At 73.4% G+C, this 45,497-nt stretch carries 38 protein-coding genes and 1 tRNA gene; 8 read left to right on the top strand and 31 right to left on the bottom strand.

The features are described from left to right. Positions 1 to 50: 50 nt before the first annotated feature. The 8 genes from AB0L29_RS10235 to clpS form a co-directional block, all read right to left on the bottom strand. On the bottom strand, positions 51 to 803 hold the full coding sequence (locus AB0L29_RS10235) for an MBL fold metallo-hydrolase (RefSeq protein ID WP_365825343.1): 753 nt from the start codon (positions 801 to 803) through the stop codon (positions 51 to 53). Between the two features lie 363 nt (positions 804 to 1,166). Then, positions 1,167 to 2,117, bottom strand: coding sequence for a cysteine synthase (locus AB0L29_RS10230; RefSeq protein WP_365825341.1), 951 nt, complete (start codon positions 2,115 to 2,117; stop codon positions 1,167 to 1,169). A 17-nt stretch (positions 2,118 to 2,134) separates the two neighbouring features. Further along, positions 2,135 to 2,413: a MoaD/ThiS family protein gene (locus AB0L29_RS10225; RefSeq protein ID WP_365825339.1), complete on the bottom strand. Its 279-nt coding sequence runs from the start codon at positions 2,411 to 2,413 to the stop codon at positions 2,135 to 2,137. Between the two features lie 122 nt (positions 2,414 to 2,535). Beyond that, the gene (locus AB0L29_RS10220; RefSeq protein WP_316959376.1) at positions 2,536 to 2,631 is read right to left on the bottom strand and encodes a putative leader peptide; all 96 of its coding nucleotides are present in this window, start codon (positions 2,629 to 2,631) and stop codon (positions 2,536 to 2,538) included. A gap of 118 nt (positions 2,632 to 2,749) precedes the next feature. Then, positions 2,750 to 3,172, bottom strand: a complete 423-nt coding sequence (locus tag AB0L29_RS10215; protein WP_365825337.1) for a M67 family metallopeptidase — start codon at positions 3,170 to 3,172, stop codon at positions 2,750 to 2,752. A 143-nt stretch (positions 3,173 to 3,315) separates the two neighbouring features. Beyond that, positions 3,316 to 4,740, bottom strand: coding sequence for an amino acid permease (locus tag AB0L29_RS10210; protein WP_365825335.1), 1,425 nt, complete (start codon positions 4,738 to 4,740; stop codon positions 3,316 to 3,318). Positions 4,741 to 5,059: 319 nt separating this feature from the next. After that, on the bottom strand, positions 5,060 to 5,665 hold the full coding sequence (locus AB0L29_RS10205; RefSeq protein WP_365825334.1) for a DUF2017 domain-containing protein: 606 nt from the start codon (positions 5,663 to 5,665) through the stop codon (positions 5,060 to 5,062). A gap of 42 nt (positions 5,666 to 5,707) precedes the next feature. Beyond that, the gene (gene clpS / locus AB0L29_RS10200) at positions 5,708 to 6,025 is read right to left on the bottom strand and encodes an ATP-dependent Clp protease adapter ClpS (protein ID WP_365825333.1); all 318 of its coding nucleotides are present in this window, start codon (positions 6,023 to 6,025) and stop codon (positions 5,708 to 5,710) included. A gap of 97 nt (positions 6,026 to 6,122) precedes the next feature. On the opposite strand from clpS, the gene AB0L29_RS10195 reads away from it, so the two are divergent. Beyond that, positions 6,123 to 7,469: a nicotinate phosphoribosyltransferase gene (locus AB0L29_RS10195; RefSeq protein WP_365825331.1), complete on the top strand. Its 1,347-nt coding sequence runs from the start codon at positions 6,123 to 6,125 to the stop codon at positions 7,467 to 7,469. 127 nt (positions 7,470 to 7,596) lie between these two features. Further along, entirely contained in the window at positions 7,597 to 8,187 is a 591-nt protein-coding gene (locus tag AB0L29_RS10190; protein ID WP_365825329.1) for a nicotinamidase, read from the top strand. Between the two features lie 30 nt (positions 8,188 to 8,217). Here AB0L29_RS10190 and AB0L29_RS10185 read toward each other — a convergent pair whose 3' ends face one another. Then, complete coding sequence (locus AB0L29_RS10185) at positions 8,218 to 8,562, bottom strand: hypothetical protein (protein ID WP_365825328.1); 345 nt, start codon at positions 8,560 to 8,562, stop codon at positions 8,218 to 8,220. A gap of 121 nt (positions 8,563 to 8,683) precedes the next feature. After that, complete coding sequence (locus AB0L29_RS10180) at positions 8,684 to 11,032, bottom strand: immune inhibitor A domain-containing protein (RefSeq protein WP_365825326.1); 2,349 nt, start codon at positions 11,030 to 11,032, stop codon at positions 8,684 to 8,686. Between the two features lie 449 nt (positions 11,033 to 11,481). Between AB0L29_RS10180 and AB0L29_RS10175 the strand changes: the two genes are divergently transcribed. After that, entirely contained in the window at positions 11,482 to 11,742 is a 261-nt protein-coding gene (locus tag AB0L29_RS10175) for a hypothetical protein (protein ID WP_365825324.1), read from the top strand. A gap of 43 nt (positions 11,743 to 11,785) precedes the next feature. Here AB0L29_RS10175 and AB0L29_RS10170 read toward each other — a convergent pair whose 3' ends face one another. The 3 genes from AB0L29_RS10170 to AB0L29_RS10160 all read right to left on the bottom strand — a co-directional run bounded on the left by AB0L29_RS10170 (position 11,786) and on the right by AB0L29_RS10160 (position 15,944). Beyond that, entirely contained in the window at positions 11,786 to 12,511 is a 726-nt protein-coding gene (locus tag AB0L29_RS10170) for an RDD family protein (protein ID WP_365825322.1), read from the bottom strand. A gap of 98 nt (positions 12,512 to 12,609) precedes the next feature. Then, a complete protein-coding gene (locus tag AB0L29_RS10165) occupies positions 12,610 to 14,325 on the bottom strand; it encodes an RDD family protein (RefSeq protein ID WP_365825320.1) in 1,716 nt (571 codons plus the stop codon). Positions 14,326 to 14,531: 206 nt separating this feature from the next. Then, complete coding sequence (locus AB0L29_RS10160; protein WP_365825318.1) at positions 14,532 to 15,944, bottom strand: FAD-linked oxidase C-terminal domain-containing protein; 1,413 nt, start codon at positions 15,942 to 15,944, stop codon at positions 14,532 to 14,534. A 90-nt stretch (positions 15,945 to 16,034) separates the two neighbouring features. Between AB0L29_RS10160 and AB0L29_RS10155 the strand changes: the two genes are divergently transcribed. After that, on the top strand, positions 16,035 to 17,642 hold the full coding sequence (locus AB0L29_RS10155) for a tetratricopeptide repeat protein (protein ID WP_365825316.1): 1,608 nt from the start codon (positions 16,035 to 16,037) through the stop codon (positions 17,640 to 17,642). 7 nt (positions 17,643 to 17,649) lie between these two features. Here the strand turns inward: AB0L29_RS10155 and AB0L29_RS10150 are convergent, their stop codons facing one another. Continuing rightward, positions 17,650 to 18,507, bottom strand: coding sequence for a Teichoic acid biosynthesis protein C (Precursor) (locus AB0L29_RS10150; RefSeq protein WP_365825314.1), 858 nt, complete (start codon positions 18,505 to 18,507; stop codon positions 17,650 to 17,652). A gap of 92 nt (positions 18,508 to 18,599) precedes the next feature. Further along, positions 18,600 to 19,748 (bottom strand): 4-hydroxyphenylpyruvate dioxygenase, encoded by a 1,149-nt coding sequence (gene hppD / locus AB0L29_RS10145; protein ID WP_365825312.1) that lies wholly within the window; start codon positions 19,746 to 19,748, stop codon positions 18,600 to 18,602. A gap of 123 nt (positions 19,749 to 19,871) precedes the next feature. Between hppD and AB0L29_RS10140 the strand changes: the two genes are divergently transcribed. Beyond that, positions 19,872 to 20,342: an Lrp/AsnC family transcriptional regulator gene (locus tag AB0L29_RS10140; protein WP_365825310.1), complete on the top strand. Its 471-nt coding sequence runs from the start codon at positions 19,872 to 19,874 to the stop codon at positions 20,340 to 20,342. Positions 20,343 to 20,927: 585 nt separating this feature from the next. Here AB0L29_RS10140 and AB0L29_RS10135 read toward each other — a convergent pair. The 4 genes from AB0L29_RS10135 to AB0L29_RS10120 all read right to left on the bottom strand — a co-directional run bounded on the left by AB0L29_RS10135 (position 20,928) and on the right by AB0L29_RS10120 (position 26,295). After that, entirely contained in the window at positions 20,928 to 21,716 is a 789-nt protein-coding gene (locus tag AB0L29_RS10135) for a S16 family serine protease (protein WP_365825308.1), read from the bottom strand. 59 nt (positions 21,717 to 21,775) lie between these two features. After that, on the bottom strand, positions 21,776 to 22,417 hold the full coding sequence (locus tag AB0L29_RS10130) for a helix-turn-helix domain-containing protein (RefSeq protein ID WP_365825307.1): 642 nt from the start codon (positions 22,415 to 22,417) through the stop codon (positions 21,776 to 21,778). 401 nt (positions 22,418 to 22,818) lie between these two features. Further along, positions 22,819 to 24,612: a DEAD/DEAH box helicase gene (locus tag AB0L29_RS10125; RefSeq protein ID WP_365825305.1), complete on the bottom strand. Its 1,794-nt coding sequence runs from the start codon at positions 24,610 to 24,612 to the stop codon at positions 22,819 to 22,821. Positions 24,613 to 24,822: 210 nt separating this feature from the next. Beyond that, entirely contained in the window at positions 24,823 to 26,295 is a 1,473-nt protein-coding gene (locus AB0L29_RS10120) for an MFS transporter (RefSeq protein WP_365825303.1), read from the bottom strand. A 235-nt stretch (positions 26,296 to 26,530) separates the two neighbouring features. Here AB0L29_RS10120 and AB0L29_RS10115 point away from each other — a divergent pair. Together AB0L29_RS10115 and AB0L29_RS10110 are read left to right on the top strand one after the other, a co-directional pair. After that, positions 26,531 to 26,602: transfer RNA gene (locus tag AB0L29_RS10115), tRNA-Cys, on the top strand. A 123-nt stretch (positions 26,603 to 26,725) separates the two neighbouring features. After that, the gene (locus tag AB0L29_RS10110; protein WP_365825301.1) at positions 26,726 to 27,949 is read left to right on the top strand and encodes a hypothetical protein; all 1,224 of its coding nucleotides are present in this window, start codon (positions 26,726 to 26,728) and stop codon (positions 27,947 to 27,949) included. 137 nt (positions 27,950 to 28,086) lie between these two features. Here AB0L29_RS10110 and AB0L29_RS10105 read toward each other — a convergent pair whose 3' ends face one another. The 10 genes from AB0L29_RS10105 to AB0L29_RS10060 all read right to left on the bottom strand — a co-directional run bounded on the left by AB0L29_RS10105 (position 28,087) and on the right by AB0L29_RS10060 (position 41,427). After that, positions 28,087 to 29,280, bottom strand: coding sequence for an SUKH-4 family immunity protein (locus tag AB0L29_RS10105; RefSeq protein WP_365825299.1), 1,194 nt, complete (start codon positions 29,278 to 29,280; stop codon positions 28,087 to 28,089). Positions 29,281 to 29,771: 491 nt separating this feature from the next. After that, a complete protein-coding gene (locus AB0L29_RS10100) occupies positions 29,772 to 32,087 on the bottom strand; it encodes a molybdopterin cofactor-binding domain-containing protein (protein WP_365825297.1) in 2,316 nt (771 codons plus the stop codon). Then, on the bottom strand, positions 32,084 to 34,402 hold the full coding sequence (locus AB0L29_RS10095; protein WP_365825295.1) for a 2Fe-2S iron-sulfur cluster-binding protein: 2,319 nt from the start codon (positions 34,400 to 34,402) through the stop codon (positions 32,084 to 32,086). Before AB0L29_RS10095 ends, AB0L29_RS10100 begins: the two co-directional genes overlap by 4 nt. Further along, a complete protein-coding gene (locus AB0L29_RS10090; RefSeq protein WP_365825293.1) occupies positions 34,399 to 35,292 on the bottom strand; it encodes an FAD binding domain-containing protein in 894 nt (297 codons plus the stop codon). The genes AB0L29_RS10095 and AB0L29_RS10090 overlap by 4 nt, the downstream gene beginning before the upstream one ends. 256 nt (positions 35,293 to 35,548) lie before the next feature. After that, positions 35,549 to 37,180, bottom strand: coding sequence for a beta-N-acetylhexosaminidase (locus tag AB0L29_RS10085; protein WP_365825291.1), 1,632 nt, complete (start codon positions 37,178 to 37,180; stop codon positions 35,549 to 35,551). 1 nt (position 37,181) lies between these two features. After that, positions 37,182 to 38,027, bottom strand: coding sequence for a carbohydrate ABC transporter permease (locus tag AB0L29_RS10080; RefSeq protein WP_365825289.1), 846 nt, complete (start codon positions 38,025 to 38,027; stop codon positions 37,182 to 37,184). Continuing rightward, complete coding sequence (locus AB0L29_RS10075) at positions 38,024 to 38,998, bottom strand: sugar ABC transporter permease (protein ID WP_365825287.1); 975 nt, start codon at positions 38,996 to 38,998, stop codon at positions 38,024 to 38,026. The genes AB0L29_RS10080 and AB0L29_RS10075 overlap by 4 nt, the downstream gene beginning before the upstream one ends. Positions 38,999 to 39,009: 11 nt before the next feature. Next, positions 39,010 to 40,305, bottom strand: coding sequence for an extracellular solute-binding protein (locus AB0L29_RS10070; protein WP_365825285.1), 1,296 nt, complete (start codon positions 40,303 to 40,305; stop codon positions 39,010 to 39,012). Positions 40,306 to 40,519: 214 nt separating this feature from the next. After that, on the bottom strand, positions 40,520 to 40,801 hold the full coding sequence (locus tag AB0L29_RS10065) for a DUF3039 domain-containing protein (RefSeq protein WP_365825283.1): 282 nt from the start codon (positions 40,799 to 40,801) through the stop codon (positions 40,520 to 40,522). Between the two features lie 53 nt (positions 40,802 to 40,854). Then, positions 40,855 to 41,427 (bottom strand): YqgE/AlgH family protein, encoded by a 573-nt coding sequence (locus tag AB0L29_RS10060; protein ID WP_365825282.1) that lies wholly within the window; start codon positions 41,425 to 41,427, stop codon positions 40,855 to 40,857. A gap of 253 nt (positions 41,428 to 41,680) precedes the next feature. Between AB0L29_RS10060 and murA the strand changes: the two genes are divergently transcribed. After that, entirely contained in the window at positions 41,681 to 43,027 is a 1,347-nt protein-coding gene (gene murA, locus AB0L29_RS10055; protein WP_365825280.1) for a UDP-N-acetylglucosamine 1-carboxyvinyltransferase, read from the top strand. A gap of 114 nt (positions 43,028 to 43,141) precedes the next feature. Here murA and AB0L29_RS10050 read toward each other — a convergent pair whose 3' ends face one another. Continuing rightward, positions 43,142 to 43,423: an HU family DNA-binding protein gene (locus tag AB0L29_RS10050; protein ID WP_276107279.1), complete on the bottom strand. Its 282-nt coding sequence runs from the start codon at positions 43,421 to 43,423 to the stop codon at positions 43,142 to 43,144. A gap of 280 nt (positions 43,424 to 43,703) precedes the next feature. Then, positions 43,704 to 45,146 (bottom strand): NAD-dependent malic enzyme, encoded by a 1,443-nt coding sequence (locus AB0L29_RS10045; RefSeq protein ID WP_365825278.1) that lies wholly within the window; start codon positions 45,144 to 45,146, stop codon positions 43,704 to 43,706. Between the last annotated feature and the right edge of the window lie 351 nt (positions 45,147 to 45,497).

Raw genomic sequence — 45,497 nt, 5'->3', positions numbered from 1 at the left:
GAGGCCCGGAGCCGAGCGGCTCCGGGCCTCCTGCCGTGTCGTGCGCGGGGCTAGATCTCGTACGTCCGCCGCGGCACCGCCAGTTCCACCGGGCCGTCGTAGACCGCGCGGGCGTCGACGAGGTTGACCTGGGGGTCCGTCCACGGCGGGATGTGGGTGAGGACCAGGCGGCGGGCGTGGGCGCGGGCGGCGGTCTCGCCCGCCTCGCGGCCGTTGAGGTGCAGGTCGGGGATGCTCTCCTTGCCGTGCGTGAACGCGGCCTCGCACAGGAAGAGGTCGGCGTCCCGGGCGAGGTCGTCCAGCGCCTCGCTGACGCCCGTGTCGCCGGAGTACGTCAGGACCTTCCCGCCGTGCTCGATGCGGATGCCGTACGCCTCCACGGGGTGCGCCACGCGCTCGGTGTGCACGGTGAACGGGCCGATCTCGAAGGTGCCCGGCTTGACCGTGTGGAAGTCGAAGACCTCGCTCATGGAGGAGTCCGAGGGGGTGTCGGCGTAGGCGGTGGTCAGCCGGCGCTCGGTGCCCTCGGGTCCGTGGACGGGGAGCGGGGCGCAGCGGCCGCCGTCGTGCCGGTAGTAGCGCGCCACGAAGTACGCGCACATGTCGATGCAGTGGTCGGCGTGCAGATGACTGAGGAAGATCGCGTCGAGGTCGTAGAGACCGCAGTGGCGCTGCAGCTCGCCGAGGGCGCCGTTGCCCATGTCGAGGAGCAGCCGGAAGCCGTCGGCCTCGACGAGGTAGCTCGAGCAGGCCGATTCCGCGGACGGGAACGACCCCGAGCAGCCGACGACGGTGAGCTTCATGGAGCAGAAACCTCCGCTGGCGGGATAAGTCTGAGAGGGGCGTCGGGGGTCGTGCGGTTCGTCGAGCGTAAGGCGCACAACGTCCGGTCGCTCCTCCGCCAGGGGCTGTTGTGGGCGAACTCACCTGCGGTGTCACCGGTTCGGCTGGACGCGGGGCGCATGGGGGTGTGAAGGGCGCGCGGGTGGCGCGCGCCGGGTCCTGTCGTTCCCCTCCACGAAACGCCGAAGGGCCGGAGCACGCAAGCTCCGGCCCTTCGGAAGACGGCCCCGCGGGAGACGGCCCCGTGCCGCCCGGTCCGCGTGCCGCCCGGTCCGTGTGCCGCCTGGTCCGCGTGCTCCGCGGCGCGCGTGCCGTCCGGCGCGCTACGCCCAGAGCTGGCCCCGGAGCGCCTCGATGGCCTCCTGTGTCGTCGCGGCCGTGTAGACGCCCGTCGAGAGGTACTTCCAGCCGCCGTCGGCCACGACGAAGACGATGTCGGCGGGCTCGCCGGCCTTCAGCGCCTTCCGGCCGACGCCGATCGCCGCGTGCAGAGCCGCGCCCGTGGAGACGCCGGCGAAGATGCCCTCCTGCTGCAGCAGCTCGCGGGTGCGGGTGACGGCGTCCGCCGAGCCGACCGAGAAGCGCGTCGTCAGCACGGACGCGTCGTACAGCTCGGGGACGAAGCCCTCGTCGAGGTTGCGCAGGCCGTAGACCAGGTCGTCGTAGCGCGGCTCGGCGGCGACGATCCTGACGTCCGGCTTGTGTTCGCGCAGGTAGCGGCCCACGCCCATGAGCGTGCCCGTGGTGCCGAGGCCGGCCACGAAGTGGGTGATCGACGGGAGGTCCGCCAGGATCTCCGGGCCGGTCGTGGCGTAGTGGGCGCCCGCGTTGTCCGGGTTGCCGTACTGGTAGAGCATGACCCAGTCCGGGTGTTCGGCCGCCAGCTCCTTCGCGACGCGGACCGCCGTGTTGGAGCCGCCCGCGGCCGGGGACGAGACGATCTCGGCGCCCCACATGCCCAGCAGGTCCCGGCGCTCCTGCGAGGTGTTCTCGGGCATCACGCACACCATGCGGTAGCCCTTGAGCCTGGCCGCCATGGCCAGGGAGATGCCGGTGTTGCCGCTGGTCGGTTCCAGGATCGTGCAGCCCGGCGTCAGGCGGCCGTCCTTCTCCGCCTGCTCGATCATGTGCAGGGCGGGGCGGTCCTTGACCGAACCCGTCGGGTTGCGGTCCTCCAGTTTCGCCCAGATGCGGACGTCGGCGGACGGCGAGAGCCGCGGCAGGCGCACCAGGGGGGTGTTTCCCACCGCGGCCAGCGGGGAGTCGTAGCGCATCGGGGATCAGCAGCCTGTCAGGACATGCCGCCGGCCACGGCCGGCAGGATCGTGACGTTGTCGCCGTCGGACAGCTTGGTGTTGATGCCGTCGAGGAAGCGGACGTCCTCGTCGTTGAGGTAGACGTTGACGAAGCGGCGCAGCTGGTCGCCGTCCACGATGCGGGCCTGGATGCCCGCGTGCCGGGTCTCGAGGTCGGCGAAGAGCTCGGCGAGGGTGTTCCCGGTGCCCTCCACCGCCTTCCGGCCGTCGGTGTACTGGCGGAGGATGGTCGGGATGCGGACCTCGATGGCCATGGCTCAGGGCTCCTGTCGGAAGGTTTCGTCGGGTCGGTGGGCGCGCGGCGGCGCGGGAGGTGCGTGGTGGTACGCAGGGTGAGCGGCGCCGCGGCCCACGGCCGTACGGCGGCAGGGCTGCGTCAACAGATGGCGCTGGCGAGCCTGCACAGGTCGACGTGCAGCCGCGCCACGAGCAGCATGCCCGGCGTCTTCTCGCTCACGTCGTGGAAAACCATGGGCTCATCGTATCGATTCCCGGCCGGGTCCCCGGAGTGTGATCTCGTACTCCGGACGGTTTCCGGCCGAAGGGTGAGACGCGGCAGTTCAGGCGGCCGGGGGGGCGGTGCCGGGCGGTCAGTAGGCCTCCACGACCTCGACCTCCTCCTCCGTCACCTCCCCCTCGACGATCCGGAAGGAGCGGAACTGGAACGCGCCGAGCCCGTCGGTGTCCGCGGTGGAGACCAGGACGTAGTGGGCACCGGGCTCGTTGGCGTAGGAGATGTCGGTGCGCGAGGGGTACGCCTCGGTCGCCGTGTGGGAGTGGTAGATGACCACCGGCTCCTCGTCGCGGTCGTCCATCTCGCGGTAGAGCTTGAGCAGGTCCTGCGAGTCGAACTCGTAGAACGTGGGCGAGCGGGCCGCGTTCAGCATGGGGATGAAGCGCTCGGGGCGGCCGGAGCCCGCCGGGCCGGCGACCACGCCGCACGCCTCGTCGGGGTGGTCCTTGCGCGCGTGGGCGACGATCTGGTCGTAGAGGGCCTGGGTGATGGTCAGCATGCCGGCCAGGATAAGCAGAAGGGCCGTTCCGTACCGAGGGGTGGTACGGAACGGCCCACATGCCGGACGTCCTGAGCGGCAGGCGCACGGGGTGCCACGAGTACCCCGTGCGCCTGGACGTCCGTGGAGGGAGGAACGCGCGTTCAGCCGATCTTCTCGAGGTCCGGCTCGCGGCGCTCGGCGACCTCCGGGTTGCGGCTCTTGACGACGGCCCAGCCGACGGCCAGGGCGGCGGCCCAGCCGGCCATCACGTACAGGCAGACGCGGGAGTCGGCGTCGTACGCGATCAGGCCGGTGACGAAGAGCAGGAACGCGATGGCGATGTAGGAGCACACCGCGCCGCCCGGCGCCGGGAAGGAGGAGGCGGGCAGCCGGCCCGCGACCACCGCGCGGCGGTACAGGACGTGGCTGACCAGGATCATCAGCCAGGTCCAGATGCCGGCCGCGGTGGCGACGGAGGTGACGTAGCCGAAGGCCTTCTCCGGGACGACGTAGTTCAGGACCACGCCGATGCCCATGAACAGTACCGAGACCGTGATGCCGAAGGCCGGGGTCTTGGTCGACGACAGCTTGGTGAAGACCCGCGGGGCCTCGCCGTTGTCGGCGAGGGTGCGCAGCATGCGGCCGGTGGAGTACATGCCCGAGTTGCAGGAGGACAGCGCGGCGGTCAGCACGACGAAGTTGACGATGCCCGCGGCGGCCGGGATGCCGATCATCGCGAACGCCTTCACGAAGGGGCTGACGCCCTCGGCGAACTCCGTCCACTTCACGACGCAGAGGATGACCGTCAGGGCGCCGACGTAGAACAGGGCGATGCGCCAGGGCAGGGTGTTGATCGCCTTGGGGAGGGTCTTCTCCGGGTTCTCGGACTCACCGGCCGTGACACCGACCAGCTCGACGGCGAGGTAGGCGAACATGACGCCCTGCAGGGTCATCAGGGAGGAGCCGATGCCCTTGGGGAAGAAGCCGTCGAAGGCCCACAGGTTGGAGACCGCCGCGGTGTCGCCGGCCGCGCTGAAGCCGAAGGTGAGCACGCCCAGGCCGATGACGATCATGCCGATCAGGGCGGTGACCTTGACCATCGAGAACCAGAACTCGATTTCGCCGAACAGCTTGACCGAGATCAGGTTGGCGGCGAACAGGACGATCAGGAAGACCAGGGCCGTGACCCACTGGGGGACGGACGGCCACCAGTAGTTGACGTAGATGGCGGCGGCGGTGAGTTCCGCCATGCCGGTGACCACCCACATCAGCCAGTACGTCCAGCCGGTGAAGTACCCGAAGAACGGGCCGAGGAACTCGCGCGAGTACTCGGCGAAGGAGCCCGAGACGGGGCGGTAGAGCAGGAGCTCGCCGAGCGCCCGCATGATGAAGAAGATGATCACGCCCGCGAGGGCGTACATCAGGATCAGGCTGGGGCCGGCCTTGGCGATGTTCGCCCCGGCTCCCAGGAAGAGGCCGACGCCGATGGCGCCGCCGATGGCGATCATCTGGACCTGACGGCTGCCGAGCCCGCGCTCGTACCCCTCTTCGGGGGCGGATTCCTTGTCGACCTGCGCTGAGGTCATGTGTGGTGCGCCTTTCTCCATGCCGACCCGGGCCTTTCGTCGGCCCCGGATCGGGTCACGATCCCCCCGGACTGCTGGAGCTGTGCCAGGCCGGCGATCCGCCGACCTCGTGGCGCACCCGGCGGAACATGGGTGGTGTTCGCCGGGCGGTCGTGAAGATTTATCACGGCCGCAACACTGATCGCCTGCGCGGCCTGTGGCGCACCCCACAAGGAAAAGGGGACAAAAAGCGCCCTAAAGGGATCGAACAGGCCGACGTGGTGACGGGATCGTTATGCGGATTTGAGTGTCCCCTGAGCGAACACACCCTCTGCGCGGATCAGGGCATGAGGGTGGAGACGAGGGTTTCCTGGAGTCCGCCCAGCCACAGATAGGCCATCACCATGGGCTTGCGCGGGTCCTCGTCGGGGAGGCGGAAGAGGAGGTCGGTGTCGTCCTCGTCGGTGATCCCCAGCCGGGAGCCGATCGCCAGGCGCAGGTCGTTCAGGGCGCCCAGCCACTGCCGGGACTCCTCCACCGACAGCTTCAGCACCGCGCCGCCCTCGCCGGCCGCGGCCAGCGCGTCCAGGGAGCGGACGACCGCCAGGGCGTTCTCCCGCTTGCCGGCGCGCAGGTCGTTCTCGGTGTAGCGGCGGAACTCGGCGGAGTACGCCCGCTGCTCCTCGGCGTCGCGCGGGGAGGCGGGGGTGTGCCCGGGATCGCAGTAGGCGTCCGGGAAGAGCCGCTTCAGCACCGGGTCGGCGGGCGGCTCGCTCGGGCCCTCGGCGAAGAGCCCGGCGAGCGGGTCGGCCTCGGCGTCCTCGGCGGGGCCGGGGCCGATGAGCTCCAGGAGCTGCACGGCCAGCGACCGGATGATGGAGATCTCGACGTCGTCGAGGGCGACGGCCGCGCCGCCGCCGGGAAGCGGTTCGAAGTGTCCTGGCATGAAGGCGATTCAGCTACTTCCGGTCCTGCGGGCGAGGGAGGGTCACTTCCGGTCCTGCTGGAGCGTGGCCCACAGACCGTAGCCGTGCATGGCCTGCACGTCGCGCTCCATCTCCTCGCGGCTGCCGCTGGAGACGACCGCCCGGCCCTTGTGGTGGACGTCGAGCATGAGCTTGGTGGCCTTGTCCCTGGAGTAGCCGAAGTACGTCTGGAAGACGTAGGTCACATAGCTCATGAGGTTGACCGGGTCGTTGTGGACGATCGTGACCCAGGGGACGTCGGGCTCGGGGACGGCGAACACTTCCTCCGCCGACTCGGTGCGTTCGATCTCTACGGGAGCGGGTGACGTCACATCGCCCATGCTGCCACCGCAAGGGGGCAGTCGCACAAACGGGCCCCGCGCGAAGGGGATCCGACCACAATCGTCAGATTGACGAAATGGGGGTACCATCCCTGCCATGAACACAGCGGACCTTGGGCTGCCGGTGGACGTTCCCTCGACGGCGCTCTTCACGGACCAGTACGAGCTGACGATGCTCCAGGCCGCCCTGAAAGCGGGTACGGCCGAACGGCGGAGCGTGTTCGAGGTCTTCACGCGGCGGTTGCCGGACGGGCGCCGCTACGGCGTCGTGGCGGGCACCGGGCGCGTGCTGGACGCGGTGGAGAACTTCCGCTTCGACGCGGACGTCCTCGGCTTCCTGCGCGAGCGGGGGATCGTCGACGAGCAGACCCTCCAGTGGCTCGCCGGATACCGCTTCGGCGGCGACATCTGGGGCTACCCGGAGGGCGAGGTGTACTTCCCGGGCTCGCCGGTCATGCGGGTCGAGGGCACCTTCGCCGAGTGCGTGCTGCTGGAGACGGTGATCCTGTCGATCCTCAACCACGACTCGGCGATCGCCGCGGCGGCCTCCCGCATGTCGTCGGCGGCCGGGGAGCGCCCGCTGATCGAGATGGGCGCCCGGCGCACCCACGAGCTGGCCGCGGTGGCCGCCTCCCGGGCCGCGTACGTCGGCGGCTTCACCTCCACCTCCGACCTGGCGGCCGGCTTCCGCTACGACATCCCGACCATCGGCACCTCCGCGCACGCCTTCACCCTGCTGCACGACAGCGAGCGGGACGCCTTCCGGGCCCAGGTGGACTCGCTGGGCCGGGGCACGACGCTGCTGGTGGACACGTACGACGTCGCCGAGGCGGTCCGCACGGCCGTCGAGATCGCCGGCACCGACCTGGGTGCCGTCCGGATCGACTCCGGGGACCTGCTGCTGGTCGCGCACCGGGTGCGGCAGCAGCTGGACGAGCTCGGCGCGCGGGACACGAAGATCGTCGTGACCTCGGACCTGGACGAGTACGCCATCGCCTCGCTGGCGGCGGCGCCCGTGGACGCCTACGGCGTCGGCACCCAGCTGGTGACCGGGTCCGGCCACCCGACCTCCTCCATGGTCTACAAGCTGGTCGCGCGGGCCGAGTCCGCCGACCCGAAGGCTCCGCTGGTGCCGGTGGCGAAGAAGTCCACCGGCGGCAAGACCTCCCTCGGCGGGCGCAAGTGGGCCGCGCGGCGGCTGGACGGGTACGGGGTGGCGGAGGCCGAGGTGGTCGGCACCGGCCCGGTGCCCACCGGGCTGGCGGGCCGGCAGCTGCTGGTGCAGCTGGTCAAGGGCGGCGAGGTCGTCGCCCGCGAGCCGCTGGACGCGGCCCGGGAGCGGCACGCGGCGGCCCGCGCCGAGCTGCCGCTGTCCGCTACACAGCTGTCGCGCGGGGAACCCGTCATTCCGACGGAGTACGTCCACGGGCGCTCGGGTAGCTAAAGCGGGGTGCCCCGCCGTGCACCCCGCAGCGCCCCTCCCGTACCGCACAGGAAGTCAATAGGCTCGGAGGTTCACCGGCCGGGCCCGCATCCCCGCATCCCGACCCCATAGTCGAAGGACACCGACCATGCGCCGCGCCTTGATCGTCGTAGACGTGCAGAACGACTTCTGCGAGGGGGGCAGCCTTCCGGTGGCCGGTGGTGCCGACGTGGCGGCCGCCATCACCGAGCTGATCGGGCAGGCACCCGCCGGCTACCGGCACGTCGTGGCCACCCGCGACCACCACATCGCGCCCGGCGGCCACTTCGCCGACAACCCCGACTACGTCCGCTCCTGGCCCGCGCACTGCGTCGCCGGGACGGAAGGGGTGGGCTTCCACCCGAACTTCGCCCCGGTCGTCGCCTCCGGCGCGATAGACGCCGTCTTCGACAAGGGGGCGTACGCGGCGGCCTACAGCGGGTTCGAGGGGGCCGACGAGAACGGGGTGCAGCTGGCGGACTGGCTGCGGGCCCGGGAGGTCGAGGAGGTGGACGTGGTGGGCATCGCCACGGACCACTGCGTGCGCGCCACCGCCCTGGACGCCGTGCGGGAGGGTTTCCGTACCCAGGTCCTCCTGGACCTCACCGCCGGGGTCGCGCCGGAGACCACCGAGCGGGCGCTGGAGGAGATGCGGCAGGCGGGCGTCGAGCTGTCGGGCAAGCCGGTCGTCTCCGGCTGAGGCGGCCCGGCCCGCGCCCCTCCGGCCGCCCTACGCCTGGGTCGTCGGGCCCCTGAGCAGGGACCTGATCGGGCGCCACAGCTCCTGGGCCAGGTCCGGGCCGGCCGCGACACCGTTGTCGGGGGCCGTGCGCCATATGAGGCCGTCCGGGTGGTGCAGGACCGCCGTGATCTCGTCCGGGGTGGGCGGGGCCGCGTTGCCCCGCAGGTAGACCGCCCGCATGCCCAGGTTGCGCAGCCTGGTCAGGGCGCGCGCCCGGTTCGCGGCGTGCACGAGGACGCGTACGGAGCCGGGGCCGTCGGCGGCGGGACTGGGCAGGTTCAGCGCCACCACCACCGTGCCGTTCGGCAGCTTGCAGAAGCCTCCTGCGGCCATGCGGTCGTACCCCCGTGTCGGTCGGTGTCAATAAGAGAACTACAGACGCACCTAAACACGGATCGGCGGCAACCCGCCAGGGGGTTGCCGCCGAACATGCTCTGAGCTGCGAAGATGCGGACTACCTACCCGCGGGGCCGACCTCCAGCTCGATCGTCGAGCCGTTCTTGGCCTCCTTGAGGATCTTGATCTTCGTGTTGGTGTCAGTGATCTTGACGCCCGCGGTCGGGTTCGACTCGTCGTAGTAGTCGTTCCTGCGGTCGTCGAAGACCGGGACGCCCTTCGAGCCCGGGATGTACGTCGCCACGTCCGCCTTGTGCAGCGTCATGCCGTCGGTGCGGTGGAGGCTGAACGGCGCGTCGTAGGACTGGATGCGGTTGCGCATCAGGGTGCCGTCGGACCACTTCAGCGCGGTCGGGTGCGAGTCGACCGGCAGGACCAGGCCGGTGCCCTCGTGCTCGCTGGTGTTGTTGTCCGCCTGGGAGGTGTCCCACTTCCAGATCAGCAGGCCGTTCTGGTACGCGTAGTGCTCGACCCAGTCCGGGCGCGCCGTGAAGCCGAAGTTGTACGGGCCGGTCTTCAGCGTCTTGTCGTAGGACACGTACTGCCGGTTCTCGGCGATGTAGTACTGCGCGTAGTCCTCGCTGAAGGACCCGCCGATCCGGGTGAAGCCCTTCGCCGTCCAGGCCGCGTCCAGGGCCTCGGCGTCGTCGGAGAAGACGGGGCTGCCGTCGGCCGTCACCGTTATCGAGTCGGCCGCGAAGCCCTTCTTCGACACGCCGCTGTCCGTCGCGTAGCGGAAACGAAGTTCGATCTTCTGGCCCGCGTAGGCGTCGAGCGGGTAGACCAGCTTCTGGTACGAGTCGACCGTGCCGTCCAGCGCGGGGTTGCCGCTGCCGTCCCGGCTGATCGGCCTGCCGTTCGCCGTACCGTCGATCGCCTTCCAGTTGGCGCCGCCGTCGGTCGACACCTCGGTGTAGACGAAGTCGTACTTCTTCTCGGTGTCCCACCAGCCGTCGAAGCTCAGGGCGGCCGAGGACTTGCCCGTGAGATCCACGGAGCGGGCGAGCGTGTTCTTCAGGCTGTTGCCGCTCCCGCTCCACCACTGGGTGGCGCCTTGGGCGGGCGTGACGAGCTCGGTGGTCACCCGCTTCCTGGGCAGCTCGACCACGAGCGCCTGCTTGTGCTTGGAGTTGTACTCCGCCACACCGAGCTTGTGCCAGGAGTTGACCCCGGCCTTGGCCGTGTCGTAGTTCAGCCAGCCCAGCTGGAGCTTGTCCCAGGCGGTCATGTCGCCGGGCAGGTCGCCGATCTCGTTCTTCCCGGTGCCGAGCCAGGAGCCGGAGGACATCAGCGTCCAGAACCCGGTGGAGTTCTCGCCGCCGCTGGTGTCGTAGTGGTCCGGCAGGCCGAGGTCGTGGCCGTACTCGTGGGCGTAGACGCCGAGTCCGCCGTTCTCGGGCTGGACGGTGTAGTCGCCGACCCAGATGCCGGTGGAGCCGATCTGCGCGCCGCCCAGCTTGTTGTTCTCCGGGCCGGTGGCGCCGGCGTCGGTGCCGAAGGCGTACCAGCGGTGCGCCCAGATGGCGTCCTCGCCCTGCGCGCCGCCGCCCGCGGACTCGTCCTCGCCGGCGTGCACGACCTGGAAGTGGTCGATGTAGCCGTCGGCCTCGTTGAAGTCGCCGTCGCCGTCGAAGTCGTAGCGGTCCCACTGGTCGTACCGCGCGACGGCCGCCTTGATCTCGGCGTCGGTCCTCCCGGCCGCCTTCTGCTGGGCGACCCACGCGTTCAGGCCGTCGCTGACGACGTTCCACACGCTCGGGCAGTTGGTGTCACCGCACGCGTTGTTGCCGTAACGGGCCTCGTTGTAGGGGACCTTGACCCAGTCGGAGACCTCGCCCTCGACCGAGTAGCGGCCCGAGGACTGCTTCTCGTAGTACTTCTTCACCGACTCGGCGTTCTTGCCGGTGCCGAAGTAGAGGTCCTGGAAGTGCTCGCGGTCGTAGTCCGCCTTCCAGGCCGTGGAGTTGTCCTTGGCGCGGTCCGGCTTCGGGATCTGGTTGTGCAGCGGGCCCGGGGTGCCGCCGTAGCGGCTGTCCACCTGGTCGCCGAACTCGACCAGGATGGTGAAGATCCGGTCGGTCTTCTCGCGGCCGAGCTCGACGTACTTCGGGTCGCCCTTCTTGCTCTTGAGCTGGACGACCTTCGAGCCCTCACGGTCCTTGACCGTGGCCTCGCCGGATATGACCTGGTTGAGGGCCTCCTCGCGCTGCGCCTCCTGCGTCTTGGAGAGCGGGCCGTCGAGGTCGTGCTCGGCGTGGTCGTGGCCCGCCGGGTCGTGACGGTCCACGGTGACGGGCTGGCCGGCCGGGGCGGCCTGGGCCACGGTGACCGTCGAAAGGGTGGCGGTGGCCGCCGCGAGCGCCACACCGATGGCGGCGGCCCGGAACGTCCGGGGTCTACTGGTCACTTGAGATCCTCCCCCGCGTTCGTGCGCGCGGAAGGAAGGGGGTCCTGGCCGTGGAGGGTCCGCGCGCGCGTGATCAACGCGTGTAGTCAAGTGACGACATTGGACTAGAGGTTCACCGGAAAAGACAGACCTTGACTTGAACAGGTCAATTGCATTATGCGGAGCCGGCGTTCGCTTAACGAACGTGTGGCCGTCGCCCAACAGGCGTGTGCGGCCGTCCACTTCGTGGACACCATGACTCCGTGCGCCCCCCGTGCACCGGCACTGTTGGTCAGGTCACGCTTACTGTTCGTTCCCCTCGGGCACGCTGGCGACTAGAGTCGTTCGGCGGAACGCCCGGAAATCGGCGGAAAGCCAGGCCGACAACCCGTCCGACCCCCTTTGTCATCCGCACCCTCCCCCGGTGAGAGGCACGGGGGGAGGTCCCCACTTCCGAGGACACGATGGCCATGCCCCGTCCGACCGCCGCACAGCTCGCCTACGGTTCGTGCACCGTGATCTTCTCGACCCTCGCCATGCTGCTGCTGTCACAGACGAGTTCGGGTGCGGGGATCGTCCTCATCGCCCTCTCCGCGCTCGTCCTCGGGCTGCTGGTCGCGCTGACCGTTCCGGTGCCCGGGCCGGGCGCGGCCGTGGTGGCGCGGCCCGCCCCGCGGGAGCAGCGGGCGGTCCGGGGCACGGAGCCGGTGCGCGAGCGCGCGGCCTCCTGACCTTCCGCGCGGCCCGCTCCCCGGCGGGAGCTTCCGCCCCGGGTCAACCCGTGCTCACCACGACCGTCTTGGCCGCCTTGTCGTGCAGGCCCTGCTTGTAGGGCCTGTCGAAGAAGCTCCAACCGCCCGAGATCGCGGTCCAGATGCAGGCGCAGCAGAACGCGAACGGCAGCCACAGCACCGCCGCGCGCGTCAGCGCGGTCTGCAGGGAGGGCGTGTCGCCGTTGTCGAGGTTGGCCACCCGCATCTTCAGCCACTTCTTGCCGAGGGTCTGGCCCGACCTGGCCGTCATGAAGGTGTCGTAGGCGATGTAGAGGACGGCGGCGACCAGCGACTGGGCGAAGGAGTCGCCCACCTCGATCCGCTCGCCGTCGACGGTGTACTCGCTGACGCCGAACGGCAGGGTGAGCAGCACGACGACGATGCCCACGAGGACCATGTCGATGACGCGGGCGAGCGTGCGCCTGCCGCTGTCGGCGAGCGGGGGCATGCCGGCGAGCGGATCGGCGGGGGTCGGGCCGCCACCGCCGCCGTAAGGGCCTCCGCCGTAAGGGCCTCCGCCGTAGGGGCCGCCGCCCTGCGGACCGCCTCCGTAAGGGCTCCCGCCCTGCTCTCCTCCCCCCGGGGAGCCGCTTCCGTAGGGGCCGCCGTGGCCGGGCGGCGGCTGCGCGCCGTGGGGGGAACCGGCCCCCTCGCCGGGCGGGGGCTGCTTCGTGAACGGGTCGTCCTCGGGCGGGCGGCCGGAGCCGGGGGGCGGTTCGCTGCTCATGGCCCGAGTGGACCGCGAACCCCCCGGCTCCGCATCCGGCGGACGGCCGTCCGGAGTACCGGACCGGCCGGTCCCGCCGGTCCTCGTGCCCCGCGTCGTCAGCCCGCCACGAACGTGTGCGCGGCCTTGTCGTGCCAGCACTGGCGCCACGGCTTGTCGAACAGGCACCACAGGACGCCCACGACCCCGACGACGAGGAGCCCGGGGACGCTGTACACCAGCCAGCGGCGCAGGGCCGCGCCGAACCCGGGTGCCTCGTGCCCCTCGATGTCCCGCACGTCCAGGCCCAGCAGCTTCTTGCCCAGGGTGCGGCCCCACCTGGCGGTGGGCAGCACCTCGTAGACGACGCCGACGAGGAGCAGGACCGCGAGGACGATGCCCAGGTAGACCGAGGTCGTGCCGTCGAGCAGCCAGACGGTGACGGTCCGGCCGGAGAGCCTGGCCGCCTCGATCTTCTCGTTGACGTGGTCGACGGCCCTGGCGCCGAGCGGTACGGCGGCCGCCGAGGTGACGCCCGCGACGACCAGCGTGTCCACCAGCCGGGCGGCCAGCCGCTTGCCGAGCCCCGCGGGCCGGGCCGCCGCCTGGCGCCGCGCGGCCGCCTGGAACAGGTCCTCGACCGGCGGCTTCCAGGGCGCGACGGGCTGCTCGTCGCCGCCCGCCCCCGCGAGCCGGTGCACCTGCTGCGCCCAGGAGGACTGACCGCCACCGGGGCCGCTGGTCAGCGGGGTGGAGGCGAGGGCTGGGGCGGGGGACGCGATGGAGGCGGCGGGCGCGGTGGAGGCGGCGGGCTGGGGGCCGGCGGACTGCGGCGGGACGGCCGGGGCCGCCTGCGACGGGCCGGAGAACGGCGTGTGCTGCGGACCCGAGGGCGCCGCCGGGGCGGCCGTGGCCGCCTGCGCTCCGGCGGCCGCCTGTGCCGAGGCCGCACGGGCGGCGGCGGCCTTCCCCGCACCGAAACCGGGACCCGACGGACCCGACGGACCCGCGGGGGTCCCCGCGGCACCCGGGCCCCCCGCGACCCCGGGGACACCCGGCGCGCCCGGGGCGCCCGCCCCGGCCTGGGCACCGGCCGCCGGAGCCGCCGGGCCGCCGCCGGGGACGTCCGCGCCGCCGGGCCGCGGCCCGGCGGCCGCGCCCTGCCGTCCCGGCCGCGGGGAGAGCGCGCGGAAGGTCATGGTGCCCTCGTCGGCGAGCGGGCCGCCGGTGCCGGGGGCGCCGGGAGCGCCCGGTCCGGCGGGGCCGGCCGCGCCGCTGCCGCCGCCCGCCTCCGGGGTCCCCGCCTGCGGCTTCGGGACCGGCCGGCGGAACACGAACGTGCTGCCCGGTGCCGCGCCGCCCGCCTCGGAAGCGGCGGGCGGGCTCGTCGCCGTACCGTCCGTACGGGCGGGCTCGCCGTCCGGCCGGGCGGGGCCGCCCGCGGGCGTCACCCGCGGGTCGGCGCTCTGGGCGCCCTGCGGGGCGCCCCACGACACCCGGCGGTCCTGGTCGCCGCCGAAGCCGGACTGGTGGGTGCGGTCGGCGCCCCAGGCGGAGGCGGGTTCGGGCCGGGTGCCGTGCCGGGTCCCGGGTGCCGGGGCCGGGTCCTCGTCGAAGAAGTGCGGGCCGGTCTCCTCGACCGGGGCGGCGGAGGACCCCGCCGGGCGCACGCCGGGCGGGGGCGCGAGTTGCTCGCCCTCCCCGGGCGCCGGCCGGCTGGTGCCCGGCACCCAGGCGGCGCCGTTCCAGTACCGGACGTATCCAGGAATGGACGGGTCCGGGTAATACCCTTCGCGGGGCCTGTCGTCACCGGGGGCCGGGGTTGGGGCGCTCATGTCCGTCGTCCCGTATCTGCTCGGGGGTGTGATGGGGGCCTCCACATCTACCAGACGAGCGCAACCCCCACCGCCCGTCCCGCCGGACCCACCCCTTTCGGGCACCGATGTGGTAGCCGTGCACGCCCCCCCGAAAGAAGTTCCGCGCATCTTCGTGGTGCTCCCGGCCCGGCCGCTCGCCCGGTGCGCCCCGCCCGGGAAGGGGGTCAGAACAGCTTGCCGGGATTGAGGATGCCCAGCGGGTCGAAGACCTGTTTGACCGCCCGCTGCATCTCCACCCCCACCGGGCCGATCTCGCGCGCCAGCCACTCCTTCTTCAGCAGGCCCACGCCGTGTTCGCCGGTGATGGTGCCGCCGAGTTCCAGGCCGAGGGCCATGATCTCGTCGAACGACTCGCGGGCCCGGCGGGACTCGTCGGGGTCGGCCGCGTCGAAGCAGACGGTCGGGTGCGTGTTGCCGTCGCCCGCGTGGGCGACGACACCGATCGTGAGCCGGTGCTTCCGGGAGATCCGCTCGACCCCGTCGAGCATCTCGCCGAGCCGGGAGCGGGGCACGCACACGTCGTCGATCATCGTGGTGCCCTTGGCCGCCTCCAGCGCGGGGAGGGACAGCCGCCGTGCCTGGAGCAGCAGTTCGGACTCGGCAGCGTCCTCGGCGGGCACGACCCCGAGGGCGCCGGCGGCCTCGCACAGCGCGCCGACGGCGGCGAGGTCGGCGGCCGGGTCGGCGGTGTCGAAGGCCGCCAGCAGCAGGGCCTGCGTGCTGTCCGGCAGGCCCATGTGCGCCAGGTCGTTGACGGCCCTCACCGTCGTGCGGTCCATGAGTTCGAGGAGTGACGGGACGTGCCCGCCCGCCATGATCCTGCACACCGCGTCGCAGGCGGCGGCGCCGGAGGCGAACTCGGCGGCCAGCACGAGCTGCCCGGGCGGCTTGGGACGCAGCGCGAGGACGGCCCGCACGACGATGCCGAGGGAGCCCTCGGAGCCGACGAACAGGCGGGTCAGGTCGTACCCGGCGACGCCCTTGGCGGTGCGGCGGCCGGTGGACATCAGCCGTCCGTCGGCGAGCACCACGTCCAGGCCCAGGACGTACTCGGCGGTGACCCCGTACTTCACGCAGCACAGGCCGCCCGAGGCGGTGCCGATGTTGCCGCCGATGGTGCACGTCTCCCAGCTGGAGGGGTCCGGCGGGTAGTACAGGCCGTGTGCGCCGACCGCGCGGGCGAGGGCGGCGTTGACGACGCCCGGTTCGACGACGGCGACGCGGTCGACCGGGTTGACCTCCAGGATGCGGTCCATCTTCGTCAGGGACAGCACGATGCAGCCGTCGCAGGCGTTGGCGGCGCCGGACAGACCGGTGCGGGCGCCCTGCGGGACGACCGGGACGCGCAGTGCGGTGGCGGTCCGCATGACGTGCTGGACCTGTTCGACCGTCCGGGGCAGGACGACCACGGCCGGGGTGCCGGCCGGGCAGAAACTCGCCATGTCGTGGGCGTAGGAGGCCGTCACGTCGGGGTCGGTGAGGACCGCCTCGGCGGGCAGGCCGTTCAGCAGGTGACCGACGAGGTCGCCGGTCACCGCCGTGTCGTCGGGAGGCGCTTCGCTACGGCTCATGATCACAGGTTCGCACCGGGGGCCATCGGTGTGAACCCCGCGTACGGCGGCCGCCGGATGCCCGGCGGATTCGTCGTATTGACGCACAGTGACGCCATGGAGGCCACGGAGAAGGAAGAGGAGCACCGGGCACCGGTCCGCCGGCGGGGGGTGGTGATCGCCCTCGTCGCCGGGTGTGCCGTGCTCGGCGGGGTGCTGGCGCTGCTGCCCCGGGAGCGCACGCCGTCGCGGCCGTCGCCGCCGGCGCTGGGGGCGCAGGCGCTGACGGCGGTCACCACCGGGGTGCCGGCCGCACTGCCGGATCTGGCGGAACTGATCGACGAGCGGGAGCGGCGCGTGCGGACGCACCCGCGGGACGCCCGGTCCTGGACGGTGCTCGGGACCGCGTACGTGGAGCAGGGGCGGCGGCTGGCGGACCCGCGGTACTACCCGCGGGCCGAGCGGGCGCTGCGGACGTCGCTGAAGGTGATGTCGCCGAAGGTGACGTCACCGAAGGTACGGGCGGCGGGCGACGGCGAGCGGGCCGCGGCCCTGGCGGGACTGGCCGCGCTGGCGAACGCGCGGCGGGACTTCCCCGCGGCGAGGAAGTGGGGCGAGGCCGCGCTGAAGCTGGAGCCCCGGCGGTGGACGACGTATCCGCTGCTCGTCGACGCCTGCACCGGCCTCGGCGACCACAAGGCCGCCGGCCGGGCCCTGGACAGGCTGATGGAGCTGCAGACCGGGCCGGCCGTCATGGCGCGGGCGGCGGCCGTCTACCGGGACCGGGGCTGGCGGGAGGACGCGGCGGCCGCGCTGTCCGACGCGGTGGCGCGGGCCCAGGCCCCGGCCGAGCAGGCGGCGTACCTGGAGCAGGCCGGGCAGCTCGCCTGGGAGCGCGGGGACCGGGGGGCCGCGCTGCGGCACTTCCAGGAGGCGGTGCGCCTCGACCCCGACCAGCGGGCCGCCTTCGCCGGGCAGGGGCGGGCGCTGGCGGCACTGGGCCGCACGACGGAGGCGCTGAACGCGTACCGGGTGGCGCTGGCCAAGCAGCCCCGCCCGGAGTACGCCCTGGAACTGGGTGAGCTGTACGAGTTCCTGGGGCTGCCCGACGCGGCCCGGGTGCAGTACGACCTGCTGCGGGACCGGGTGCGGGAGGCCGCCGCCGGCGGGGCCGACGAGGAGCTGGTGCTCGGGCAGTTCGAGGCGGACCACGGGGATCCGGCGGCCGCGGTGCGCAGGCTGCGCGCCGAGTGGCGGCGCCAGCCGGGGACCGCCGTGGCCGACGCGCTGGGCTGGGCGCTGCACCGGGCCGGGCAGCACGAGGAGGCGCTGCGGTTCGCGGTGCGGGCGACGGACCCGGAGCGCGGGGGCGGGGTGCGCAGCGCGCTGTACGCCTACCACCGGGGCATGATCGAGCGGGCGCTGGAGCGGTACGGGCCCGCGCGGCGGCACCTGCAGGAGGCGCTCCGCATCAATCCGTACTTCTCGCCGCTGCAGGCGCGTGCGGCCCGGGCGGCGCTGGAGGAGCTGGGGGAGCCGCCGGCCGGAGCCGTGCCGGAGGAGCTGAGGAAGCCGCCGGCCGGAGCCGTGCCGGAGGAGCCGGAGGAGCCGTCGGCCCAAACCGGGCCGGAGGAACCGGAGGAGCCGTCGGCCCAAACCGGGCCGGAGGCGGCGGAGGAGCCGTCGGCCCAAGCCGGGCCGGAGGAGCCGGCGCGGGAGGAGTGACGGCGGGTCACGTCTTCGGCTTGTAGTAGAGGGAGAACCGCCGCGCCCCCGGCGGGCCCGACGCGAATCCCACGTACAGCCGCGGCTCGGGGCGGTGCCGGACCGCCAGCCCCTCCGGTTCGCGGAAGTCGAGGGAGCGGCCGGCCTCGGTGCGCCGCCGCCGGAGCAGGGCACCGGTGCGGATGTCGAGGCAGGAGAGGTACGTGTTGCCGTGCCGGGCGGGCGGGTTGGCGGTGGCGTCGTACGCGGTGCCGGCCAGCTGGTAGAGGTGGTCGCCGCACAGGGCGTAGCCCTGGAAGGGAACGCCCGGGTCCGGGTGGGCGCCGGTCTGCGGGAGGTCGGCGATCGGGCGGTCGTAGTCGCGGGCGGTGAAGGCGTCCAGGTCCCAGACGCGGTAGCGGGGCCGGCCGTCGAGCCGGTAGCGGACGGCGATGCGGCCGGTGGCCTGGCAGACCGACGGCTGGTTGTGGGTGGATCCCCCGACCGGGTGACGGACCTTGACGTCCCGGCGGGTGCGGACGGCGCCGTGCGAGAAGCGGAAGCGGGTTACGCCCCGGCCGTAGCCGTCCTCGGCGTGGGCCTCGGTCCAGATCCAGAGGGTGCCGTCGGGGGCGTGCTGGACGCCCATGCCGACGCCGTGCCCGAAGCCGTGCAGGTACATGTGGCCGAGCCGTTCGCCGGTGTGGTCCAGCTTGTTCAGACACAGGTCGCCGGCGTCGGCGCCGCCCCGCCGCAGCTGCAGGACGTACAGGTGCCGGTGCACCTCGTCGAAGGCGAACGACTGCAGGACCGTCGGCTCCTTCAGCGTGGCCTTCCGCCGCAGCCACCGCACGGCCGGCGCGGCGAGGTCGATGAACTCGTCCATGCTCCACTCCCCCGGATCGTGCGGGCGCCCCCGTGGCGCCCGCACGACCGGAGAGGCCCGGCCGGCCCGCCGCGGTTGCGGGCCGGGCGCGCTCAGAGGTTGCCGCGCCGGGCCTGCTCCCGCTCGATCGCCTCGAACAGCGCCTTGAAGTTGCCCTTGCCGAAGCCCATCGAACCGTGCCGCTCGATGAGTTCGAAGAAGACGGTCGGACGGTCCTGGACCGGCTTGGTGAAGATCTGCAGCAGGTAGCCGTCCTCGTCGCGGTCGGCGAGGATCTTCAGCTCGCGCAGGGTGTCGACGGGCACGCGGGTCTCGCCGACCCACTCGCCGAGGGTGTCGTAGTACGAGTCGGGGGTGTCCAGGAACTGCACCCCGTGCTCGCGCATGTGGCGGACCGTGGCGACGATGTCGTTGGTGGCCAGCGCGATGTGCTGGACGCCGGGGCCGCCATAGAACTCCAGGTACTCGTCGATCTGCGACTTCTTCTTCGCGATCGCGGGTTCGTTGATCGGGAACTTCACCTTGCGGGTGCCGTCCGCGACGACCTTCGACATCAGCGCCGAGTACTCGGTGGCGATGTCGTCGCCGACGAACTCCTTCATGTTGGTGAAGCCCATGACCTTGTTGTAGAACTCCACCCACTCGTTCATCCGGCCGAGTTCGACGTTGCCGACGCAGTGGTCGATGGCCTGGAAGGTGCGGCGGGCGGGCGGGGCCGTGATCGGGGCGGCGGCCACGTAGCCGGGCAGGTAGGGGCCGTCGTAGCCGGAGCGGTCGACCAGGGTGTGCCGGGTCTCGCCGTAGGTGGCGATCGCGGCGAGGACGACCGTGCCGTGCTCGTCCTTCAGTTCGTACGGCTCGGCCACCGAGCGGGCGCCGTGCTCGATCGCGTGGGCGTACGCGGCGCGCGCGTCGGGCACCTCGATGGCCAGGTCGATGACGCCGTCGCCGTGCTCGGCGACGTGCCGGGCGAGGAAGCGGCCCCAGTCGGTGGCCGGCTTGATCACCGAGGTGAGGACGAAGCGGGCGGAGCCGTTCTCCAGCACGTAGCTCGCGGTCTCGCGGCTGCCGTTCTCCGGTCCGGAGTAGGCGACCAGCTTCATGCCGAAGGCGCTGGAGTAGTAGTGCGCCGCCTGCTTGGCGTTGCCCACGGCGAAGACGACCGCGTCCATTCCCTTGACCGGGAAGGGGTCGGCCTGCCGTACGGTCGTGTCGGGAGTGTGGTGTGTGGTCTGCGTCATACCGGCAGACTGGCCCGGCCCTGCAAGGTGCGCAATAGTTTGCGTTCCGGCTGGGCAATCTGCCCAACCCCACGGCCGTATGGGCGGCTCATCTGTACAGGGTGACCACTGCGGGAGGCAGCCATGGCGATCGATCAGCTGGACGGCCGGATCATCCTGCTGCTCGCGCGGGAGCCGCGGATCGGCGTGCTGGAGATGTCCCGGCGGCTGGGGGTGGCCCGGGGCACCGTGCAGGCGCGGCTGGACCGGCTCCAGTCGAACGGAGTCATCCGCGGCTTCGGCCCCGAGGTGGATCCGGCGGCGCTCGGCTACCCCGTGACCGCCTTCGCCACGCTCCAGATCCGGCAGGGCCAGGGGGCCGACGTGCGGGCGCACCTGGCGACCGTGCCGGAGGTGCTGGAGCTGCACACCACCACCGGCACCGGGGACATGCTGTGCCGGCTGGTGGCCCGCTCGAACGCCGATCTCCAGCGGGTGATCGACCGGGTCGTCGGTTTCGAGGGCATCGTCCGGGCCGCCACGGCGATCGTCATGGAGAACCCCGTTCCGCTGCGGATCATCCCGCTGGTGGAGCAGGCCGCGCTCGGCGAGTGAGCCGCCGCGGCGCGGGCCCCGCGGGGGCCGGGCCCGGGGGCGCGGGGCGCAGGGGCTCGGGGGCGTGGGGTGAGCGGGCAGGGACTCCCGGGAGCACCCGGGCAGCCGGCGCCGGCGGCTGCCCACGGCGCCCGCCGGCACGCCGGTGCCGTCCTGCCGTGGCCTGGCGTGACCTGCCGTGGCCTGGTCGCGGCGACCGTGCCCGGCGTGGCGTGCCGGCCGGGGTGGCCGTCCACCGCGGCGAACGGGCCGGGAACCCCGCCACGACGGCCGCCCCGGCGTTCCCGGCCCCGACCGTGCTCGGCCTGCCCGTCCCGGTGGTGGGACCGGGCGTGCCGCCGACGGTGATCGCGCCGGCGCCGTATGAGGCCGGCGCCGTACGGGGCCGGCGCCGTACGCGCGACGCGGTCGTGGGCCCGCGCGGGGCCGACCCGGTGCAGGTGGGCGCGGCCCGGCCGGCGACCCCGTGCCGGTGGTCGAAGGCGGCGGGGCCTGCGGAGGTGGAACCTACGGGGCCGGGGCCTACGGGGGGTGGAACCCGCGGACCGCGGTCAGCGGGGCCGGGGCCTGCGGGGGTGCGGCGGTCTAGCAGCCGGGCACGGAGCCCTTGCCCGTCCTCAGCGCGACCAGCGCGCTCACCGCGCCCTTCAGGGTCGTCACCGGGATCAGCCGCAGCCCTTCGGGCAGCTCGGCCTCGGCGTCCGCGCACTCCGCCTTCGGGACGAGGAAGACGGTCGCCCCGTCCCGCCGGGCGGCCTGCGTCTTCAGGGCCACGCCGCCGACCGCGCCGACCGTGCCGTCGGCGGTGATCGTGCCCGTGCCGGCGATGGTGCGGCCGCCCGTGAGGTCGCCGCCGCTGCCGCCCTCCAGCTTGTCGACGATGCCGAGGGAGAAGAGGAGCCCGGCGCTGGGCCCGCCGACGTCGGCCAGCTTGAGGCTGACCTCGACGTCCTTGCCGTCGAGTCCGAGGTAGCCGAGCGCGGCCTGGGTCGCCGCGTCCTGCGACCGCCTCATCTGCTCCTCGTTGTGCCGCTCGATCTCCTTGACGCTCTCGCCGCTCGGGTAGACCGAGTCGCGCGGCATGACCGCCCGGTCGGTGCGGAACCAGCCGTCGACGACGTCCGGGAGGGTCACGCGCGTGTCCGGGGCGGTCGCCACGATCGTCGTCATCCGCAACTGCCCGCTCGTCTCCCGGGTCCGCGCCCCCGAGATCGTGATCACCGGCGTGCCCTTGTTCTCCCCGAGCACGTCCGCCGTCATCCCCGGCTGCGCCACCGAGAACGGCAGCGGCGCGAACACCGCGGTGGCGAGCAGGGCCGCGACGGGAACGGCGCAGACGGCGAGGGCGCGGGGGCGCGTGAGACGAGAGAGCACGGGATCAATCTAACGCGGGGACGGGAACCGGCCGGCGGCGCGGGGACCGGCCCACGGCGTCAGCGCAGGGCCTCCGCGACCTCCCGCGCCGCCTCCATCACCCGGGGCCCCACCCTCTCCGGCACCACGTCGGCGAGCATCACCACGCCCACGCTGCCCTCGACCCCCGACACCCCCAGCAAGGGGGCCGCGGCGCCGCACGCCCCCGCCTCCAGCTCCCCGTGCGTGAGCGTGTAACCCGGATCCCCCGCGGGCTGCTGCCGCGCCGAGAGGATCGCCTTGCCCGCCGCGCCGCGGTCCAGCGGATGCCGGAACCCGGCCCGGTAGGCGACGTGGTAGTCCGTCCACGTCGGCTCGACGACCGCCACGGCCAGCGCCTCCGCCCCGTCCACCAGCGTCAGGTGCGCCGTCGCCCCGATGTCCTCCGCCAGCGACCTCAGCGCCGGCATCGCCGCCTCCCGCACCAGCGGGTGCACCTGACGCCCCAGCCCCAGCACCCCGAGCCCGACCCGGGCGCGACCGCCCAGGTCACGGCGTACGAGCGCGTGCTGTTCCAGGGTGGCGAGCAACCGGTACACGACGGTCCGGTTCACTCCCAGTTTGTGGGAGAGTTCGGTGACGGTCAGGCCGTGATCGGTCTCGGCCAGCAGTTTGAGGACGCGCAGTCCCCTGTCGAGCGTCTGGGAGGTCTCCGCGGTCACGACGCCCACTCCTTAGTGGTGAGGTCGGCGGCCCCCGTACGGCTGAGTGCGTCACCGAGTCCCGTCGGTGACGCGCACCAGCGGCCGCCGATCGGCTGGCGGCCCGGCCTTGTTCCGGGCTCAGTCGCTTCACGGCTGCGCTCCGCGGCGGCGCTGCCACGGGGCGTGTGCGTAGCGGGACAGTAGCGAGCCGGTCCGCTCAGCGGAAGGCTCCGTCCAGAATCCGGGCGGTGGCCGACGGGAAGTACTTCGCTTTGTCCGGATACGCGTATCAGCCGTGCGCCGCCGCACGCTTCCTGGGCGGCTGCCCCCAGGGACCGCGCACCGCCCAGCGGGGACCGCGCTCAGGAGACCGGGAGCCGCACACCGGGAACCGCGCACCGCCCCACGGGCGGCGCGGGTCACCGCATGCGGGTGGCCCACTCCCGCACCTTGGCGATCCGCTGCCGCAGCTGCCCCGCCGTGGCCTCCGCGGCCGGCGGCCCGCCGCACACGCGGCGCAGCTCGGTGTGGATGACGCCGTGCGGCTTGCCGCTCTGGTGGACGTACGCGCCGACCAGGTTGTTGAGCTGCCGCCGCAGCTCCATCATCTCCTTGTGGGAGACCACCGGCCGTCGCTCGGCGGGCAGTTCGAGCAGGTCGGCCTCCTCGTCCGGCTTCTTGCGGCTGTGCGCGATCTGCCGGGCCTGCCGCTTCTGCAGCAGCAGCTGCACCTGGTCGGGTTCCAGCAGGCCGGGGATGCCGAGGTAGTCCTGCTCCTCCTCGCTCCCCGGGTGGGCCTGCATGCCGAACTCGGCGCCGTTGTACATCACCCGGTCGAAGACGGCGTCGGACTCCAGCGCCTCGAAGGGCAGCATGTCCTGCTCGCCGGTGTCCTCGTCCTGCTCCCGGTTCGCCTCCTCCATCTCCTTCTCGGACTCGGCGTAGGGGTCCTCCTCGCCCTCCTTCTTGGGCTTGTCCAGGACGTGGTCGCGCTCGCGCTCCATCTCGTTGGCGAAGGAGAGCAGGTCGGGCACGGTCGGCAGGAACACCGACGCGGTCTCGCCGCGCCGCCGGGACCGCACGAAACGGCCGACGGCCTGCGCGAAGAACAGGGGCGTGGAGATCGTGGTGGCGTACACGCCGACCGCGAGCCGGGGCACGTCGACGCCCTCGGACACCATGCGGACGGCGACCATCCACCGGTCGTCGCCGGCGCTGAACTCGTCGATCCTCTTCGACGCGCCGGCGTCGTCGGACAGCACCAGGGTCGCCTTGTGGCCCGTGATGTCCCGGATGAGCTTGGCGTAGGCGCGCGCCGACTCCTGGTCGGAGGCGATGACGAGGGCGCCCGCGTCGGGGATGGCCTTCCTGACCTCGGTGAGGCGCTGGTCGGCTGCGCGCAGCACCGCGGGCATCCAGTCGCCGCGCGGGTCCAGCGCGGTACGCCAGGCCTGGCTGACGGCGTCCTTGGTCATGGGTTCGCCGAGCCGGGCCTCGATCTCGTCGCCGGCCTTGGTCCGCCAGCGCATGTTGCCGCTGTAGGAGAGGAAGATGACCGGCCTGACGACGCCGTCGGCGAGCGCGGAGCCGTACCCGTAGGTGTAGTCGGCGGCGGAGCGCCGGATGCCGTCGTCGCCCTCCTCGTACGTCACGAACGGGATGGGGTTGGTGTCGGAGCGGAACGGCGTACCGGTCAGGGCGAGCCGCCGGGTGGCCGGCTCGAACGCCTCCAGGCAGGCCTCGCCCCAGGACTTGGTGTCACCGGCGTGGTGGATCTCGTCGAGGATGACCAGGGTCTTGCGCTGCTCGACCCGGTTGCGGTGCAGCATGGGCCGCACGCCGACACCCGCGTAGGTGACGGCGACCCCGTGGTACTCCTTGCCGAGCGGCCCGGCGCTGTACTCGGGGTCCAGCTTGATCCCTATCCGCGCGGCCGCCTCGGCCCACTGCTTCTTCAGGTGCTCGGTGGGCGCGACCACGGTCACCTGCTGCACGACGTGGTGGTGCAGCAGCCAGGAGGCCAGCGTCAGCGCGAAGGTCGTCTTGCCGGCGCCGGGGGTGGCGACCGCCAGGAAGTCGCGCGGCTGCTCCTGGATGTACTTCTCCATCGCCCCCTGCTGCCAGGCGCGCAGCTTGCTGGCGGTACCCCAGGGGGCGCGGCCGGGGAAGGCCGGGGACAGGTGGTGCGAGGCGGAGCTGGCGGTGGTAGTCACGGTCTCCGTGGAAAAGGTCGGGCGGCTCGGACGGGAGAGCCGCGCGGCTCGGCTGCGTATGACAACCGGGCCACCCTACCGGCGGCCCGGCGGCACCGACGCGCGGACGGCACCGGGTCGCCCGAGGGTGGGACCGACGTCACAACCGCCTCAGCCGTCCCGTGATCCCCGCCCCCTGGCCCGGCTCCGGAGGCCGCGCCGGCGACCGGTTCACGCCTCCCGCTCCCGCAGCCGCGTCGTCACCCAGGCCCCCACCAGTGCCACGGCCGCCATCGGCAGGAACACCGCGGCGAAGGCGGCCGGGCGGGAGCCGGAGGCCTCGGCGGCGGTGTGGGCCACGGTGCCGCCGCCGAGCGCGGCGAAGGCGGCCCCGCCGGCGGCCAGCAGCACGATGTTGGACAGGCCGTCGGAGATCTGCAGGGCGGCGGAGTTGGTGCCGGCCTCCTCGGGGGCGGAGAGGCGCAGCAGCAGGACGCTGGTGGAGGAGATCACCAGGCCCATGCCGAAGCAGCCGAAGGCCCAGGCGACGGTCACCGTCCAGGCGGGCACGGCGTCGACGAGCACGCTCGGCGCCGCGGCGATGGCCGCCGCCACCAGCAGCATCCCGACGGTCATCAGCCGCTCCCGGTACGGCTCCAGGCGCGGCCGGGACTGCACCCACGAGCCCAGCGCCCACGTCCCGCCGCCCGCCGCGAGCGAGAACCCCGCCAGGGTCGGGCTGAGCCCGCGCTGGGTGACCAGCATCAGCGGCACGAAGGACTCCGCGGCGATGAAGGACCCCGCGGCGACCCCGCGCAGCAGCACGACGGAGGGCAGTCCACGGGCCGCCCGGTACGTGCCGCGCGGCAGCAGTCCGAGCACGGCCGGGACGAGCAGCGCCGCACCGGCCGCGCCGGGGAGCAGGGAGGTCCAGCGCAGGTCCTGGGCGGCGTACTGGAGCAGTCCCGCGCCCAGCGAGATGCCCAGCGCCAGCCGGATGCGGTGGCCGTCGAAGGAGGCGGCCGGCTCCTTGCCGGCCGCCGGCCCGGCCGCCCGGCGCCGTATCTGCGGCAGCGCGAGCGCCAGCGGGAACACCACCAGCACCGGGATCCCGACGAACACCCACCGCCAGCCGAGGTGCTCGGTCACCGCGCCCGAGGCCAGCGGGCCGACGACCGACGGGACGACCCAGCTCGCCGCGAACGCCGCCATGATCGCCGGCCGCAGCCGCTGCGGGTAGGCCCGGCCGACGACAACGTACAGCGCGACGATCACCAGTCCGCCGCCGAGGCCCTGCACGGCCCGCCCCAGGATGAACAGCCACATCGCCCCGGCGGTGCCCGACAGCAGCAGCCCGGCCGCGAAGGAGGCGATACCGCAGGTCAGTGCCCCGAGCGGTCCGCGCCGGTCCGACCACTGGCCGGCGAGCACCATCCCGAACAGACTCGTCGTGAAATAGCCCGAGAACGCGAACGCGTACAGCGGCACCCCGTCCAGCTCCCGGGCCGCGACCGGCATCGCCGTCCCGACCGCCGTCGCCTCGAAGGCGATCAGCAGGACGACGGAGACGGTCCCGATGCTCAGCGCACGGTAGGAGCCGCTCAGCACGGTCCTCTCGTCCCGCTCGGCCAGGGGGTGAGCAGGGCATGCGGAGGTGTCCGCGACATCGGTGACATCGGTGTCGCGCGGGTCCGGGGCGGTCATGCCCGCCAGCGTAAGGGCCACAGGCCGCTTTGACCCCTGTCGGGAGACGGTCACGGCCCGGGACCTTGGTCGTACGACCGCCCGCCGGCCGGCCCCCTTCCGTGTTTCGTGAACGGCGTGTGGCAGTCCCGTTGCGGCGGCCCCGGTTCCCTTGAGGCGTGCCCGGCCGTCGGCCTACGGTCGGTGCACCGGGTCCGGAACGGCGAAGCACCCCAGGGAACTTCGCCCCCGGCACGGCCGTGTGCCCGAGCGGTTGAGGGGCTCGCCTGCAAAGCGAGTTACACGGGTTCGATTCCCGTCACGGCCTCTGCTCTCCTTCCCCTCTCCTCGAACAGGAGCACAACCCCTGGCGCCCTCCGGGTGTCCAGGACATGACCGGGCGGTCAAGACCCCGGTCGTCGTGCTTTCCGTTCCGAGGAGTAGACCCGCCGTGCGCCAACACCTCCGCCCCTCGGCAGCCGTCGTGGCCGCCGCCGCGATCGCCGCCGCCGTTCCCGTAGTCGCCGCGCCCGTGGCGCACGCCGAGGAGGCCGGGCCCGCCCTGGTGGTCTCGACCCTGCCGCGCACCGCCTTGAAGCCCGGCGAGGTGTACGACGAGTCCGTCACCCTCACCAACAAGGGCACGGCGGCCGTGGACGGCGTCACCTTCCGGGTGCGGCTGACCCGTGGCCTGGACTTCCCCGAGCCGGTCGAGGGCTGCACCTACTCGACCGTCGGCGACCAGGTCAGGCAGGCGCTGTGCGCACTCGACACGGTGATCGAGCCCGGCGCCTCGATCACCACGCCCGTACGCTTCAAGGCCCTGCCCAAGGCACTGATGGAGGCCGTCGAGTACGGCACCGGGCCCGCCGGTGAGGCCCCGGCCGAGGGGTTCGGCGACAGCCACCGGCGCCTGACGCTCACGGCGGACAGCTCGGCCGACCTGGTCGCGGTCGGCGACCGGACCGAGGCGCTCCCCGGCGACCGGCAGTCGGTCACGGCGACGCTGCGCAACGACGGCCCCGGCTGGGTCCAGGACCAGGAGAGCGACGACCTCCCGGCCCTGCTCGTGCAGATCCCGCCGGGCACTAAGGCCGTCGAAGTGCCCCGGGAATGCGCGCCGTTCGGCATCGACGGCCCGAGCGGGCCGCAGGGGACGCCGGGCAAGCCGAAGTACGTCTGCTGGCGCACCGGCGGCGTGGTGGAGGTCGGCGAGTCGCTGTCCTACACCTTCGTCCTGAAGATCGACGACACCGCGCGGGACACCGAGGGCGTGGTGAAGGCGACCTCCGTCTACGACATCGCCCCGAAGTACGACGACAACCCCGCGAACAACACCGCGCGGATCAGCGTCGACCTGCCCGACGACAACGAGCCCGGCCCGAGCCCCACGGGGGACGCGAGCACCGGCGGCAAACCGGCGGACGGCGGCTCCGGCACGGGCGGGGGCGGCAACGACCCGCAGGGCCAGGCCGCCGGCGGCACGGGCTCGACGGGCTCGGCCTCGGCGGGCACCCCGGCCGGCGGTTCCACGGGCGGCTCCGTCGGCGGCAACCTGGCCGCCACGGGCTCCGACGGCGCCCCGCTCCTCGCCGGCGCCGCGGCCGCCGTCGCGGCGCTCGGTGGTCTCCTGGTCCTCGCCGTACGCCGCCGCACCGCCGTCAAGCCGTCCTGACCGGCCGGGCCGTCCCGACCGTCCTGACCGGCCGGGCCGCCGGGGCGACCGTGCTCCGGGCCGGCCGGCCGGTCACGGCCCGGGGCGCGGCCCCGGCGGACGTGGCCGGTCCGCCGCGTCGCGCCCGGCCCGGCGCCTCACAGCGCCCCGCCCGCCCCGTCCCGGGACAGCTCCGTCCAGTGGGGCCGGTCCGTGTCCGGCGTCGTGCCGGCCGGGCCGACGGCGGACAGTGCCTGGAGCATCGCCATCGCCAGCTGGTCGCACCTGTCGGTCGTCAGCGCCTGGCCGGAGCCCTCGTCGACGGCGTGCTCGCGGTGCAGCAACCAGAGGGTGAAGGCGAGGGTGGAGATGTCCTTGCTGAGCGGGTGGAGGACGGCCTCGGATTCGCTCCAGCCCAGAACGGTGCCCGTCGTCCCGTCGACGACCAGGCTGTTGTCCTCCACCAGGTGGCCCAGGCGTATCAACCGGTCGGCGCGGGCCGGGAGCCGGCCGGCCGGGAACGCGCCGGGGCGTTCGTCCTCGTAGTACTCCGTCAGGGTCCGCGGCGGCATGTCCGGGTCCAGGCCGAAGAGGAAGCCGTTTTCCGGCAGGCCCGTCTCGCGCAGGAAACGGCGGGTCGGCTCGTGCGTGAGGGTGGCGGGGAAGTCGACGTCCTCGAAGCGTGCCACCCCGCCGCGGCCGAACTCCCGCTCCAGCAGACGGATCGGCAGGTCCAGGGCCAGCCCCGACCTCGTCCCCGGGCCGGCCGCGAGGGCGAGGGGGCGGATCAGGGCCGCCATCCTCCGCAACGGCGGCACCCGGCCGTCCGCGCCCTCCTCGAGGAGCGCCAGCAGCCGGCGCGACGCCCCGGCCACCGCCCCGGCCCCGAAGCGGCCCGCGCGGGCCGCGAGCTGGCCGCGCAGCCCGGCCAGTTCGTCCGTCGCCGCGGCGAACCGCACCAGCGTCAGCAGCGAGGGCGCGAGCGGACGGTGGTCCATCAGGTCGGGGCGGTCGTGGAAGAAGTACGCCGCCAGGCCCTCGCCCGTCGCCCCGTCGAGCGGCACCGGCCCGCTCTCCGGCCCGGCCGGGCCCGCCGGTCCCCCCGTGACCAGCCGGTCCCGCAGCCCGGCGGCCGGCCGGGCGCCGGACTCGCCCGCTGGGACCGCCGCGGACCACAGGCCCTCCCGGCACAGCTCCGCGAAGCCCGGCACCCCGCTGTGGCCCGGCACCCCGCTGTGGCCGGGCGGTGCGGGGAGGGGCGGCCGGGGGCGCGCCGGCGCGTGCGTGCCGCACGGAGCCAGTTCGTCCTCGACCGGTGTGATCGTCGCCGTGCCCGTGCCGGTGCTGCTCATGGTTCCCCCGCGCCTACGTGTTCCAGTCCCCGTGCCCCGCGGCCCCGGGCCGAAGCCACCGCCCCGGGGCAGGACGGGCCCGCCCGTCCACCGGGCCCGGCACCCGTCCACCACCACTCGGAACACTACGCGCCACCACTGACAACGCCCCCGAATTTCGGAATGCCCGGACCGGCGCCCCACCTTCAAGGACGCTCGAACCACCCGGCCCGTTGCCTCCGGGCCAGGATCACCCGCGCCGTCTCACCCACCGTCAGGTCCGAGGCGTCCGGCCCCGGTCCGGTCCGCGGGGTCCGGGCCCGCGGCGCCCCGTCCGGGTCCTCGCCGGGCGCCGTGTCCCGCACGACGCCGCGAAGCCGGCCTCGGCGTACGCGGCCGCCGTGGCCACCGGCAGCCGCTGCCGCGACCGGAACCGGGCCTCCCCCTCGCCGCCCGTGCCGGCGCCGGCCTCCCGGCCGTCATCACGCCGGTGCCGAGGACGACGCCCTCCGTCAGGTGCCGGCCACCACCGCGGCCTGTGGCCGGATCGGCAGGCGGTTCACCGGGCGGCCCGTGGCGGCGCGGACGGCGGAGGCGACGGCCGCCGGGGACGCCACCACCGGCACCGCGCTGACCGCCTTCGCGCCGAACGGGGCGACCACGTCCCGTTCCTCGACGAGCTTGACGATCCGGATGTCGGGCGCGTCCAGCGCCGTCGGGAGGGCGTAGCCGGTCAGGTCGGGGTGGCGGACCAGTCCGCGCGGGGTGCGCAGGTTCTCGGTGAGCGCGATGCCCACGCCCTGCGTCACGCCCGCCTCGATCCGGGCCTCCAGCTGGGCCGGGTTCAGCACCCGCCCCACGTCCTGCGCGACGGCCAGTTCCACGACCCGTACCGAGCCGATCTCGATGTCGACGTCCACCACCGCGCGGATCGCGCAGAAGGACAGGCCCACGAAGGCGTCGCCCTGGCCGGACTCGTCCAGCGGCTCCGTCGGGTGCGGGCGGCACTGGGCGGTGGCCCACAGTTCCTTGCCGTCCAGCGCCTCCGCGACGGTCGTCGAGAGCACGCCGTCGTACGAGGTGATCTTGCCGTCCGTGATCTGCAGCAGCTCCGTGGACATGCCGAACTTGTGCGCCAGGGGCTGGAGCAGCTGGGTGCGGACCATCTTGGCGGCCCGTTCCACCGCGCCGCCCGACACCCAGGTGTGCCGGCCGCGGCAGCCCGCGCCCGCCGGGGGCTGGTCGGTGTCCACCGGCGCCACGTGCACCTCGTCGACGCCGAGCGTCTCCTGGACGATCTGCCGGGCGAGGGTGGTGAAGCCCTGGCCGGTCTCGACGGCCGCGCACAGCACGGTCGCCACGCCGTCCTGGACCTTCACGGTCGCCGTGGACACCTCGTCCGCGCCCTCCGCGCCGAGCATGTGCACCATGCCCAGGCCGTAGCCCACGCCCCGGCGCACCGCGCCCGGTTCGCCCGCGCCCTCGGGCCCGCCGGGCAGCAGCCACTCGTCCTCGGGGGTGTCCTTGGGCAGCGGCGGCAGGGGGTGGTCCCGCACGGCCTGGAGCAGTTCCGCGACGGGCGCCGGGCAGGTCACCGTCTGGCCCGTCGGGAGGACGTCCCCGGTGGCCATGACGTTGCGCAGGCGCAGTTCGGCCGGGTCGAGGCCGAGCTTCTTCGCCAGCTTGTCCATCTGCGCCTCGTAGGCGGCGCACACCTGCATGGCGCCCTCGCCGCGCACATGGCCGGAGGGCGGGTTGTTGGTGCGCACGGCCCAGCCCTCGATGAAGGCGTTGGGGACGACGTACGGACCGCAGGCGAAGGCGACCGCGGCGGCCAGGGCGTCGGAGGAGGTGTCGGCGTACGCGCCCGCGTCCAGCAGGATCTGCGCCTCGACCTTGACCAGCTTGCCCTCGGCGTCGGCGTGGTGGCGGTAGCGCAGCAGGGTGGGGTGCCGGTGGGCGTGGCCCAGGAAGGACTCCTCGCGCGTGGCGGTGAGTTTCACCGGGCAGCCGGTCCTCAGCGCGAGCAGGCCGAGCGGGAGCTGGAAGCCCTGGTCCTCGCGGTCGGCCGTGGCGCCGGGGACGCCGGTGACGACGATCTTCACCCGTTCGGGTTCCAGCCCGTAGCAGGCGGCGGCCGTGTCGCGGTCGGTGTGCGGGTCGGTGGAGGCCAGGTACAGCTCCACGCCCCCGTCGGGGCGGGGCACCGCCAGGCCCGCCTCGGCGCCGATGGGGGCCGGGTCCTGGCGGCCGATGCGGTACAGGCCCTCGACGACGACCTCGCCGTGCGCCTCCGGGTCGCCGTGGCGCAGCGGGATGTGCCGGATCAGGTTGCCGTCGGGGTGCAGCGGCTCGGCCTCGAAGGCCCTCTCCGGGTCGGTCACCGGGTCGAGCACCTCGTACTCGACGATGACGGCGGCGGCGGCCATCCGGGCGGTGTCCGGGTGGTCGGCGGCGACGGCGGCGATGGGCTCGCCGTGGTGGCGCACGACCTCGGAGGCGAAGACCGGGCGGTCGGCCTTGCCCCGGCCGTGCAGCGGGGTGCCGGGGACGTCCTCGTGCGTGACGACGGCCCGTACGCCGGGCATCTCGCGCGCGTGGGAGGTGTCGATGGACACGATGCGCGCGTGCGCGTGCGGCGAGCGCAGCACCGCGCCCCACAGCAGGCCCTCGGCCCACAGGTCGGCGGCGTAGGGGAAGGTGCCCTCGGTCTTCGCGCGCGCGTCGGCGGCCGGGAGGGAGGCGCCCAGGCCGTGCGGGATCGGTTCGGGGGCGGGGACGGCCTCCGCGGGCTGCGCGGCCTGCGCGGTGGCTGCTTCGTTGCTCACGCCTGGCCTCCGTCCTGGCCGTAGGGCTGGTCGTGCGGTCCGGGGGGCTGGAACGCCGCGGGGTGGACGCCGCCGGCTCCGGGACCCGCCTGGTGGGGGATACGGGGTTCGCCGGCGTCCGGCTCGGGCTCGTCGGCGCCGGCGGTGTGCGCCTCGCGTTCGGCGACGACCTCCTGGACGGCCCGCACGACGCCCCGGTAGCCGGAGCAGCGGCACAGGTTGCCGCACAGGGCCTGGCGGGTCTCCAGCTCGGTCGGCGCCGGGTTGCCCTCCAGGAGGTCGTGCACGGTCATCGCCATGCCGGGCACGCAGAAGCCGCACTGCACCGCGCCGCACCGGGCGAGCGCCCGCTGCACGTCCGACGGCTGCCCGTCGACGGCCAGGCCCTCGACGGTGCGGACCTCGCTGCCGGCCGCGGTGACGGCCGGCACCAGGCAGGAGGCGACCAGGCGTCCGTCGACCTGCACGTTGCAGGCCCCGCACTCGCCCTGCGAGCAGCCGTCCTTGGCGCCCGCGAGGCCGAGGCGCTCGCGCAGCACGTACAGCAGCGACTCGCCGATCCAGGCGTCGGTGACGGGGCGGTCGGTGCCGTTGACGCGCAGCACGTACGAGGCGAGGGGGTGCTCCTCGCCCGGGGGCGCGTGGGCCGCGTCCTGCGGCGCGTCCGGGACCGGGGCGTCCGGGACCGGGGCGTCCGGGACCGGGGCGTCCGGGGCGGGGGCCTCCTCGTGCAGGGTCCGCCCGTGCGGTTCCGGCTCGTGCGCGGCCTGCTCGTGGGCCGCCTGTTCGTGCGCGGCCTGTTCGTGCGCGGCCTGCTCGTGCGGTTCCGGCTCGTGGGCCGCCTGCTCGTGCGCGGTCGCCGAGGACGGGTCGTCCTGGCCCGGGTCGTCCTGGCCCGGGGCGTCCTGGCCCGGGGCGTCGGGGCCGCCGGACGCGGCGGCCGTCGCGGGGCCGTCGGCGGCCTCGGGGCCGTGTCCCGCCTCCGGGGCCTCCGGGGACCGCACGGCGTCGGCGGCAGGCTCGGCGGGGCCCTCGGCGGCCTCGGCGGCCCCTGGGGCGTCCTCGGGGGCCTCATCGGGCCCGGAGGCCGGCTGAGGGGCTTCGGGGGCGGAGGGGGCCCCCTCCTCGGGCGGCTGCGGGGCCGCGTGCCCGGCCGCGTCCTGCGCATACGGCTCGGCGGGCGGCTGGGGGGCGTGCCCCGCCGCCTGCTCGGGCCCGCCCCGGCCCGGCTCCCCGTGCGCACGGCCGTCGTAGGCCTGGCCCTGGTGCGCGTAGCTCTCCTGCCCGCTGCCGTCGGGGGCCCGGTCCTCGTGCCCGCTGCCGTCGGGGGCCCGGTCCTCGTGCGCGCTGCCGTCGGGGGCCTGCCCGTCGTGCGTCCGGGCCTCGTGCCCGCGACCGGCCGCTCCGGACGGCCCGGGGGCGTGTTCCACCGTGTGCGGCCCGTCGCCCACCTGCTCGGGGGCGTGACCGCCCGCGGCCTGCGGGGACGCGTACCCGGGCGCTCCCGTCCGCTCGTGCGCGGGCCCGGCGCCGGCCTGCTCGTGCCCGGCCGGCGCCCCCTGCTCCCACGGCTGCCCCGGCGCCTGGGGCGCCCAGGGCGCGGCGGCACCGCCCGGCAGGGTGGCCGGGGGCGTCCCGCCCCACTGCTCGACCAGCGCGGACGTGGTGAACTCGCCCGACTCGTCCGGGAGGTCTCCCCCGGCGACGGGGATGGACCACTGCCCGGTCACGTCGTGCCCGGGCGCCGGCGCGGCGGTCTCGGCGGCCGTGGCCTCCTGGAAGCCCCACTGACCGGTGACGCCGGGGTCGTACGCGAACTGGTCGTGCGCGGTGTGCTGCTGCGCCCCGGCGTGGGGGTCGTCCCGCCGGCCGTGCTCGTGGTGGGCCGCGTCCGGACCGTGCTCGTAGTGGACCGCGTCCGGACCCTGCTGGTGGTGGGCCGCGTCTCCGCCGTGCGCGGGGTGGGCCGCGCCGCCCGCGTGCTGCTGAGGGACGGCGCCGGCGCCGTGCTGCGGGTGCCCCGCGTGCGGGTCGTGCCACTGGGCGCCGTCGACGGGCGCGCCCGGCACCGGCCAGGTGCCGGGTGCCGCGGGGTCGGTGCCGGCGGCCGTGGCGGGGGCGACCGTGATCTGCGGCGGCACGTAGCCGTGGCCGGGCGCGGCCAGGGGGCTGTCCGCGCCGGCCAGCAGGGCGTCGATGCCCCCCTCGGGGAGCTTGACGAAGGCGGTGGCGCCGTCGTCGTAGTCGCCCTGCGGCAGCGGGTCCCAGCGCCCGCCGCCCCGGGGCGTGCCCTCTCCGTGCTGGTCGTCGGTCACGACAGCGCCCTCCCCAGTGCTCGTCGGGCCAGCGCGGCGACGGTGCGCCGCAGGTGCAGTACGGCGGGCGGAAGCGGCGGTACGGAGCCGTCCTCGGCCGGGGCCGGATCAGGGATGCAGGCGGCGGCGACGTACTCCCCGAAGGCGCTCAGCGCCTCCGGCACGATCGCGCGGCTGTTGTCCCAGTCGATGAGCTGGGCGACCCAGTGCTCGGCCTCCAGGGGGCGCAGCGGCATCGGCGCTATGGCGCCGACGGCGCACCGCACGCCGCGCCGGGCGGGGTCGAGGACCAGGGCGACGGAGGCGACCGCCCGCCCCGGGCCCGTACGGCCGGTCGCCTTCAGGAAGACCTGCGGGGCGTGCAGCAGCGGCACGCGCACGTACCCGATGAGTTCGCCGGCGCGCAGCATGTCCACCCCGGCCAGCAGGTGCGACACGGGGATCTCCCGGCGGGCTCCGCCCGGGCCCGCGACGATCAGCGTCGCCTCCAGGGCGGCCAGGACCGGCAGCGCGTCCCCGGTGGGGGCGGCCGTGGCGATGTTGCCGCCCAGGGTGCCCGCGTTGCGGATGTGCGGCGGGCCCGCGGCGCGCGCGGCGGCGGCGAGCGCCGGGATGAGGGCGGCGAAGTCGGGGCGGCCCATGCGCGCGTGCGTCAGGCCCGCGCCGAGCAGCGCGTGACCGTCCAGGTACTGCCAGCCGCGGATCTCGCTGATCCGGCCGAGCCCCACCAGCGCGGCGGGCCGCAGCTGTCCGGAGTTGACGGCGGCCATCAGGTCGGTGCCGCCCGCGACGGGCACGGCGGCCGGCATGGCGGCGAGTGCCGCCACGGCCTCGTCCAGCGTCGTGGGCAGCGTCACGGCCTGCGCCGCCTGCGGTGCGTGCGTGGTCAAACCGGCTTGCCCCTTCCCGCTGCCCCACCTGGTCCCACCTGTGTTGCCGTACGGTACGTGCTGACAGGGCGGACGTGGCAACTCTGGCACATCTTCGCAAGAGCCGAGGACGGGGGTCCGCTAGGAGGCATTCGCCCACCTCATCGGGGAGATGGTCCGTTTTCGCACCGCTCCTCCGGTGCATACTTATTGGCACTCTTCGGTGGTGCTTGCGTTCTTTTCCCGTGACGTGTTCGGGCCACCGGACGCGTGAGCGCTACCGGTCGGGGGGCGTGCCGTCGATCGGGCGCCCCAGGACGCCCGGTCGCTTCTGCCAGGGCAGGGGCCCGGTGGGCGGCCGGTAGGCGACGCCGAGGGCGTCGAGCCGCCGGTAGTGGGCGGTCATCCGCCGCTCGAAGTCGGCGAAGTCCCGTTCGGCCGGGGCGGGCAGGTCGCTCCAGGCCACCTCGGCGAAGGCGGCGAGCCGGGGGAAGGCCTGGTAGTCCACGCGCGCGGGGTCCTCCATCACCTCGGTCCACAGGTTGGCCTGCGCGCCCAGCACGTGGCGGGCCTCCTCGGGCGTCAACTGCGGCGGCACCGGCTCGAACCGGTAGACGTCCTCCAGGGTGCGCACGTACCCGATCGGGACGGGCTCGTCGGGGCCCGCGTCCTGCCGGTGGTCCAGGTACACCTGCTGCTCGGGGCACATGACGACGTCGTGCCCGGCCCGCGCGGCGGCGATCCCGCCGGCGTACCCGCGCCAGGAGGACACCGCCGCCCCCTCGGCCAGTCCGCCCTCCAGGATCTCGTCCCAGCCGATGAGCCGGCGCCCGCGCGCGGCGAGCCACCGGCCGAAGTGGCCGGTGAACCACGCCTGGAGCCCGTCCTCGTCCCCGAGCCCGAGTTCCCGGATGCGCGCCTGGGCCGTGGGCGAGATCCGCCACTGGTCCTTGGGGCACTCGTCGCCGCCGACGTGGACGAACCGCGAGGGGAACAGTTCCAGGACCTCCTCGAAGACGCCCTCGTAGAAGCGCAGCGTGGTGTCGGTGGGGGCGAGTACGTTCGGATTGATCCCCCAGGTGTCCCACACGGTCAGGGCGGTGGTGTCGACGACGTCGGTGTTGCCGAGTTCCGGATAGGCGGCGATGGCGGCCTGCGAGTGGCCCGGTACGTCGATTTCGGGGACGACGGTGATATGCCGCTCGGCGGCGTACGCGACGATCTCCCGGATGTCGTCCTGGGTGTAGTAGCCGCCGTGCGGTTTGTCCTCCCACAAAGGTGAGGCCCGGTGGCCGATTTTCGTGCGCGCCCGCCAGGAGCCGACCTCCGTCAGCCGCGGGTGCCGCTTGATCTCGATGCGCCATCCCTGATCGTCCGTCAGGTGGAAGTGGAGGACGTTGAGTTTGTGCGCCGCCATCAGATCGAGGTAGCGCAGGACGCCGTCCTTGGGCATGAAGTGCCGGGCGACGTCGAGCAGCAGGCCGCGCCAGCCGAAACGCGGGGCGTCCTCGATCACCTGGTGCGGGATTCCGTACCGGGCGCCCGGCCGTACGGGGGCCCTGCGGAAGGCCTCCGGTCCGAGGAGCTGACGCAGCGTCTGAGCGCCCCAGAACACCCCGGCCGCGCCACCGCCGACGATCTCCACCCCCCGGCCGGCGACGGCGCGCAGCCGGTACTCCTCGGGCCCCAGGGCCCGGTCGAGGCGGAGCCGGACGGCGTCCCGGGCGTCCTCGGGACCGGGGCGCAGGGGCAGGCCCAGGGCCGGGCCGAGCACGGCGCGCAGCCACCGCTCGGTGGTGCCGGTGCCGGGAGCGGCCCACAGGGTGGTGTCCGCGGTCAGCGGGACGACGCGGCGCGCGGGCGCGTCGACGGCGCGGGGCGCCGGGACGAGGTCGGTGGTCGAGGGCACGTCAGTCCTTTACCGCTCCGGCCAGTCCGGAGACCAGCCGTCGCTGCACGAGTACGAAGAAGACCAGCACCGGAATCGTCATCACCGTCGAGGCGGCCATGACGCCGCCCCAGTCGGGTTCGTCGGGCTTGTAGAAGACCAGCAGGGCCATCGGCAGGGTCGACCGGGAGGTGTCGCTGATGATGAACGACTTGGCGAACAGGAAGTCGTTCCAGGTGGAGATGAAGGAGAACACGCTGGTGGCCACCAGACCCGGCAGGACGAGCGGGAAAAGGATCTGCCAGAGGAATCTGGCACGGCTCGCCCCGTCGATGTACGCGGCCTCCTCCAGGGCTTCGGGAACGGCTTTCACGAACCCCCGCAGCATCCAGATCGCGAAGGGCAGCGAGAAGGCGATGTGGGGCAGGATCAGCGCGCCCAGCGTGTTCAGCTGACCGGCGTCCCGCATGACGAAGAACAAGGGGATGGTGAGCGCCTCCACGGGCACCATCTGGGCCACCAGGAACATGATCAGCAGGGTGGTCCGGAAACGGAACCGGAATCGCGTCACGGCGGTCGCGGCGAGAAATGCGATCAGGGCGGAGGCGACCACGACACAGCCCGCCACGACGAGGCTGTTGAGGAAGTAACGGCCGAATTCCTGCTGCCCGAAGACGCGCCGGAAGGACTCCAGCGAGGGGGCCGCGGTCCACGGTCTCGGCTCGGCCGACTCGATCTCGCCGGCCGGTTTGAAGGCGCCGAGCACCATCCAGTACAGCGGGAAGGCGACGAGGGCCGCGACCAGCAGCGCGGACGCCTCGGCGGCCAGCCGCCCGGGCCGCCGCACCAGGCCGTGCAGAAGATTCACAGTTCCTCCCCCCGGCGGCGCAGCAGCCGCAGGTAGACCAGGGTCACGGCGAGCAGGATCAGCAGCATCACGACGCCGATCGCCGAGCCCAGGCCGTACTGCGAGGACGCGAAGGCCTGCTGGTAGGCGTAGACGTTCAGCACCAGGTTCTGGCCGGCGATGCCGCCGCCGTTGGTCATGACGTAGATCTGGGTGAAGACCTTGAAGTCCCAGATGACCGACTGGATGGTGACGACCACCAGGATCGGGCGGAGCATCGGGGCGAGCACGGACCGCCAGATCCGCCACTGCGAGGCGCCGTCCAGGGCGGCGGCCTCCAGCACCTCGGCCGGGACGGCGCGGATCCCGGCGTACACCGTCACCATCACGAACGGGAAGGAGCACCAGACGACTTCGAGCAGGACGAGGAAGAAGGCGCTGTAGCGGCCGTACGTCCAGGAGAAGTCCCCGATCCCGAGGAGCCGGTTCACCGGGCCGAAGTCCGGGTCGAAGAGGAACAGCCAGACCGTGGAGCCGGTGACGGCCGGGGTCGCCCACGCGCCGAGCGCGGCCAGCATCAGGGCGAGCCGCGGCACGGCCCGCACGCGCGTGAGCAGCACGGCCAGCGCGCAGCCCACCGCGAGGGTGGAGGCGACACAGGCCGCGGCGAACACCACGGTCGCCAGCAGCACCTGCCGGAACCGGTCGTCGCGGAAGACGTCGGCGTAGTTCCCGAACCCCCGGAAGACGGCCGGCTCGCCACCGCTGACCTGCGCCTGGGTGTACTCGAAGAGCGAGATCAGCCCGAGCTGGCAGACCGGGTAGACGAGCAGCCCGCCGAGGACGACGAGAGCGGGCGCGAGGTAGAGCCAGGGAGTGCCCCCGCGCCCCGGGGGGCGCGGGGCCGTGCCGGACGTGCGGCTGCCGCCGCGCGGGCGCGACGGGCCGCGGACGGCCCGCACCCGCCGGCGCTTCGCGGCCTTCGGGCTCATGGCCGGCGCCGTCATCCGGCGGAACCGAAGGCGTCGTTCATCTTCGCGGCGGCGTCCTCGGCGGCCGCGGCCACGCTCTTCCGGCCGCTGACGACCTCCTGGAACATCGTCGGCAGGACCTGGGAGGAGTCGATCCGCGACCAGGCCGGCGAGGCGGGGACGAACCGGGTGCCCGCGGCGAGGGTGCGGACGAAGGGCTTCACGAACGGCTCCTTCGCCGCCGCCTGCTGCCGTACGTCCGTGAAGGTCGGCAGGAAGCCCATCGCGTCGAAGAGGCGCCCCTGGGTGCTCTTCGAGGCGAGCCGCTTCATCAGGTCGACGGCCAGGGTGCGGTGGGAGGTGCTCCTGAGGACGCCGATGTTGTTGCCGCCGGCGAACGCCGGGGCGACGGAGCCCGGCTTCACCCCGGGCAGCGGGACGACGGCGTACTTCCCCTTCACCTTCCCGGCCTCCACGGCCGCGTGGCTGAAGTCGCCGCCGATCGCCATGCCGGCCTTGCCGGCGGCGAACGCGGTGACGGTGTCGTTGCCGCCCATGCCCGCGCACTTGGCGGCGGGGCAGTTGTCGTCGGAGAAGAGGGAGGTGTAGGCCTCGATGCCCTTCCGGGCGGCCGGTGAGTCGATGGCGGAGGTGTACGAGCCGCCCTCACCGGTGGCGAGTTCACCGCCGTGGGCCCAGACGAAGGGCATCGCGCCGTAGGTGTAGGCGCCGCCGACGACGAGCCCGTACAGGCCGGGTTCGGCGGCGCGGATCCGGCGGGCGGTGGACGCCAGTTCGGCCATGGTCCTCGGGGCCCGGAGGCCGAGTTCCTCGAACACGTCGGTGCGGTAGTACAGGGCGCGGACGCCGACGTAGAGGGGCGCGCCGTAGACCTTGCCGCCGACGGTGACCGACTGCCGGGCGGTGGGGTCGACGTCCTCGGCCTCGTTCCAGGCGCCGAACTCCTCGCTCACGTCGAGGAGTCCGCCGTCGCGGACGTATCCGGCGGTGTCGGTGTTGCCGAACTCCATCACGTCGGGCGCGGAGCCGGGGTCGTTGAAGGCGGCCTTGACGCGCTGGGCGCGGGTCTCGACCGGGATGTACTCGACGTCGACCTCGGTGCCCTGGTGGGCCTTCTCGAAGGCGGTGACGACCGAGTCGACGACCTTCTCCTTCGGGGCGTTGCCGACCTCCTGGAAGAGCCAGACCCGCAGGGTGCCGGTCCTGTCGTCCCTGTCGGAGGAGGTGGTGCCGGAGGACTGGGGGACGCAGGCGGCGCAGACGAGGAGGGCCGCGGCCAGCGCGGCCAGGCGGACGGGCAGTTTCATGGAGCGTTCCTCCGCGAGAGTGTTGCAACATGCGCAATGACGGTTTCGCTGTGCACAACACTCCGGAGGCTAGAGACCCTGCGAACACGCCGACAAGAGGTCTCCACCACTCTGTGACCGGCCGAAGCACTCCGTGCAACGCCCGGACGGCACAAAGGCCCCCAGGGCACGCGAAACGCACCCTGGAGGCCTCACACCCGCCGGACGGGAAGGGCTACTTGCCGCCGCCCTCGCCCTGGTCGTCGCCGGAGCCCATGGAGTCGTAGATCTCCTTGCACATGGGGCACACGGGGTACTTCTTCGGGTCGCGGCCCGGCACCCAGACCTTGCCGCACAGCGCCACGACGGGGGTGCCGTCGAGGGCGCTCGCCATGATCTTGTCCTTCTGGACGTAGTGGGCGAAGCGCTCGTGGTCGCCGTCGCCGTGGGACACCTGCGGCGTCGGCTCTACGAGGGTCCCCGTACCAGTCCCGCGCTCGGGCTCAAGAGTGCTCATGGCCCCAAGGGTACTGAAAGCCCGCACCCGTCGGCCGGGCGAAAGGGCGGCCCTCAGTTGAGCGAGGGATCGTCGGGGTAGGTGGCCACCATCGCCAGCTCATTGCGCTGGCGGCGCAGCACTTCGCGCCAGAGTCTCTCGGGCGCCGGCGAGGAGACGTCGCCGGGCTCGGACTCGACGACGTACCAGGCGCCCTCCGCCAGCTCGTCCTCCAGCTGGCCGGGGCCCCAGCCGGCGTACCCGGCGAAGATCCGCAGGGAGCCCACGGCGGGGGCCAGCAGTTCGGGCGGGGCCTCCAGGTCGACCAGGCCGATCGCGCCGTGCACCCGGCGCCAGCCCAGCGGGGCGGCTTCCCCGGACGTCTCGCCGGGGACGACGGCGACCCCGAGGGCCGAGTCCAGGGAGACCGGGCCGCCCTGGAAGACGACGCCGGGCTCCCCGGCGAGGTCCGCCCAGCCCTCCAGGATGTCGCCCACGCCCACCGGGGTGGGGCGGTTGAGGACGACGCCGAGGGAGCCCTCCTCGTCGTGGTCGAGAAGGAGCACCACCGCACGGTCGAAGTTCGGGTCCGCCAGGGCGGGGGTGGCCACGAGCAGCCGCCCTGTGAGCGAGGACACCTCGGTCATGCCAGACATGATCCCGCATCTTCCCCTCCCGTGGGGAGGCAATCGGGGGTGCGCGAGTGCGCGCAGCTCAGAGCGGGCGGGTGGCACCCCCGGCGCACCCCGGCGGCCGTGACCCGGTGTGCCCGGCGCGGAACGGTTCGTGTTGTGACACAGCCATGACGCGAACGGGCCGTCCCCGGGCTTACTTGAGGGGGGCCGACGGCCATTAGTCTGTCTCTCCGGCCCCTGCCCAACTCCACGGAACGCGAGATTCATGACCGTCAACGGCGCTGATGACGTACTGCTTGTCCACGGCGGAACCCCGCTGGAGGGCGAGATCCGTGTCCGCGGTGCGAAGAACCTCGTGCCGAAGGCCATGGTCGCCGCCCTGCTGGGCAGTGAGCCGAGCCGGCTGCGCAATGTCCCGGACATCCGCGACGTGCGCGTCGTACGCGGTCTGCTGCAGCTGCACGGCGTGTCCGTCCGCCCCGGCGAGGAGCCGGGCGAGCTGGTGCTCGACCCCACCCGCGTCGAGAGCGCGAACGTCGCCGACATCGACGCCCACGCGGGTTCGTCCCGCATCCCGATCCTGTTCTGCGGCCCGCTGCTGCACCGTCTCGGCCACGCCTTCATCCCGGGCCTCGGCGGCTGCGACATCGGCGGGCGGCCCATCGACTTCCACTTCGACGTGCTGCGGCAGTTCGGCGCGACGATCGAGAAGCGGGCGGACGGCCAGTACCTGGAGGCCCCGCAGCGGCTGCGCGGCACGAAGATCCGGCTGCCGTACCCGTCCGTCGGCGCGACCGAGCAGGTGCTGCTGACCGCCGTCCTCGCGGAGGGCGTCACCGAGCTCTCGAACGCGGCCGTCGAGCCGGAGATCGAGGACCTGATCTGCGTCCTGCAGAAGATGGGCGCCATCATCGCGATGGACACCGACCGGACCATCCGCATCACCGGTGTGGACAAGCTCGGCGGCTACACCCACCGCGCCCTGGCCGACCGCCTGGAGGCCGCCTCCTGGGCCTCCGCCGCGCTGGCCACCGAGGGCGACATCTACGTCCGCGGCGCCCAGCAGCGCTCGATGATGACGTTCCTGAACACCTACCGGAAGGTGGGCGGCGCCTTCGAGATCGACGACGAGGGCATCCGCTTCTGGCACCCCGGCGGGCAGCTGAAGTCCATCGCCCTGGAGACGGACGTGCACCCCGGCTTCCAGACCGACTGGCAGCAGCCGCTGGTCGTGGCCCTCACCCAGGCCACGGGCCTGTCCATCGTCCACGAGACGGTCTACGAGTCTCGTCTGGGCTTCACCTCCGCGCTGAACCAGATGGGCGCCCACATCCAGCTCTACCGCGAGTGCCTGGGCGGCTCGGACTGCCGCTTCGGCCAGCGCAACTTCCTGCACTCGGCCGTCGTGTCGGGCCCCACCAAGCTCCAGGGCGCCGACCTGGTCATCCCGGACCTGCGCGGCGGTTTCTCGTACCTCATCGCCGCCCTCGCGGCCCAGGGCACCTCCCGGGTCCACGGCATCGGCCTGATCAACCGCGGCTACGAGAACTTCATGGACAAGCTCGTGGAACTGGGCGCGAAGGTCGAGCTGCCGGGCAAGGCGCTCGGCTGACCGTCCGCGCCAGGCGCGCGCACGCCGATGGGGCGGCCCCCCGGTGACCCGGGGGGCCGCCCCATCGGCGTCATGGCGTCCCCACGCCGTCCCGTGGCGTACGGACGGCGGGGATCACTTGCCCTTGGCGGCTTCCTTGAGCTTGGAGCCCGCGGAGACCTTCACGCTGTAGCCGGCCGGGATCTGGATCGGCTCGCCGGTCTGCGGGTTGCGGGCGGTGCGAGCGGCACGGTGGGTGCGCTCGAAGGTCAGGAAGCCGGGGATGGTGACCTTCTCGTCCCCCTTGGAGACGACGTCGCCGACGACGTCGGCGAACGCGGCCAGCACGGCGTCGGCGTCCTTGCGGGTCACCTCGGCGCGGTCGGCCAGCGCGGCCACCAGCTCACTGCGGTTCATGTTGTTACTCCCGTGTTCATCTTGCCGTTGAGGCGTCGAAGCCGATGCTGCCAGGGTCCTCGGTGAGTCCCCGGACCCGGGTCCCTCGTCGGACCCTCGCGCCCAGGGACGCATCCTGCCTCTACCTGCGGCGGGAAAGCCAATCCGGCACCCGCAGGAGTCGTGGGAACACTCTTGGGAGTCACACGAGGAGCAGGCCTGAGCCTGGCCGACACGATAGAGGCCCCCGCCGACAGGGCGGTTCCCCGACGCGCCGTCGCCCGGCCGGGCGTGGCGATCCTCACAGGCCGGCGGCGGCCCGGCCCTCGGAGACCGACGCCCCGGCCGCCCTGGCGGCCTCCCGCACCGCACCGGCCACCGCGCCCGCCACCTTGTCGTTGAACACGCTGGGGACGATGTAGTTCGGGTTCAGCTCGTCCTCGGTCACCACGCCGGCCAGCGCCTTGGCGGCGGCGAGCATCATCTCCGTGTTGACCGTGCGGGACTGGGCGTCCAGCAGGCCGCGGAAGACGCCCGGGAAGACCAGCACGTTGTTGATCTGGTTGGGGAAGTCGGAGCGGCCGGTGGCCACCACCGCCGCGCTCTGGCGGGCGATCGCCGGGTCCACCTCGGGGTCCGGGTTCGCGAGCGCGAACACGATCGCGTCGTCGGCCATGGCGGCCACGTCCTCGCCGTCCAGCACGTTGGGGGCCGAGACGCCGATGAACACGTCGGCGCCGCGCACGGCCTCCTTGAGCGTGCCCGTCAGGTTCTCGGGGTTGGTGTTGTCGGCGATCCAGCGCAGCGCCGACTCCGGGGCGGCGCCGACCAGGTCCTCGCGGCCGGCGTGCACGACGCCGTGGATGTCGGCGACGACGGCGTTCTTCACGCCCGCGGCGACCAGCAGCCTGAGGATGGCCGTACCGGCCGCGCCGGCGCCGGACATCACGACCCGCACCTCCCCGATCCCCTTGCCCACGACGCGCAGCGCGTTGGTGAGGGCGGCCAGGACGACGATCGCGGTGCCGTGCTGGTCGTCGTGGAAGACGGGGATGTCCAGGGCCTCGCGCAGCCGCGCCTCGATCTCGAAGCAGCGGGGCGCGGAGATGTCCTCCAGGTTGATGCCGGCGAAGCCGGGGGCGATCGCCTTGACGATCTCGACGATGGCGTCGGTGTCCTGGGTGTCCAGGCAGATCGGCCAGGCGTCGATGCCGGCGAACCGCTTGAACAGGGCCGCCTTGCCCTCCATGACGGGCAGCGCGGCCTTGGGGCCGATGTTGCCCAGGCCCAGCACGGCGGAGCCGTCCGTCACGACCGCAACGGAGTTGCGCTTGATGGTCAGGCGGCGGGCGTCCTCGGGGTTCTCCGCGATGGCCATGCAGACCCGGGCCACCCCGGGCGTGTAGACCATGGACAGGTCGTCACGGTTGCGGATGGGGTGCTTGGACTGCATCTCGATCTTGCCGCCGAGGTGCATGAGGAACGTACGGTCCGAGACCTTGCCCAGCGTGACGCCTTCGATGCCGCGCAGCTTCTCGACGATCTCGTCGGCGTGCCCGGTCGAGGTGGCCGCGATGGTGACGTCGATGCGGAGCTTCTCGTGGCCGGACGCGGTGACGTCGAGGCCGGTCACCGAGCCTCCGGAGGACTCCACGGCGGTGGTGAGCTGCGAGACGGCGGTTCCGCTCGCGGGCACCTCCAGCCGGATGGTCATCGAGTAGGAGACGCTGGGCGCCGTTGCCATGGCCGACTTCCTCTGCTTTCACCGTGTCGCGACGTTGTGCCGTCCGATCGTCGCACCTACCCCTGGGTACGTGGTAGCCGCCCTGGATTGCGGACGTTTTGTTCACAATGGAGGGGCCGACGCGGAAAAGAACTTCCGCGATACGAGAGAAGGCCGGACGAACAGAGGCCCACGTCACATCGTGACGTGGGCCTCTGCCGCGTTCAGTGGCACCGACCCGCCATGCTCGCCTCGCGGCAAGTGGTCGCTCGAAGCGACTAAGGTTGGGCCCGGGGGCTTGGATCGGGCCGGTGCCACACCCAGGCTAACAAACGGATCCGGTAAGGCCATTCCCGGACGAGGGGTTCACAG

Source organism: Streptomyces sp. NPDC052701 (genome assembly GCF_040678355.1).
Classification (GTDB): domain Bacteria; phylum Actinomycetota; class Actinomycetes; order Streptomycetales; family Streptomycetaceae; genus Streptomyces.
Note: the sequence above shows the minus strand (reverse complement) of the source record. Positions and strands in the feature narration are given on the sequence as shown.

What these genes read in the sequence shown, in the direction of transcription:
- AB0L29_RS10225 (WP_365825339.1), bottom strand. Translation starts at nt 2,413, where the DNA reads ATGGCCATCGAGGTCCGCATCCCGACCATCCTCCGCCAGTACACCGAC.
- AB0L29_RS10120 (WP_365825303.1), bottom strand. Translation starts at nt 26,295, where the DNA reads ATGACCGCCCCGGACCCGCGCGACACCGATGTCACCGATGTCGCGGAC.
- AB0L29_RS10075 (WP_365825287.1), bottom strand. Translation starts at nt 38,998, where the DNA reads ATGAGCCCGAAGGCCGCGAAGCGCCGGCGGGTGCGGGCCGTCCGCGGC.
- AB0L29_RS10140 (WP_365825310.1), top strand. Translation starts at nt 19,872, where the DNA reads ATGGCGATCGATCAGCTGGACGGCCGGATCATCCTGCTGCTCGCGCGG.
- AB0L29_RS10070 (WP_365825285.1), bottom strand. Translation starts at nt 40,305, where the DNA reads ATGAAACTGCCCGTCCGCCTGGCCGCGCTGGCCGCGGCCCTCCTCGTC.
- AB0L29_RS10230 (WP_365825341.1), bottom strand. Translation starts at nt 2,117, where the DNA reads ATGCGCTACGACTCCCCGCTGGCCGCGGTGGGAAACACCCCCCTGGTG.
- clpS (WP_365825333.1), bottom strand. Translation starts at nt 6,025, where the DNA reads ATGGGCGATGTGACGTCACCCGCTCCCGTAGAGATCGAACGCACCGAG.
- AB0L29_RS10170 (WP_365825322.1), bottom strand. Translation starts at nt 12,511, where the DNA reads ATGAGCAGCGAACCGCCCCCCGGCTCCGGCCGCCCGCCCGAGGACGAC.
- AB0L29_RS10105 (WP_365825299.1), bottom strand. Translation starts at nt 29,280, where the DNA reads ATGAGCAGCACCGGCACGGGCACGGCGACGATCACACCGGTCGAGGAC.
- AB0L29_RS10065 (WP_365825283.1), bottom strand. Translation starts at nt 40,801, where the DNA reads ATGAGCACTCTTGAGCCCGAGCGCGGGACTGGTACGGGGACCCTCGTA.
- AB0L29_RS10205 (WP_365825334.1), bottom strand. Translation starts at nt 5,665, where the DNA reads ATGCCAGGACACTTCGAACCGCTTCCCGGCGGCGGCGCGGCCGTCGCC.
- AB0L29_RS10060 (WP_365825282.1), bottom strand. Translation starts at nt 41,427, where the DNA reads ATGACCGAGGTGTCCTCGCTCACAGGGCGGCTGCTCGTGGCCACCCCC.
- AB0L29_RS10220 (WP_316959376.1), bottom strand. Translation starts at nt 2,631, where the DNA reads ATGGTTTTCCACGACGTGAGCGAGAAGACGCCGGGCATGCTGCTCGTG.
- AB0L29_RS10155 (WP_365825316.1), top strand. Translation starts at nt 16,035, where the DNA reads ATGGAGGCCACGGAGAAGGAAGAGGAGCACCGGGCACCGGTCCGCCGG.
- AB0L29_RS10210 (WP_365825335.1), bottom strand. Translation starts at nt 4,740, where the DNA reads ATGACCTCAGCGCAGGTCGACAAGGAATCCGCCCCCGAAGAGGGGTAC.
- AB0L29_RS10235 (WP_365825343.1), bottom strand. Translation starts at nt 803, where the DNA reads ATGAAGCTCACCGTCGTCGGCTGCTCGGGGTCGTTCCCGTCCGCGGAA.
- AB0L29_RS10150 (WP_365825314.1), bottom strand. Translation starts at nt 18,507, where the DNA reads ATGGACGAGTTCATCGACCTCGCCGCGCCGGCCGTGCGGTGGCTGCGG.
- AB0L29_RS10165 (WP_365825320.1), bottom strand. Translation starts at nt 14,325, where the DNA reads ATGAGCGCCCCAACCCCGGCCCCCGGTGACGACAGGCCCCGCGAAGGG.
- AB0L29_RS10045 (WP_365825278.1), bottom strand. Translation starts at nt 45,146, where the DNA reads ATGGCAACGGCGCCCAGCGTCTCCTACTCGATGACCATCCGGCTGGAG.
- AB0L29_RS10215 (WP_365825337.1), bottom strand. Translation starts at nt 3,172, where the DNA reads ATGCTGACCATCACCCAGGCCCTCTACGACCAGATCGTCGCCCACGCG.
- AB0L29_RS10050 (WP_276107279.1), bottom strand. Translation starts at nt 43,423, where the DNA reads ATGAACCGCAGTGAGCTGGTGGCCGCGCTGGCCGACCGCGCCGAGGTG.
- hppD (WP_365825312.1), bottom strand. Translation starts at nt 19,748, where the DNA reads ATGACGCAGACCACACACCACACTCCCGACACGACCGTACGGCAGGCC.
- murA (WP_365825280.1), top strand. Translation starts at nt 41,681, where the DNA reads ATGACCGTCAACGGCGCTGATGACGTACTGCTTGTCCACGGCGGAACC.
- AB0L29_RS10185 (WP_365825328.1), bottom strand. Translation starts at nt 8,562, where the DNA reads ATGGCCGCAGGAGGCTTCTGCAAGCTGCCGAACGGCACGGTGGTGGTG.
- AB0L29_RS10190 (WP_365825329.1), top strand. Translation starts at nt 7,597, where the DNA reads ATGCGCCGCGCCTTGATCGTCGTAGACGTGCAGAACGACTTCTGCGAG.
- AB0L29_RS10195 (WP_365825331.1), top strand. Translation starts at nt 6,123, where the DNA reads ATGAACACAGCGGACCTTGGGCTGCCGGTGGACGTTCCCTCGACGGCG.
- AB0L29_RS10175 (WP_365825324.1), top strand. Translation starts at nt 11,482, where the DNA reads ATGCCCCGTCCGACCGCCGCACAGCTCGCCTACGGTTCGTGCACCGTG.